Genomic DNA, 57,671 nt, shown 5'->3' with positions numbered 1-57,671 from the left:
GACGGCCCGGGAGCCCCTACCCGCTGCCGCAGGTCGGCGCAGGCGGCGGTGACGAACGGCGCCAGCACGCCGGCGAACGCGTCGGACCACGGGGTGCCCGTGGACGGGTGGGAGGCGCCGTCTGGGGCGAGGCCGAGCGCCCGCTCGGTGAACTCGGCCCAGGCGGGCGCGCCCGACCCGTCCGCCAGCGCCGCCGGCGGGGTGTCGAGGAGGGCCAGGAACTGCCGCTCGGTGATCCCCAGGGCCGCCAGGCGGTGCGCGAACTGACCCGTCGTCCCCAGCTCGTACGCCGAACGCCAGTCCCCCAGCCGCCGCACGGCGTGCTCGGAGACGGCGTCGGCGGCGACGGGCCCGCCGTGCTCGGCTGCCCGTACCCGTTCGGCGAGCGTGAGCCCGGGCGCCCACCACGCGCCGCCCGCACCGCCCACCGCCACCGTGTCCCGCGTCCCCGATCTGTCCACGCCGATATCGTGCCGGCGCCCCGCAGGGGGTCACATGGGTAACCGGTACCCATATTTCGTCGGCGCCGGCGCACTGCCTTCGACCTGCGGCGATCCGCTACGCGACGAGGGCGACCGGCCCGCCGGTGCGCCCGCTCCCGCCATCGGGCTGCCGTGGTGCGGGTCGGACAGGTGCCGCAGCGACCGGCGGCCGGGCTCACCCGGCGCACCACTCCAACGCGGCCTGGGCGCTGGACATCTTGTGCCTGGCCTGCTCGAAGGCGATGCTGCGGGGACCGTCCAGCACCTCGGCGGTGACCTCCTCGCCCCGGTGCGCCGGCAGGTCGTGCATGAACACCGCCTGCGGGCTCGCCGCCAGGACCGCCCCGTCGACCCGGAACGGCGCGAAGACGCGCCGCCAGTCCGGGTCCGGCTTGGTGGTGCCGGTGGTCTGCCAGCGGGTGGTGTAGACCACGTCGACCTCCGGCAGGTCCGACATGTGGTGCGCCTCGGCGACCGACGAGCCGCTCCGCCCGGCGGCCACCCGGGCGGCGGCGAGGGCGCCCGGGTCCAGCCCGTACCCGGGCGGCGTGCGCAGGTGCAGCCGCGTTCCGGTGAACCGGGTGAGGGCGAGCGCGAGCGCGACGGCGGTGTTGTTTCCCTCCCCCACGTAGAGCACCCGCAGCCCGTCGACCCGGCCGAACCGTTGGGCCATGGTGCTCAGGTCGGCCAGCGCCTGCGTGGGGTGCTCCTCGGCGCTCATCGCGTTGATCACCCCCATCCGGTCCTGCTCGGCGAAGGCCCGCAGCTCGGCGACCGGGTCGGCGGTCCGGGCGACGAACAGGTCGACCATCTCGGACAGCACCCGGGCGGTGTCCCCGACCGTCTCGCCGGTGTTCAGTTGCAGGTCCCCGGGGCCGTAGCTGATCAGCTGCGAGCCGAGCCGCAGGGCTCCGCTGGAGAAGGCGGTGCGGGTCCGGGTCGAGGTGCGGCGGAAGTAGACCGCGGTGACCAGGCCGCGCAACCGGTCGGCGGGGCGGACCCGACCGGCGGCGTAGTCGGCGCTGCGGGCCACCAGGTGCCGCAGGTCGGCGTCGCTGAGGTCCTGGATCGACAGCAGGTGACGGCGGGGACGGCGGTCCATCGGGATCCTCCGGGAACGGTCGCGGTGGCGGGGGTCGGTCAGCTGGCCTGGATGGCCCGGTGCAGGACGGTGAGGCCCCGCTCCAGCCGGGCGAGGTCGATGGTGAGCGGCGGCATCACCTTGATCACTTCGTCGTCGCGTCCGCAGAGTTCGACGATCAGCCCGGTCTCGAAGCAGCGCCGCTGGATCCGGTCGGCCCGCTCGGCGCCGCCGGCCGCCCGCAGGTCGATGCCGAGGACCATGCCCAGGCCCCGGACGGCGAGCGCCGGATCGCTGTCGCGCAGTTCGGCGCCGAAGCGCTCCAGCCGCCGGGCGCCGACCGCGGCGGTGGTGCGGAAGCCGTCCTGGCCCCAGAGTTCACAGGCGGCGGCACCGGCGACGAAGGCGAGCTGGTTGCCCCGGAAGGTGCCCGTGTGTTCCCCCGGCGACCAGACGTCGAGTGCCGGTCGGAACAGCACCATCGACAGCGGCAGCCCGTAGCCGCCGATCGCCTTGGAGACGGTGACGATGTCCGGCACCACGCCGGCGTGCTCGAAGCAGAAGAACGTGCCGGTCCGTCCGCAGCCGGACTGGATCTCGTCGAAGATGAGCAGGACGCCGTACCGGGTGGTCAGCTCGCGCAGCCGGCGCAGCCAGTCGGCCGAGGCCGGGTACACCCCGCCCTCCATCTGCAACGGTTCGACGATCACCGCGGCCGGGAGGTCCAGTCCCGACGACGGGTCGGACAGCATCCGCTCCAGGTAGCCGATGGAGTCGAAGGGCCCCGCCGGACCGTCCTCGTACGGCACGAACGTCACGTCCGCCGTGCCCACCTGCCCGGCAGCGCGGGCCCGGCGGCCGCCGCTGACCGCCAGCGATCCGCGGGACATGCCGTGGTAGGCCCCGGTGAAGGAGACGACGCCACGGCGTCCCGTGGCCCGGCGGGCCACCTTCAGCGCCGCCTCCACCGCGTCGGTGCCGGTCGGTCCGCAGAACTGCACCTTGTGGTCCAGCCCCCGCGGGACCAGCACCTGCTCCCGCAGCCGGCTCAGGAAGGTCCGCTTCGCCACGGTGTACATGTCCAGGCCGTGCATCACGCCGTCCCTGGCGAGGTACTCGGTGAGGCGACGCTTGAGGTAGGGATGGTTGTGGCCGTAGTTCAGGGTGCCGGCGCCGCAGAAGAAGTCGGTGAACATCCGGCCGTCCTCGGCGTAGAGCTCGGCGCCCCGGGCCCGGTCGAACACCACCGGAAACTTGCGGCAGTAGTAACGCACCTCCGACTCCATCGCCTCGAAGAGGGAGAAGTCGTAGGCCGCCTTGTGCGGCGGTACCGTCTCGTCCACCAGCATGGTCATCGGTCCGGGGTCTCCTCGGTGGTAGTCGTCTCGTCGTCGGAACAGGTCGTCGGGTGCGTGCTTCCCGACCGGCGGGCGGTCGATCGGTCCCGGCCGGGCCGGGACGTGTGCGGGGGTGGGACCGGACGGTCCGGGGGCCCTCCGGGACCCCGGATCACGTCAGCCGCGGGTGGTCAGCGCGACCTCACCCAGGGCGCCGAAGGAGGCCCGCACGGTGTCGCCCGGTACGAGGTCCACGGCCGCCGCCCAGGAACCGGAGAGCACGAGCTGACCGGCCCGGATCCCGGTGCCGAACCCGGACAGGATGCGGACCAGACATGCCACGGACTCGGCCGGGTGCCCCATCACGGCGCAGCCCCGCCCCGTCTGCACGCCGTGGCGGCTACGCAGCTCCATGCGCGCGTCGGCCAGGTCCGTCGTGTCGGGCGGCACGCCGGCGCCGAGGACGGCCAACGCCGACGAGGCGTTGTCGGCGACGGTGTCCACGAGGCCGATCCGCCAGTCCTGGATCCGGCTGTCGAGCACCTCCAGCGCCGGCAGGACCTCCGCGGTGGCGGCCAGCACGTCCTGCGCGGTCACGGTCGGGCCGGTGAGGTCCGCCGCGAACCGGAACGCGATCTCGCCCTCGACCTTCGGCGCGATGAACCGACTCAGGTCGAGGTCGGCACCGTCGTCGAGCACCATCCGGTCGGTCAGGTAGCCGAAGTCGGGATGGTCGATGCCGAACATCGACTGGATGGCCTCGCTCGTCGCACCGATCTTGAGCCCGGCCAGGACCGCGCCCTCCGCCAGCTCCATCTCGCGCAGCTCGCTCTGGACGGCGTAGGCGTCCGCCAGGTCGAGCTGCGGATGCCGGGCCGAGATCGGCGGCACGGCACGGAGGGTCCGCGCCGCCGTCCGGAGCTCCGCCGCGAGGTCGCGGTGCAGCGACGGCGTGGCGGCCACTACCTGGCCGCCACGAAGAGCCGGCCGCCGGGCACGCCGAGCGGTACGCACCCGGTCTCGGAGAAGCCGGCGGCCCGGAACGTGTCCAGCCACTGCCGCTCGGTCGGGAGGGTCACCCGCATGAAGCTGGCGTGCAGGTAGGTGAAGAGCGCGCTGAACCTCCGCTCCGCCGGATCCGGCGCGTAGGAGACCGCGTCGGCGACCGCCATGAACCCGCCCGGAGCCAGCGCGTCGCGGCACGCGCCCAGCACGGCCTTGGCCACCGACTCGTCCGCCACGATGTCGTGCATGACGAAGCACGCCAGCACGGCGTCCGCGCCCTCGACCGGTCCGGGATCGTCCGCGAGGGACTGGACCGTACGCTCGACGACCTTGAGCCGGTCGTCCACCCCCGCGGCGGTGGCGGCCTCCCGCGCCGCGGCACACGCGGCGCCGCTGCTGTCGAGCGCCACGCCCGTACGCCCCGGATCCTGCCCGAGAAGCTCGATGAGCAGCCCGCCGGCGCCGGCGCCGAGGTCGGCCACGTGCGAGGCACCGGCCGAGGCGACCCGGTCGACGATCGGCGGATAGAACGCCCGCTCGCCGATCCACCGCGAGCTGACCGCCACCCGGCGTCCGTCGCGGCGATGGACCCGGGCGGCCGCGTCGCGGTCGGTGAGGAACTCCCGGGCGTTGGCGAGGAACGGGCCGTTGGCGCTCATGGCCCAGGACACGTATCCGGCCGCGTACCGCCGGTCCGGGTAGTCCTCGGCCGCCTGGAAGCGGTTCGGCTCGTCCGTGCCGACCACCAGCCCGGCGGCGACCAGCGCGGCGAGGTAGTCGTCCACGCCGGCCTGCGGAAGCTCGGCGGTCTTGGCCAGATCGGCGGCGCTGAACGTGCCGCCCGAGTCCAGCAGTCGGTCCACTCCGATCTCCGCGCCGATCTGCAGCAGCGCGGCGACCGCGGCCAGGTCGGCCGCCTCGTCGAGCGGGGAATGGCGTTGCATTGCTCCTCCTACGTCCTGTGATGCGAACCCTGACGACCGCTCACACCTGGCTCGATGCCTCCTGCTCGGCGGCCAGCGACATGGCGACCTCGATGATGGTGTCCTCCTGGCCGGCCACCACCCGGCGATTGCCCAGCTCCAGCAGGATCCGGCGGGGGTCGACGCCGAAGCGGGCGCTCGCGCGCCGCACCGGCGCGGCGAACCCGGAGAACACGCCGGCGATCCCGCTGGCGATGGTGACGCTGTCGTTGGTGGGCACGTGCTTGACGAACCGCTCCTGCGCCACGTCGGCCGCGTCGAGCGCGCCGAAGAGCTGGATGTCGGTCTCGACCTGCCCGACGTGCAGGTTCGCCGCGACGAGTTCGATCGGCGCGTTGCCCGCGCCCGCGCCGAAGCCCCGCGCCGTGACGTCGACGATGGTCGCCCCGGCCTCGATCGCCGCCATGCTGTTGACGACCGACATCCCGAGGTTGTTGTGCGCGTGGAAGCCGACCGCGATGTCGAGGTTCTCGACGAGCTCGCCGACCTTCTCGCGGACGTTCTCCGGCGTGTACGCGCCGGCGGAGTCCATCAGGATGACCGCCTCGGCGCCGTAGCCCTGCATGAGCCGGGCCTGTTCCACCAGCTTCGCCGCGGAGGCCATGTGGCTCATCAACAGCATTCCCTTGACGGCGACGCCCATCGCCCGCAGCATCGTGACCTGCTGCCGGGTGACGTCCGCCTCGGTGCAGTGCGCGCCGACCCGGACCTCGTCCACGCCGCAGTCCAGCGCCGGCTTCAGGTCGCGCTCGACACTGGCGAACCCGGGGATGGACAGCACGCCGAGGCGGGCCGTACGCAGCTCGGCCTTGGCGGCCCGCAGCATCTCGGCGTCGCTGAGCGCGGCCATGCCGACCTGGATGGACGAGGCGCCGAGCCCGTTGCCGTGGCCGACCTCGACGACGTCCACGCCGGCCGCCTCGGCCGCCCGCGCGTACGCGCTGATGTCCGCGCGACCGAGTTGGTGGCCGACCGCGTGGTTGCCGTCGCGCAGGGTCGTGTCGCAGATGCTGAGTTTCGGTGCGCCGCTCATGACCGCCGCCGTTCCGCCCGGGCCTCCGCCACCGCGAGGGCGGCGCACGTGATGATGTCGAGGTTGCCGGCGTAGCGAGGGAACCAGTCGCCCCGGCCCTCGACCTCCACCGTGATCGTGATCCGGTCCCCGACGGCCACCGGCGGGACGACGACGCGGTAGCCGGGGACGTACGACCTGATCTGCTTCTCCATCATGGCGACGGACGCGCGCAGGGCGTCCATGTCGATGCGTTCGGCGGTCGTCACCGCGATGGAGTTGCGCATGACGATGCCGGGCTCGGCGGGGTTGATGACCAGCACGGTCTTGGTGCGTCGCACGCCGCAGAACTCGATGGTCGCCTGCTCGGTGGTGTGCACGTACTCGTCGAGGTTGGCCCGGGAGGCGGGGCCGACGCTGGCCGAGGCGCTGGCCGAGACGATCTCCAGGTAGTCGATGCCCTCCGCGGCCTCCGCCATGCAGTGGGCCATCGGGACCGCCGCCTGACCCCCGCAGGTGACCATGCTGAGGTACTGCTCGTCGAGGCAGTCGTCGAGGTTGAGCGCCGGCACGCAGAACTTCCCCAGGTGCGCCGGGGTGAGGTCGACGAACGGCAGCCCGGTGGGCGCGACGACCGACCAGTGGCGGGTGGCGTCGTCGGCCGAGGTCGCGTCGAAGACCAGGTCGATGTGTTCGGCGCGGGCGGCGACGGCGTCGATGCCGTCCACGCTGGTGGGCACCCCGTGGCGCCCGGCCAGCTGGACGCCGGGTGATTCGGCGCGGCGCCCGGCGAACAGGACGCACTCCAGCAGGGGGGACGCCTCGACCTTCAACAGCAGGTCGGTCCCGATGTTGCCCGTGCCCACGATGGCCACCTGAAGCGGTGGCGGGCTCGTGTGGGTACTCATCCAGTTCTTCCTCTCGTCCGGCCGCGCCGGGCGGGCGCGGCCGGCATCCGTGACAACGGTCAGCCCGCACCGAGCACGTCGGTGATGACGCGGGCGAGCTCGGCGACGTGCGGCGGCTTGATGACGCTGAAGTGGTCACCCGGCACCCGGCGCACCCGCACGCCGCCGGTGCAGAGCTCCTTCCAGCGCGCCAGGTAGTCCGGGTAGCTCTGGCCGGAGGTGACCTCGTGCCGGCCGTCGGCGAGCTCGTCGCTGACGATCAGTTCCAGCCGCCCCGGCCAGGGACGGTGCCGGTACTCGACGTCCACCTCCATGACCTCGCGCCAGATCCGGACGACCCGGGGCCACGACTCCCCCACGCCGCGCTCGGGCAGCGCGATGCCGGTCTCCTCGTCGACGTCGTCGACGAGGTGCTCGAGCAGGTCGAGGATCTCCCGGCGGCGTTCCGGCGTGTCGGCCTCGTCGCCGCCGGCGCTCACCTCCTCCAGCAGCAGTTCGAGGCGGCGGATCAGGGCCAGCTCGTTCCAGGCGTCGGCGCGGGTGTGGATGTCCAGGCCCGGATCGAGCAGGATCAGCGTCACCTCGTGCCCGTCCTCGACCAGCCGGTGCGCCATCTCGCTGGCGATGCCGCTGCCGCCGCACCAGCTGAACAGCCGGTACGGGCCGTGCGGTTGGGCCCGGCGGAGTTCGTCGCCGTAGCGTTCGGCCATCTGCGCCGTGGTGGGCGTGCCCTCCGGATGCGGGCCCGGCCATTCGAACGCCGCCACCGGCTGGTCCGGGTGCAGGTGCGGGGCCAGGCGCAGGTACCAGTGGGCGCTGCCGCCACCCGGGTGCACGCAGAACAGCGGAGGCCGGCCGTCGCCGTCGCGCCGCAGCCACATCATCGCGCCGGCCGTCGCCGCCGGGTCCTGAAGTGTCGCGGCCAGCCCGGCGACGGTGCGGTGTTCGACGAACGAGCCGAAGGTCAGCTCGTAGCCGTGCCGGCTGCGCAGCGTCGCGGTCAGCCGCATCATCGCCAGCGAGTGGCCGCCGAGCGCGAAGAAGTCGTCGTGCACACCGATCCGCTCGATGCCGAGCGCCTCGCTCCAGGCCGTGGCGATGTGCTGCTCGACGTCCGAGCGCGGCGCGACGTACTCGACGTCGGTCACGGGCCGCGAGCCGTCCGGCGCCGGGAGGGCGGTCCGGTCGACCTTGCCGTTGCGGGTGTACGGGAAGTCGTCCACCGAGAGGTAGTGGTGCGGGACGAGGTGCTGCGGCAACCGCTCACGCAGGTGGTCGCGCAGCGCGGCGGCGGACGCCGCGGTGCCGTTCGCGGGACGGGTGTACGCGACGAGCGAGGCGTCCGGGGTGCCGGCCCGGTGCACGGCGACCACGGCGGCGGCGACCGCCGGGTGGGTGGCGAGGGCGTGCTCGATCTCGCCCAGCTCGATCCGGAACCCGCGGACCTTGACCTGGTGGTCCCGGCGCCCGTGGAAGTGCAGGGTGCCGTCGGGGTCGCGGGAGACCACGTCGCCGGTGCGGTACATGCGCTCACCCGGCCGGGACGCGTACGGGTCCGGCACGAACCGCTCGGCGGTGAGTGCCGGCCGGTTGAGGTACCCGCGCACGACGCCCGCCCCGCCGAGCACCAGTTCCCCGCGTACGCCGGGGGGCAGCAGGCGCAGTTCGTCGTCGACGACGTAGGCGCGCACGTTGTCCAGCGGGAGCCCGATCGGCGGCGGTGCCGTGTCCGTGGCCCGCAGCTCGGCGATGGTGGCGACGACGGTGGTCTCGGTGGGTCCGTACGCGTGCAGGACGCGGACCCGGTCGGCCCACCGCGCCGCCTGGTCGGCCGTGCACGCCTCGCCACCGGTGACCAGCACCCGCAGGCGTGGGAAGTCGGCCGGGTCGAGGCGGTCCAGCAGCGGCGGCGGCAGGGTCATGTGGGTCAGCTCGGCCGCGTGGCGGCGGAGGTCACCGGGGTCGGCGTCCGGCGGGGGCAGCACCAGCGTCGCGCCGTTGGCGAGGGCCAGCAGGATCTCCCAGACCGACGCGTCGAAGCTGGGCGAGGCGAACTGGAGCACCTCGTCCCCGGCGTGGGCGGTCAGGACCCGCCGCTGGGCGTGGCAGAAGTTGAGCACGCTGCGGTGGGTGACCGCGACGCCCTTGGGCCGTCCGGTGGAGCCCGACGTGTAGATGACGTAGGCGAGGTTGTCCCCGCCGAGCCGTACCGCCGGCGGGTAGGCCGCCCGGGGCCGGCCGTTCGCGAGGTCGGCGACCAGCACCGTCGCGGTCGTGCGCGGCAGTCCCGGGGCCAGGTCGCCGTCCGTCAGCACCACCACGGGCGCCGCGTCGCGGATCATGTCGCCGACCCGCTCGGCGGGGTAGGCCGGATCGAGCGGCAGGTACGCCCCGCCGGCCTTGAGGACGGCCAGCATCGCGACGACGAGGTCGATCCCGCGGGGCAGGTGGATGCCGACGACCGTGTCGGCCCGGACGCCCAGCTCCGCCAGGCGCGCGGCGAGGCGGTCGGACCGGTCGTGCAACTGCCCGTAGGTGAGCGTGTCGTCGCCGTGCCGCACCGCCGCCGCGGCGGGCGCGGCGGCCGCGCGCTCGACCACGAGGTCGTGGACGAACGGTTCCGCCGGGAACCGCTCGACGGGCTGGTACGCCTCGACCGCCCAGGCCCGGTCGGCGGCGCTCAGCCCGACGTCCGTGTCGCCGTCCGGGTCGGCGGCCATCGCCTCCAGCACGTGCCGGTAGGTCCGGGCCAGCAGTTCGAGGTACGGCCGGTCGATGTCGGCGGGCCGGGCACCCAGCCGCAGGACCCCCGGGAAGGTCCACACGTCCAGCCCGACGCTGCTCGGGCTGAAGTCGTCGACCATCTCGACCGACTCGGCGGGGCCGTCGAGCACGTGGAAGTCCAGGTAGGAGAAGCCGACCCGCAGCAGCGGCGTGCCGTTGCCCCACTGGCGTTGCATGGCCGGCAGCGGGTAGCGGCGGTGCGGCCAGAGGCGCGCCTCGCCGGCGAAGACGGCCTGGACCAGACCCCGCCAGGTACGGGCGGAGGTGTCGGCGGCGAATGGCACGGTGTTGAGGTACATGCCGAACACCTCGTCGCCGCGCAGCCGCTCGGGCCGGCCGTTGCAGAGCAGGCCGCTGAAGAACCGCTGCCGGCCGGTGACGATGCTCAGCACCTTGAGGTGCGCGGCATGCAGCACGCTCTTCAGGGAGGTGCCGGCGGCGGCGGAGAGCCGGCGCAGCGCGGGACGCAGGTCGGCCCACGGCACCTCGATGACGGTCGCCGGGGCGTCCGACCCGGTGCCCCACTCCGGCGGGAGTTCGAGCCGGTCCGACCCGGTGACGGTCGCCGCCCAGAAGCCGCGGTCCGTCGCCGAGGCGAGGGACTCGCGTTCGCGGGCGACGAGGTCGGCGAAGCGCACCGCCGGCGGTGGCGGCAGGTCGGGCCGCTCGCCGCGGCGCAGCGTCCGGTACAACGAGATCAGCATCGCCACCGTGGAGGTGTGGCTCCAACCGTCGAGGATGGCGTGGCTCTCCGAGTGGGTCAGCCGCCATTCGGAGTCGCCGACCTGGTGCACGTGGTAGCGCAGCAGCGGCGCCGTGGCGATGTCGAACGGCCGGACGCGCTCGGCCCGCAGGTGCGCGCGTACCGCCTCCTCCTGCTCGTCGGGTCGCAGCCCGCGCAGGTCGTCGTAGCCGATCGGCAGGTCCACCGACGCGTGGACGAGCTGCATCAGCTCGGAGTAGCCGGACAGGTCGAACGACGTACGCAGGATCTCGTGCCGGTCCGTGAGCAGCCGGCCGGCCTCCCGCAGCGCGTCCAGCGAGAAGGGCAGCTGGTCGGTGATCGCGTAGCAGGAGACGTTGCGGTAGACCGGCCGGTCGCCGCCGGAGAGCATCTCGAACAGCATGCCCGCCTGGTTCTGGGTGATCGGATAGGCGTCGACGAGCCCGTCCGGCAGTCGGCTGCGGTCGGCGTCGCTGACCAGCGCGAACCGGCCGACGGTCGGCTCCGCCTCATCGGCCGGCCCGGTCCGCCCGACCACACCCGCCAGCTCGGCCACGCTCTGGTGCGTGAACAGGTCCTGGACCGACACCGCGAGGCCGGCCGCGCGCAGCAGGCCCACCATCCGGATCGCCCGCATCGAGTCGCCGCCGAGCAGGAAGAAGCTGTCCGTCACACCGACCGTGTCGATGCCGAGCGCCACGCCGAACGCGTCGGCTATCCGCTTCTCGGTCTCGTCGCGCGGGGCGACGTGGCCGTCGCCCCCCGCGCCCGGCACCGGGTCGGGCGCCGGCAGGGCGCGGCGGTCCACCTTGCCGCTGGCGGTCAGCGGCAGGGCGGGCAGGATCGTCCAGCGCGCCGGGACCATCGCGTCCGGCAGCCGATCCAGCAGGTACGCGCGCACCCGGTCGACGGTCTCCGGCCCGACGAGGTGGCCGACGAGCTGCCCGTCGTGGACGGCCACCGCCGCCGCGGTGACGCCGGGAGCCTCGTGCAGCACGGCCTCGACCTCGCCGAGCTCGATGCGCTGACCCCGGATCTTCACCTGGTCGTCGATCCGGCCGAGGTACTCGATGCTGCCGCAGGGACGGTAGCGGGCCAGGTCACCGGTGCGGTACAGGCGCCGCCCCGGCGCGGCGGCGAACGGGTCGGGGACGAACCGGTCGGCGGTCAGCGCGGCCCGGCCGAGGTAGCCCCGGGCGAGCTGCACGCCACCGATCAGCAGCTCGCCGGGGACGCCGACCGGGGTGGGCCGCAGGGCCGCGTCGACGATGTAGGCGGTGGTGTTGGCGATCGGACGGCCGATGGTGACCGGCTCGCCGGGCTCGCACCGCGTCGCGGTGACGTCGACCGCGGTCTCCGTCGGGCCGTACAGGTTGTGCAGCTCGCAGCCGATCCGCTCGTGCACCTTGGCGGCCAGCTCGGCCGGCAGCGCCTCGCCGCTGCAGATGAGCCGCCGCAGGGACGGCAGCGCCCCGACGGGCTCGGCCAGGAAGGCCCGCAGCATCGACGGTACGAAGTGCAGGGTGGTGATCCCCTCCGCCCGGATCGTCTCGGCCAGGTACGCCGGGTCGCGGTGCCCGCCGGGGCGGGCGAGGACCAGCGTCGCGCCGGTGATCAGCGGCCAGAAGAGCTCCCACACCGACACGTCGAACCCGACCGGCGTCTTCTGCAACACCCGGTCCGAGGCGTCGAGGCGGTAGGCGTCCTGCATCCACAGCAGGCGGTTGACGATCGCGCCGTGCTCGATCAGGGCGCCCTTGGGCCGGCCGGTCGACCCGGACGTGTAGATGAGGTAGGCGGCGTGCCCGGGCGTGATCCGCTCCGACGGCGACGCATCGCCGGCGGGGGCCGCCCGGTCCTCGGCGGCCAGGAAGTCCTCGGTGATCACCAGGCGGGCACCGGAGTCGCGCACCATGAAGGCGCGGCGCTGCGCCGGGAGGTCCGGGTCCAAAGGCAGGTAGGCGGCGCCGGCCTTCAGGACCGCGACCAGCGCCCGCATCAGGTCCAGGCCGCGGGGCAGGCAGACGGCCACGACGGACTCCGGTCCGACCCCGGCGTCGCGCAGGCGCCGCGCGAGGGCGCCGGCCTCGGCGTGCAACCGGCGGTACGACAGCTCCTCGCCGTCGAAGCGCAGCGCGACCGCGTCGGGCGTACGGGCCGCCTGCGCGTCCAGCAGCTCCGTCAGGGTGTGGCGGGGATACTCGACGGCGGTGTCGTTCCAGGCCACGAGTTGGGCCGTCTCGGTGTCGGTGAGCATGGGCAGCCGGCTGACCGGGGCGTCCGGGTCGGCGACGACGGCGCTCAGCAGCCGCCGGTAGTGCCCGGCCAGCCGCCGCACGGTCGCGTCGTCGAACAACGCCGTCGGGAAGTCCACCCCGCCGGAGAGGGAGCCGTCCGCCTCCTCCTTCAGCCCGAGCGTCAGGTCGAACTTCGCCGTGACGGGGCCGGCGGACAACTCCTCCCCCACCAGGCCGCCCGCGTCGAAGCGGGCCGACCCGCCCTCCTCGAAGAGGAACATGGTCTGGAACAGCGGGTTGCGGGACAGGTCCCGCTGCGGGGACAGCGCGTCCACGATCCGCTCGAACGGCACGTCCTGGTGCGACTGCGCGTCCAGCACCGCCTCGCGCACCCGGGCCAGCACGTCGACGAAGCTCGGCTCGCCGGACAGGTCGGTCCGCAGCACCAGCGTGTTGAGGAAGAGCCCGACCAGGCCGTGCACCTCCAGGCGGTCCCGGCCGGCGGCCGGGGTGCCCACCGCGACGTCGGTCTGCCCGGTGTAGCGGGCCAGCAGGAGCTGGAAGGCGGCCAGCAGCACCATGAACGGGGTGGCGTTCGACGCCCGGCCCAGTTCCCGCAGCCGGCCGGCGACGGCGGCCGGCACCGTGAAGGTGACCAGCCCGCCGTCCGGGTTCCACACCGGCGGCCGGGGCCGGTCGGTCGGCAGCTCCAACGGCCTCAGCCCGGCCAGCCGGTCCCGCCAGTGCCCGACCTGCCGGTCCAGCCGGTCCCCGGCGAACCGGGCCCGCTGCCAGAGCGCGAAGTCGGCGTACTGGATGGGCAGCGGGGCCAGCGGGGAGGGCCGGCCGGCGACGAACGCGCCGTACAGGGCGGCCAGCTCGCGGAGGACGATCCCCTCCGACCAGCCGTCGGAGGAGATGTGGTGCATGGTGAGCACCAGGGCGTGCTCGTCCTCGGCGAGCCTGACCAGCCGGGCCCGCAACGCCGGACCGGCGGCCAGGTCGACCCGCTCCGGCGCGCCGAGCAGCTCGGTGAGGCGCTGCCGGGCCGTCTCCCGGTCGGTGTGGCCGAGGTCGGTCACCGTCAACTCGACCGGGGCGGGCGGGTCGACGACCTGTGCCGGCTCACCGTCGACGACGACGTACCGGGTCCGCAGGATCTCGTGCCGGGCGACCAGTTCGGTCAACGCCCGGCGCAGCGCGTCGGCGTGCGGCGTGCCGCGCAGCCGCAGGCCGACGGACATCAGGTACCCGGTGCCGCCGGGCTGCAACTGGTCGAGCACCCAGAGCCGGTGCTGCCCGAAGGACAGCGGCAGCGGGCCGGTGCGGGGCGCCGGGGCGATGGTGTCGCCGCGACGGGACTGACCGGCACCGCGCAGGCGCCGCTGGAGCAGTTCCTGTCGCGGGGACGCGCTCGGGGTGTGGCTGGCGGTCACAGGTTGCCCTCCTTCAGCAGTTCCGCCACCTCGGCGTCGGAAAGCCGTGAGATCTCGTTTTCGATGGCCGTGTGCACCGCGTCGGCGAGGTCGGCCACGGTCGTCTGCTCGAACAGCAGGCGCAGCGGCAGGTCGAGGTCGAAGCTCTGCCGCAGGTGCGCGAGCACCCGGGTGGCGAGCAGCGAGTGACCGCCGAGGTCGAAGAAGTCGTCGTGGACGCCGACCCGGTCGACCTCCAGCACCGTGGCCCAGATGTCGGCCACGGCCTCCTCCAACGGGGTACGGGGTGCCTCGTACGCCCGGCCGGTGTCGGCGCGGACGGGTGTCGGGGCGGGCAGTGCGCGGCGGTCGACCTTCTTGCTGCTGGTCAGCGGCAGTGCGTCCAGCACCATCCACTGGGCCGGAACCATGTAGTCCGGCAGCCGCTCCCGCAGGTGGGCCCGGAGTTCGGCGACCGCCGGCGGGGTGCCGTCCCGGCAGACCAGGTAGGCCACCAGGCCCTTCTCCCCCGGCTGGGTCTCGCGGGCCACCACCGCGACCGCGCGGACCGCCGGGTGCTCGGCCAGGGCCGACTCGATCTCGCCGAGTTCCATCCGGAAGCCCCGGATCTTGACCTGCTGGTCGATCCGGCCGAGGAACTCGATCGTCCCGTCCGGCCGGTACCGGACCAGGTCGCCGCTGCGGTAGAGCCGGCCGCCGGGGCCGTCGCCGAACGGGTCGGGCACGAACCGGTCGGCGGTCAGTGCCGGCCGGCCCAGGTAGCCCCGGGCCAGCCGTGCCCCGCCGAGCAGCAGCTCACCGGGCACCCCGACCGGTACGGGGTTCAGGTGCTCGTCGACCACGTAGGCGCGGGTGCCGGGGACCGGGCGGCCGATCGGCAGCGCCTCGGTCCGCTCGCCGGGCGGGTCGCCGGTGACCGGGTGCAGCAGGCAGGTGACGGTGGCCTCGGTCGGACCGTAGTTGACCAGGAACCGGCCGGGCAGCCCGGTGGCCGCCCAGCGCCGGGCGTCGGCGACGGTGACCACGTCGCTGCCGACGTTCATCAGCTTGAGGTGCCGCAGCCGGTCGTCGCCGGCCGGCAGGGCGTCCATCACCTCCCGGTAGTAGGCGGGGGTGATCTCCATGTGGGTGATCCGGTGCCGGGCGAGCCGGTCCGGCAGCTCGGCGGGGCTCCAGAAGACCGGGTCGCTGACCACCAGGGTCGCCCCGGCCAGCAGGGTGGCCATCATGCCGTCCATGGCCACGTCGAAGGTGAGCGCGGAGAGCAGCACCACCCTGTCGCCGGGTGCGATGTCGTACGCGCGGGCGATGACCTCGCAGTGGTGGGCGTACGCGCCGTGCGGGATCATCACGCCCTTGGGCCGGCCCGTGGAGCCCGAGGTGTAGATGACGTAGGCGAGATCGTCCGACCCGGTCGACGGGTCCGGCGCGGTGGCGTCCCGGCCGGCGATCACCGCCCGGTCGGCGTCCACGGCGACCACGGCCACGCCGTCGGCGGCGACCCGGTCGGCGAAGCGCGCCTCGGTGACCACCACCGCGGCGCCCGCGTCGGCGAGCATGAAACGCAGCCGCTCGGTGGGGTGGTCCGGGTCGACCGGGAGGTACACCCCGCCCGCCTTGAGCACCGCGAGCAGCGTGACCACCACCTCCAGGCCGCGTTCGAGGCAGACCGCGACCGGGACCTCCGGGCGTACCCCGAGTCCGCGCAGGTGGTGGGCGAGCCGGTTGGCCCGGGTGTCCAGCTCGGCGAAAGTCAGCCGCCGGCCGTCGAACTCCACCGCCACGACGTCCGGGTGCTGCCGGACCCGCCGGCCGAACAGCTCCACCACGCCGGCGCCGCCCGGTCCGGCGTCGGTCAGCGGCCCGGTCGGCTCGCCGGCCCACGGCCCGACGAGGTACGCCCGCTCCGCGCCGGTGGGCAGGGTCAGGTCACGCAGGGCGGTTTCCGGCGCGGTCGCCACCTGGGCGAGCAGGTGCAGGTAGTGCCCGGCCATCCGCTCGACGGTGGGGCGGTCCCAGAGCGCGGTGGCGTACTCGAACCAGCAGCGCAGCCGGCCGTCCGGATGCTGCTCCACGGAGAGGGTGAGGTCGAACTTGGCCACCGGGCAGGCGCTGTCGACGTGCTCGATGGTGGTCGGGCCGAGGGTCGCGGTCATCCGTTCCAGGTGCTGCAGTTCGAACATCACCTGGAACAGCGGGTTGCGGGACAGGTCCCGGTCCGGCCGCAGCGCGTCGACCAGCCGCTCGAAGGCGACGTCCTGATTGCGGAACGCGTCCGTCACGGTGCGGCGCACCTGGTCGAGCAGGGCCGCGAAGGGCTGGCCGTCGACCAGCTCGGCGCGCATCACCAGGTTGTTGACGAAGAAGCCGAGCAGGTCCTCGGTCTCCTGCCGGGTCCGGCCGGCGACCGGGGTGCCGACGGCCACGTCGTGCTGCCGGGCGTACCGGCCGAGCATGATCTGGAAGGCCGCCAGCAGCACCATGAACAGGGTGGCGCCCTCCCGGTTGCCCAGCTCGGCCAGCGCCCGCCCGACGTCGGTCGGTACGTCGACGACGACGTTGTCCCCGGCCGGGTCCCGCAGCGCCGGGCGGGGCCGGTCGGTGGGCAGCTCCAGCGGGGTGGATCCGGCCAGCTGCCGGGACCAGTAGGCGAGCTGCGCGTCCAGTTCCGGGCTGTCCTGGCGGGCCGTCTCCCAGGCCGCGAAGTCCGCGTACTGCACCGGCAGGTCGGGCAGTGCGGTGGCCGCGCCGCCCCGCGCGTACCTGCGGTAGAGGGTGTCGAGTTCGCGCAGGAGGATGTCCATCGACCAGACGTCGAACGCGATGTGGTGCAGGGTCAGCGCGACCAGGTGCTCGTCGGCGGCGACCCGGATCACCTGGGCCCGGATCGGGTGTTCGGTGGCCAGGTCGAAGGGCCGGCCGGCCGCGACCCGCAGCAGCACCTCGGCACCCTCGACGACGTCCGGGGCGCCGGTGAGGTCGATCAGCTCCCACCCGACCGGTCCCGGCGGGTCGACCACCTGCGCCGGCTCGCCGCCCACCGAGCGGTAGCGGGTACGCAGGATCTCGTGCCGGTTGACCAGCTCGTCCACCGCCCGCCGGAACACCGCCACGTCGAACGGGCCGGTCAGCCGCATCGAGATCGGGATCAGGTATTCGAGGCTGCCCGGTTCGAGCTGGTCCAGGAACCACATCCGGCGCTGGCCGAGGGAGAGCGGCAGGTCCCCGTCGCGCGCCACCGGTCGGATCGCCGTGTCGGCCGGCTCGTCGGCGGACCCGGCGCCGGGGCGGGCCCCGTCGACCAGGGCGGCGAGCGTGGCGACGGTGGGGGCGGTGAAGAGCTGCCCGACGGTCAGCTCCACGTCGAGTGCCCGGCGCACCCGGAGCACGCCCCGGATGGCGAGCATGGAATGGCCGCCGAGGGTGAAGAAGTTGTCGTCCCGGCCGATCCGCTCGACGCCCAGCAGCTCGGCCCAGATCCCGGCGACGACCCGTTCGGTGTCGGTGGCCGGCGGCAGGTACCTCCGGTCGGCACCGGGGCGGGGGCCGTCGGGCGCCGGCAGGGCCGCCCGGTCCAGCTTGCCGTTCGCGGTCAGCGGAAGGGTCTCCAGGCTGATCACGGTGGAGGGGACCATCGCGGCGGGCAGCCGGTCGGCGAGCGCGTCGCGCAGGCCGTCCGGATCGACCCGGGCAGAGCCGGCGGGGACCACGTACGCGACCAGCTCGGCGTCGCCCGACGGCGGCCGGTGCAGGGTCACCACCGCCGCGTCGACGCTCGGGTGCCGCCGCAGGGCCGCCTCGACCTCGCCCGGCTCGATGCGTACCCCGTGCAGCTTGACCTGGTGGTCGAGGCGGCCCAGGTACTCCAGGCTGCCGTCGTCGCGCCACCGGGCCAGGTCCCCGGTCCGGTACAGGCGCTCCCCCGGCGTGGCGCCGTACGGGTTGGGGGTGAACCTCTCCCCGGTCAGGGCGGGCCGCCCCAGGTAGCCTCGCGCCAGGCCGACCCCGCCGAGGCAGAGCTGACCGGCCACCCCGACCGGCACCGGCCGGTCGCCGGCGTCGAGGACCAGGACGGTGCAGCCCGGCAGCGGCCCGCCGATCGGCACGGTCCCGGTTCCCTCGTCGCCGCGGTAACGCCAGGCGGTCACGTCGATCGCGCACTCGGTGGGGCCGTAGGTGTTCCAGATCTCCACGGCCAGCAGGGCGCGGAGCTGCTCGCAGAGCGCCACCGGCAACGGCTCCCCCGCGGAGCAGACCACCCGCAGCGCGGCACACCCGGACAGGTCGGATTCGTGCAGCAGCACCCGCAGCACGGACGGCACCAGTTGCAGCACCGTGACGTCGTGTGCCCGCACCGCCCGCAGCATCGCGCCCGGGTCGCGGTGGGCGTCCGGGGCGGCCAGCACGACCGCGCCGCCGCTGACCAGTGGCGCCAGGAACTCCCACATGGAGGCGTCGAAGCCGAGGGCGGTCTTCTGGAGCACCCGGTCGGCGGCGGTGAGCCGGTACTGCTCGACCGACCACAGCACCCGGTTGCGGATACCGGCGTGGGTGACCACGACGCCCTTGGGCCGGCCGGTCGACCCGGAGGTGTACATGACGTAGGCGGCGGCGTCGGGGTCGGTGACAGGCGGCGACCAGGCCGCGGCGCCGTCGCCACGACCGGCGTCGGCCCCGGCGTCCTGGCCGGCGTCGGTTCCGGTGTCCTGGCCGGCGTCGACGAGCACCACCGGGGCGTCGCCGGCCGACAGCAGGCCCCGCAGGGCCGATTCGGTGACCAGCACCGACACCCCGGCGTCGGCCGCCATGAACTCCAGCCGGTCCACCGGCTGGTCGGGGGCGAGGGGCACGTAGACGCCGCCGGCGAGCAGCACCCCGAGCAGCGCGGTCACCAGGTCCGGTCCACGGTGCACCGCGACCCCGACCGGGGTGCCGACGCGGACCCCGACGGTGTGCAGGTGCGCGGCGAGCTTCCGGGCGCGTCCGGCCAGCTCGGCGTAGCCGACCTCGGTGCCGTCGTCGGCGACCAGCGCGGTCGCGTCGGGGGTCGCCGCCGCCTGGGCGAGGAAGAGTTCCGGCAGCCCCGGGCCCGCTGCCCGGTCGGCGCCCCGGCTCCACCCGCCGAGCACCTCCCGGCGCTCGCGGGGGGCCAGCAGGTCCAGTTCGTCCAGGGGAACCTGGCCGGCGGCGACGACGACGGTCAGCAGTCGCAGGTAGTTGGCGACCATGCGGTGCACCCGGGGGCCGTCGAACAGCGCGGTGGGGAAGACCACCTCCCCGTGGTACGAGCCGTCCGGTCGCCCCACCAGTTGCAGGGAGAGGTCGAACGCGGCCGAGGTCCACGAGGTGGGCTGCTCGGTGACGGTCAGGCCGGGCAGGGCGAAGGGTGCCCGGTCGGCGTTGTGCAGCCCGAACCCCACCTGGAACAGCGGGTTGCGGGACAGGTCCCGCTCCGGGGACAGCTCGGCCACGATCCGGTCGAACGGCACCTGCTGGTTGTCGTAGGCGTCCAGGGTGGTGCCGCGGACCTGGTCGAGCAGGTCGAGGAAGCACGCCGGGGCGGCCAGGTCGGCCCGGAGCACGACGGTGTTGACGAAGAGGCCGATCAGGTCCTCCAGCTCGACCTCGTGCCGCCCGGCCACCGACACCCCGACCGCCACGTCGGTCTGGCCGGCGTACCGGCCGAGCAGGAGCTGGAAGGCGGCGAGGAAGACCATGAAGGGGGTGGCGCCCCGGTCCGCGCCGAGCCGGGTCAGGGCGGTCGCCAGGTCCGCCGGCACGGTGAAGGTGAGGCCGTCGCCGGTGGCCTGCCAGTGCGCGGGCCGGGGCCGGTCGGTCGGCAGGTCGAGCGGGGCGAGCCCGGACAGCCGCTCCCGCCAGTAGCCGACCTGGGCGTCGACGTGCGGCCCCGACAGCCAGTTCTCGCGCTGCCAGGCGGCGAAGTCCGCGTACTGCACGGGCAGCGGCGGCAGCGGGCCGGGCCGGCCGGTGACGGACGCGCCGTAGAGGGCGTGCAGTTCCCTGGCGAGGACGCCCCAGGACCAGCCGTCGAAGGCGATGTGGTGCACCACGAAGAGCAGGACGTGGTCGTCCGCCGCGACACGGATCAGCCGGGCCCGTAGCGGTGCGTCCTCGCGCAGGTCGAACGGGGCGTCGAGGGCCGCCTCCAGCGCCTCGTCGAGGCGGCTGTCCCGGTCGCCGGCCGGCAGGTCGTCCAGGTCGACGAGGTCGATGTCGACGGGGCCGGGCGGGTCGATCACCTGCACGGCACGTCCGTCCACGGTGTCGTAGCGGGTCCGCAGGATCTCGTGCCGCGCGGCGATCCCGGTCAGCGCGGCCCGCAGCGCGGTGGTGTCGAGTGGGCCGCGCACCCGTACCGCCTGGTGCAGGAGATACTCGCTGGCACCGGAGCGCAGCTGGTCGACGAACCAGAGCTGTTCCTGCGCCGACGACACGGCGTGGCCGTCCTCGTGATCGGGCAGCACCGCCCCGCCGGTGCCGACGTACCGGCTGTCGCCGTCTGCCATCAGTCTTCGCCTCCGTGTCCGGGCCGGGCATCGCTGCGATGCCGTGGGGAGTTGCCGTTGCGGGGTGGGCGACGCCGCCGCGCGGGGACGCGTGCGGAACAGCCGCCCGTCGGTTCGGTGTGCGAGGGGGTCCTCGGCACACCGACGACGCTCACCCCGGGGCGGCGCCGGCCGCCGCGAGCGCCGCGCGGTACGGCTCGGCCATCGCCACGGCGATCCTGCGGTCGCCGGTGAACGGTTCCCGGGCGTGCGCGGCGAGCATGTTGTCCACCACCAGGACGTCGTCGCGCCGCCAGTCGAAGCGCCGCTGGGCCGCCCGGTAGCAGTCCCGCAGGTGGGCCACCACGTCGTCCGGGATCCGCCCGCCGTCGCCGTAGTAGGTGTTCGTGGGCAGCTCGGTCTCGTCGAACAGTTCCCGCAGCCCGGCGCAGACCTCCTCGGCCAGCGTGGTCACGTGGAAGAAGGTCACGTGGTTGAACCAGAGCAGCTCGCCGGTCCCCGGGTGCCGGTGCACGGCGTCGCGTCGGGCGCGGGTACGCAGCCCCGAGCCGGTCCACTCCACCTCGATGCCGCTGCGGGCGCAGTAGCGCGACACCTCGTCGCGGTCGTCGGTGTTGAACGCCCGCTGCCAGGGCACGCCGAAGCCCTCGTGGAAGTTGCGCACCACCAGCCAGCCCCGGGCGACGAACTCGGCGGACACCGCCGGGTCGATGTGCTGGCGCACCAGACGGGTGTCGGCGAGCGGGGTGGCGCCCAGGGTGGCCGGCGTACGCAGGCAGTAGAAGTAGAGCGTCATGGGCCAGTCGGCCTGGTAGGAGTTCTCGTTGTGCAGGAAGATCTCCTCGGCCGGCGGGAAGTCCGTCGAGGTGTAGACCCGTCCCTGGATGGTGCTGCGGGGCGACGAGCGCTCGGCGTAGTCCAACGGCTCGCCGGAGAGCGCCCGGACCACCCCCTCGAAGCCGGCCACCCCGCCGACGTCGAAACCCCGCAGCAGGACGGCCCCGTGCTCACGCAGCCGGGCCCGGATCGTGGCCCGGTCGGCGGCCAGCCGCCCGCCGATCGGCTCCCCCGGCGCAGCGGCGGTCAGGACGAACGGAAGCGCTTTCTCGGCCGACCCGCGCGGCAGCGGCGGCACCGTCATCCGGGGCGTACTCATCGCTTCTCCTGTCGGCCTCTGGGCTGCCGGTCACGCGGCACGGCTCAGCCTGTCCGCTGAGGCACGGGTCAGAAAGAGAATCCCCGGCAAGGCTCGTACGCGTTTTTCTGCCGGTTCTTCTCTACGTACGGCGATCGGCGTCCCGGCAGGGTGTGACCGGCAGTGGGACCAGTGTCGTGTCGTACGACACGGCTGCCCTTTCCCGAGGAGGAGCCGGCATGTCCGACGAGAACACCGATGAGCGCGCGTACCGGGTCGTGGTGAACGACGAGGAGCAGTACTCGATCTGGCTGGGCGACCGGGAGCTGCCGCTGGGGTGGCGCGCGGAGGGCACCGAGGGCACCCGCGAGGAGTGCCTGAAGCGAATCGACGAGGTGTGGACCGACATGCGCCCGCTCAGCCTGCGCCGGCGTATGGAGCAGGCGGCGGGCCGGTAGTCGTGAGCGCCATGGCGAAGCTGACCGCGGCCGACGGGCACCGGGTCCCGACAGGGTGGAACGACACCGAGGTCGGGTACCCGACCGACCCGTGCCTGCACGAGCTGGTCGAGGAGCAGGCACGGCGTACCCCGGACGCGATCGCCGTGGTGTCCGACGAGCGGACCGTCCGCTACGTCGAGCTGAACCGCGAGGCCAACCGGCTCGCCCACCGGCTGCGGGCGGCCGGCGTGGGTGCCGAGTCGGTGGTGGGCGTGTGCCTGCACCGGGGGGTCGACCTGGTGGTGGCCCTGCTGGGGGTCCTCAAGGCCGGCGGCGCCTACCTGCCGCTGGACCCGGACCAGCCGGCGGACCGGATCCGCTACCTGCTGACCGACTCGGCGGCGACGACCGTCGTCACCGGCCCGGATGTCGACCACGGGCCGCTGGCCGCCGCCACCGGCGCCCCGATCCGGGTCGACGACGAACACCGGGGGCTGCCGGACGGCGACCCGGAACCGGTCGTCGACCCGGCCAACGCCGCCTACGTCATCTACACCTCCGGCTCCACCGGCCGCCCGAAGGGCGTGGTCGTGGAGCACCGGTCGATCGTCAACCGGGTGCGCTGGAGGCCGGACGCCCGGGGCGCCGACGGCGGCGTGGTGCTCCAGAAGACGCCGTTCGGCTTCGACGTCTCGGTGTGTGAGCTCTTCTCCCCGCTGACCACCGGGGCGACGCTGGTGATGGCCCGTCCCGGCGGGCACCGCGATCCGGCGTACCTGGCCCGGGTGGTGGCCGAACGGCAGGTCACCTCGATCCGGTTCGTGCCGTCGATGCTGCGTGCCTTCCTGGAGGTGCTGCCCGCCGGCCGGACCAGCCTGCCGTCGATCCGGCAGGTGCTGTGCAGCGGCGAGGCGCTCCCCGCGGACCTGGTGGCCGCGGCGCACGCCCGGCTCGACTGCGAGGTGTTCAACCTGTACGGACCGACCGAGGCGGCGGTCGAGGTGACCAGCGCCCGCTGCCTGCCCGGCGAGGCGGTAACCATCGGCCGGCCGGTGGCCAACACCCGCACGTACATCGTGGACGGCGAGCTGCGGCCGGTGCCGGTCGGCGAGCCCGGGGAGCTGGTGCTCGCCGGGATCCAGCTCGCCCGGGGCTATCTCGGCCGGCCGGGCCTGACCGCCGCCTGCTTCGTCCCCGACCCGTTCGCCGACCGGCCCGGGCAGCGCGTGTACCGCACCGGCGACCAGGCCCGGTACCTGCCGGACGGCAGCATCGATTACCTGGGCCGGCGGGACCAGCAGGTGAAGATCAGGGGCTTCCGGATCGAACTGGGCGAGATCGAGGCGGTACTCGGCCGGCACCCCGCCGTCCGCGCCGCCGTGGTGGACGTGCGCCACGGCGCGGCCGGCGGCCCGCAGCTCGTCGCGTACCTGCTGCCGGCCGGTTCGGAGCCGGCCGACCACCGGGCGGTTCGCGCGTACCTGGCCGAACGGTTGCCGGAGCACATGGTCCCGCAGAGCTGGGTGATCCTCGACGACCTGCCGCTGACCGGCAGCGGAAAGGTCGACCGCCGGCGGTTGCCGGAGCCCGCCCCGGCCGGCTCCGTGACCGACGGACCGACGGTGGCGCCGCGTACCCCCACCGAACGGGCCGTCGCCGAGGTGTGGACCGAGGTGCTGGGCGTCGACCGCTGCGGGACACACGACGACTTCTTCGACCTCGGCGGTCACTCTCTGCTGGCCACCCAGGTCGTCGCATTGCTGCACGAACGGTTTGCGGTCGACCTGCCGGTCGGTGCGGTCTTCGAGGCACCGACCGTGGCAGAGCTGGCGACGGTGCTCCAGCGGGCCGTCGAGGAACGGGTGGCGGGAATGTCCGAGTCCGAATTGGAGACGATGTTGGCACAGGTGGGCGAGGAATGACGATTCCCGAGGACCCGTCCCCGACCACGACCGACGCCCGCCGTCGGGCGCTGGTGGAGGCGCTGCTGGCCGGGCGGGCCCCGGACCGGTCGCCGGCCCCGAGTGCGCCGCAGCGGCCGACCGGCCCACTGCCGCTGTCCTACCCGCAGCAGGGGGTGTGGCTGCTCGACCAGATCCGGCCCGGCGGCGCGGAGTACGTCGTGCCGTTCAGCTGGCGGTTGACCGGTCCGCTGGACCCGGTGGCCCTCCGCGACGCCTGGCGGGAGGTCATCCGGCGGCACGAGGTGCTGCGGACCCGCTACCAGGTCGTGGACGGCCGGCCGAGCCAGGTGGTCGGTCCGGCCGAGCCGGTCGAGCTGCCCGTCGTCGACCTGACCGGGTGCGTCGCGGCGGAGCGGCGGGAGCGGCTGGACGCGCTGATCCGCGACGAGGCGGGCACCCCGTTCGACCTGGGTCGGGACGCGCCGCTGCGGGTCCGGCTGGTCCGGCTCGCCGAGGACGAGCACGTCATGGTGCTGGTCGCCCACCACATCGCGTTCGACGGCTGGTCGGTCGGCGTGCTGGCCCGGGAACTCGGCGCGCTCTACCCGGCGCTGGTCGCCGGCGAGCCGTCCCCACTCGCCCCGCTGCGGTTCCAGTACGCGGACTTCGCGGTGCGGCAGCGGGACCGCGCGGCCGGCCTGGCCGGGCAGCTCGACCACTGGCGCGACCGGCTGGCCGGCCTCGTGCCGCTGGAGCTGCCGACCGACCGGCCCCGCCCGCCGGTGCAGGATCCCCGGGGCGCGACGCTGCCGTTCACCGTGCCGGCCGACCTCGGTCGCGTCCTCGCCTCGATCGGGCGACGGCACCGGGCGACCCCGTTCATGGTGCTGCTGGCCGCGTTCCAGGTCCTGCTGACCCGCTACACCGGGCAGACCGACGTCGCGGTGGGCACCCCGGTCGCCGGGCGTACCCGCCCCGAGGTCCAGGACCTGATCGGGTACTTCGTCAACACGCTGGTGCTGCGGACCGACCTGTCCGGCGAGCCGAGCTTCGTCGACGTGCTGGCCCGGGTGCGCGAGGCGGTGCTGGACGCGCAGTCGCACCAGGACGTGCCGTTCGAGCGGATCGTGGACGCGCTGTCCCCGCAGCGGGACCTGTCCCGCAACCCGCTGTTCCAGACCATGTTCGTGATGCAGAACGCCACGGCGGCCGACTTCGCCGGGGCGGGGCTGCGCGCGCGGCAGGTGCCGACGCTCTGGCACACCGCGAAGTTCGACCTGACCATGCAGATGACCGAGGAGGCGGACGGCTCCTTCTCCGGGGTCGTCGAGTACGCGACGGCGTTGTTCGACGACGCGACCGTGCGGCGGCTGGCCGGGCACTACCGGCGGCTGCTGAGCGCCGTCGTCGCCGACCCGGACGCCCCGGTCACCCGGCTGCCCATGCTCACCGACACCGAGACGGCCCAGCTCGCGGCCTGGAACGACACCGCCGTCGAGCACCCCCGCCACACGCTGCTGCACCGGCTGATCGAGGCCCAGGCCGACGCCACCCCCGACGCGGTCGCCGTGGCCGACGACCAGCACGAGCTGACGTACGCCCAGCTCGACGCCCGCGCCAACCAGCTCGCCCACCGGCTGATCGCCCTCGGCGCCGGCCCCGAGCGGATCGTCGCCGTCAGCGCGCGACGCCGCGTCGCCCTCGCCGTGGCCCTCGTCGCCGTGCTCAAGACCGGCGCGGCCTACCTCCCGCTCGACCCCACCCACCCCGTCGACCGGCTCCGCTGGACGCTCGCCGACGCCGGCGACCCCGTCACCCTGATCGACGCCCCCGACCAGCACGACTGGCACCCCGGCCCGCTGGTCCACCTCGACGACCCGGCGCTCGCCGACGAACCCACCGGACGACCCGGCGCCACCGTGGACGACCGTAGCCCCGCCTACCTGATCTACACCTCGGGCTCCACCGGCCGCCCCAAGGGCGTCCTCGTCGACCACCGCGCCATCGTCAACCGGCTCCGCTGGATGCAGGACACCTACCGCCTCGACCACACCGACCGGATCCTGCAGAAGACCCCGCACACCTTCGACGTCAGCGTCTGGGAGTTCTTCTGGCCCCTGACCACCGGCGCGACCCTCGTCATGGCCCGCCCCGACGGGCACCGCGACCCCACCTACCTCGCCGAGACCATCAACCGGCGGCACGTCACCACCGTCCACTTCGTCCCCTCGATGCTGCGCGCCTTCACCGCCTACCTCGCCACCACCCGCACCGCCCTGCCCCACCTCCGCCGCATCGTCTGCTCCGGCGAGGCCCTCCCCGACGACCTCGCCGCCACCGTGCACGCCCACCTCGACGTCGAGCTGCACAACCTCTACGGACCCACCGAGGCCGCCGTCGACGTGACGGCCACCCGCGTCCACCCCGGGCAGGGCGTCACCATCGGCTCCCCCATCGCCAACACCGGCGCCCACATCCACGACCCCTGGGGCAACCCGGTCCCCGTCGGCGTCCCCGGAGAACTCCTCCTCACCGGCGTCCAGCTGGCCCGCGGCTACCACCGCCGGCCCGCGCTCACCGCCGCCCGCTTCATCCCCACCGACGACGGGCAACGCGCCTACCGCACCGGCGACCAGGCCCGCTGGCGTCCGGACGGCACCATCGAGTACCTCGGCCGCCTCGACCATCAGGTCAAGATCCGCGGCAACCGCATCGAACTCGGCGAGATCGAGACCACCCTCGCCGACCACCCCACCGTCCAGGCCGCCGTCGTCCACCCGCACGGGCCCGGCGACGACCGACGACTCGCCACCTACCTCGTCGCCGCCGACGGGCACACCGTCGACGCCGACACCCTGCGCGCCCACCTGCGCGCGCGGCTGCCCGAGTACATGGTCCCCACCCACTGGATCACCCTCACCGGGCTCCCGCTCACCAGCAACGGGAAGATCGACCGCAACGCGCTTCCCCCGCCCCACGCCCCCGCCGGGCGGAGCGCCGACCACACCCCGCCCGGCACCCCCACCCAGCACCTCATCGCCACCGCCTACGCCCACGCCCTCGCCGACGGTCGTGGGGCCGACCCCGCCGACGCGGGCGGGCACGACCGACCGGTCGGCATCCACGACCGCTTCTTCGACATCGGCGGCGACAGCATCCGCGCCATCCGGGTCGTCGGACACCTCCGCGACCAGGGGCTCGACCTCACCGTCACGGACCTGTTCCGGTACCGGACGGTCGCCGAACTCGCCGAGGCCGTCGACGCCCGGCAGTGCGGGCTGCCGGCCGAGGCCACCCGCCTGGTGGACCGGTTCGCGCTGATCGGCGCGGAGGACCGGGCCCGACTGCCCGAGGGCGTCGTCGACGCGTACCCGCTGTCGATGGTGCAGGCCGGCATGGCGTACGAGACGCTCGCCGACCCGACCGGCGACCTCTACCTGAACAGCCTCTGCTACCCGGTCGAGGGCGACGCGTTCTCGCTGCCCGCCCTGTACGCCGCCGCCCAGCTGCTCGCCACCCGGCACGAGATCCTGCGGGCCTCGATCGACCTGACCGGGTACCGCGAGCCGCTCCAGCTGATCCACCCGACCGCGGAGATCCGGGTCGGCCACACCGACCTGCGGGGCGTACCGGCCGACGAGCGGGAGAGCACGGTGGCCCGGCTGGTCGCCGAGGAGCGGCGGGACCGGTTCGACCTGGCCACGCCGTCGCTGCTGCGGCTGCACGCCTACCAGCTGGGCGACGACCGGTGGCGGCTGCTGGTGAGCTACAGCCACGCCATCCTGGACGGCTGGAGCCAGAACTCGCTGGTCCCGGAGCTGCTCGCCTACTACCGGCGGATCCGGGACGGGCAGGATCCGCGGCCCGCCCCCGTACCGGCCGTCCGGTTCGCCGACGCGGTGGCGCTCGAACGCCGGGCCGTGGCCGCCGGGGTGGACCGGGAGTTCTGGGCGTCGCGGGTACGGACCCACGAGCGGTTGGGCATCCCGGCGGCGTGGGCGGGCGAGGGGGCCCGCTACCGGGCGGTGCGGTTGCCCTTCGCCGCCCTGGTGCCGGGCCTGCGGGAGCTGGCCCGGACGGCGGACGTACCGCTGAAGAGCCTGCTGTTCACCGCGCACCTGACCGTGCTGGGCATCCTGACCGGGCAGCGGCGCTTCCACACCGGGCTGGTGTGCAACGGACGGCCCGAGCTGACCGACGGCGACCAGGTGCGGGGGATGTTCCTCAACACCGTGCCGTTCGCGGTGGAGCTGACCGCGTCGACGTGGGCCGAGCAGGCCCGCCTGGTCTTCGCCGGGGAGGTCGCGCTCTGGCCGCACCGGCACTACCCGCTGCCGGCGATGCAGCGCGAGTGGGGCGACCAGAAGCCGCTGGTGGACGTCTTCTTCAACTACACCGACATGCACGTGCTCGACCTCGACGGCATCGACCGGTCGGCGATCACCGACACCACCCCGAACGAGTTCGGCCTCTCGGTGTCCAGCGAGCCCGGTCAGCTGATCATCGAGGCCGGCACCGACCGGATCTCCGACGGCCACCTGGACCTGGTCACCCGGTGCTACCGGCGGGTGCTGGAGGCGATGGTCGCCGACCCGTCGGGTGACCCGCGCCGGTGCGGACTGCCGGAGCCCGACCGGCGCGCCCTGCTCGGCCTCGGCGCGGGCGGAGCGCTGCCGGTCCCGGACGGCACGCTGCCCGAGCTGGTCGCCCGGCAGGTGGCGGCCACCCCGGACGCGGACGCGGTGGTCTTCGGCGACGACGTGCTCAGCTACGCCGAGCTGGAGCGCCGGACCAACCGCCTCGCCCACCACCTGCGGGAGCTGGGCGTCGGGCCGGGGACGCTGGTCGGGGTGCACCTGAACCGGAGCGCGGACCTGGTCGTGGCGTTCCTCGCCGTGCTGGCCGCCGGTGGCGCGTACCTGCCGCTGGACCCGGACCACCCGGCGCAGCGGACCGCCTTCATGCTGGCCGACGCCGGTGCGCAGGTGATGGTGACGGAGACCGCGCTGGCCGGGCGGCTGGACGCCGCCGGAATCCGGACGGTGCTGCTGGACGCCGAGCGCGCGGCGATCGCCGCCCGTCCGGAGCAGCGGCCGGCCGACCGGCCGTCCGCCGACGACCTGGCGTACGTCATCTACACCTCGGGATCGACCGGCACCCCGAAGGGGGTGATGATCAGCCACCGGGGGCTGGGCAACTTCCTCGCCGCGATGCGGCACCGGCCGGGCCTGCCGGCGGGGGCCACCGTGGTCGGCCTGACCACCGTGTCGTTCGACCCCTCGGTGCTGGAGCTGTATCTGCCGCTGCTGGTCGGCGGCCGGGTGGTGGTGGCCGACGCGGAGCAGACCCGGGACCCGCAGCGGATGGCCGAGCTGATCCGCACCGCCGCGCCGGCGGTGCTCCAGGCCACCCCGGTGACGTACCGGATGCTGCTGGACTCCGGCTGGTCCGCACCGCCGGGTGCGACCGTCCTGTGCGGCGGCGAGAAGCTGCCGACCGAGCTGGCGGTCCGGCTCGCCTCGACCGGGGCCACCGTGTGGGACATCTACGGGCCGACCGAGACCACGGTCTGGTCCACGACCACCCGGCTGGCTCCGGACGGTCGGCCCGTCGACTTCGGCATGGCCCCGAACGCCGGGCTCCACGTGCTCGACGAGCGGCTGGAGCCGGTACCGGTCGGCGTCCCCGGTGAGATCCACATCGGCGGGGACGGGGTCGCCTGGGGCTACCGCGCCCGGCCCGCGCTCACGGCGGAGAAGTTCGTTCCCGACCCGCACGCCGGGGTGCCCGGTGCCCGCATGTACCGCACCGGTGACCTGGCCCGCTGGCACGCCGACGGGCACCTGGAGATCCTCGGCCGGGTCGACCACCAGGTGAAGATCCGGGGGCACCGGATCGAACCGGCCGAGATCGAGGCGGTGCTGCTGGCCCACGACGGCGTCCGGGCCGCCGTGGTGCACCCGCAGCGGTACGGCGGGGAGCAGGAGCTGGTCGCGTACCTGGTCGGCGGGGGGCGGCACCCGGTGCCGACCGGCGAGCAGCTGCGCGAGTTCCTGCTCCGTACCCTGCCGGACTACATGTGCCCGGCCGCCTACGTGACGCTGGACGCCCTTCCGCTCACCCCGACCGGCAAGGTCGACCGGAACGCCCTGCCGGTGCCGCAATCCGGTGCCGCCGGGCGGCGCGAACCCGTGCGGGTGGCGCCGCGCACCGACGACGAGCGGACGGTCGCGCAGGTGTGGGGCGAGGTGCTCGGCACCGGCGAGGTGGGGGTGCACGACAACTTCTTCCAGATCGGCGGGCACTCGCTGCTGGCCACCCGGGTCGCGGTCCGGCTCCGTACCCTGCTCCGCGTCGACGTGCCGGTCCGGGCCCTGTTCGACCACCCCACCGTCGCCCGGCTGGTCGGGGCGCTGCCCGGCTACCCGAAGCTGGACGACCGGCCGGCGGTTCCCAGGCTGAGCGCCCGCAACCGGCTGGCCGACGTGGCCGCCCGCCGGGGTGCCCGGTGACCCCGCGCGGGGGCCCGGCCGGTCGCCGCAGCATCGGCGGCGACCGGTGAGCCGGGTCGACGACCCGGTCGCCGGGGAGCGGATCCCGCCGCTGCACCGCAACCGGGACTTCCTGCTGCTGTGGAGCGGGTCGGCGGTCTCCATGCTCGGCTCGACCGCGTCGCTGGTGGCGTACCCGCTGCTGGTGCTGGCGCTGACCGGCTCGCCGGGCGCCGCCGGGCTGGCCGGTTTCGTGGCGCTGGTGCCGACGCTGCTGTTCCAGCTGCCGGCCGGGGCGCTGGTCGACCGGTGGGACCGCAAGCGGGTGATGATCTGGTGCGACGTGCTGCGGGCGCTGGGGGTGGGCAGCATCGTGGCGGCGATCGCCGTCGACGAGCTGCACCTGTGGCACGTGCTGGCCGTCGGTTTCGTCGAGGGGACGTTGTCCGTCGGGTACGAGCTGGCAGCCGGTGCCGCGATCCCGAACGTGGTGCACCCGAGCCAGGTGACCACCGCGCTGTCGCGCAACGAGGCCCGTGAGCGGGCCGCGGTGATGGCCGGCACCCCGCTCGGCGGGGCGCTGTTCGGGCTGGGGCGGATCTGGCCGTTCGTGCTGGACACGGTCTCCTACCTGGTCTCCCTGCTGACGCTGCTGTTCATCCGCCGCGACTTCCAGGCCGCAACGGGCAGCGCGACCGGCGCCGGAGCCGGCACCGGGAAGCTGGCCGCCGAACTCACCCACGGGCTGCGCTGGTTGTGGGGGCAGCCGTTCCTGCGCACGGCCACCCTGCTGGTCGCCGGCAGCAACCTGCTGTTCCGCGTCCTGTTCCTGATCATCATCGTGGCGTTCGAGGCCGCCGGGGCGGCCCCGGCCGCCATCGGCCTGCTGCTCGGTGTGGCCGGCACCAGCGGGGTGCTCGGTTCACTGGTGGCGACGTGGTGCGCCGGGCGCTTCCCGATGCGCGCGATCGTCATCGCCGCGAACTGGGTGTGGGCGCTGATGACCTGCGTCATCGCCCTCACCGACGACCGCTACCTGATCGGCGCCGCGTACGCCCTGATGTGGTTCGTGGGGCCGATCTGGAACGTGGCGGTCGCCGGATACCAGATGGCCCTCACCCCCGACCACATCCAGGGCCGGGTGCTCAGCGCGGTCAGCCTGCTGGCCAACGGCGCGGTCGCGCTCGGTTCCCTGACCGGGGGCTACCTGCTGGAGTCGCTCGGGCCGGCACACGCCGCGTGGTCGATGGCCGTCTGGATGGTCCTGCTCGCCGCCCTGGCGACGCTGAGCCGCTCGATACGTCGAGCGAGCTTTCTGCCGATCGAGCCCCCAAGGAGGAGCTGAAGGTGTTGCGCACCATACTCAAATCGAAGATCCACCGCGCGGTGGTCACCCAGGCCGACCTGCACTACGTCGGCTCGCTGACCATCGACGAGGACCTGATGGACGCCGCCGACCTGCTCGCCGGCGAGCAGGTGCACGTGGTGGACATCAACAACGGCGCCCGCCTGGAGACGTACGTGATCCCCGGCAGGCGCGGCAGCGGGGTCATCGGGATCAACGGGGCCGCCGCCCGGCTGATCCACCCCGGTGACCTGGTCATCATCATCAGCTACGCGGCGATGATCGACCCGGACGCCAAGGGGTACTCGCCCCGGGTGGTGATGGTGGACGAGGCCAACCGGATGCTCGGCACCACCGACGACCCGGCCGAGGCGATCCCCGGCACCGCGACCGTTCCCGGTAACACCCTGCGGGCCGCTACGGATCCCCGTAGCGGGAGTGAACATGCGGGCCGATGAGACCGACGTCGGCGGGGTGCTGAACACCATCGGCGGCTCCCCCCTGGTCCGGCTGGACAAGCTCATGCCGGACGCCCCGTTCACCCTCTGGGCGAAGTTGGAGGCGCACAACCCGGGCGGCAGCATCAAGGACCGCTCGGCACTGGGCATGCTGATCGACCGGCTCCGGGCCGGGGAGCTGCGACCCGGCCGGTCGGTGGTGGTCGAGTCCAGTTCGGGCAACCTCGGCATCGGGCTGGCCCAGGTGTGCCGCTACTTCGGTATCCGGTTCATCTGCGTGGTGGACCCCCGGACGAACGCGCAGAACATCGCGGTCATGCGCGCGTTCGACGCCGAGGTGGAGGTGGTGACCCGCCCCGACCCGGCCACCGGCGAGTACCTGCCGCAACGGATCCGCCGGGTCCAGGAACTGGTCGACACCATCCCGAACGCCTGGTGGCCGGACCAGTACGCCAACCCGCTGAACCCCCGCGCCCACGAGACGACCATGCGGGAGATCGTCGAGGGGGTGCCCGCCCCGCTGGACTTCCTGTTCTGCGCGACCAGTTCCTGCGGCACGCTGCGCGGCTGTGCCGACTACGCGCGCCGGCACGAGCTGGCGCTGACCATCGTCGCGGTGGACGCCGCGGGCAGCGCGATCTTCGGTGACCACCCCCCACGCAAGCGGCTCATCCCCGGGCACGGCGCGGGGGTCCGACCGAAGCTCTACCGGGACGGGCTGGCCGACAAGGTGATGCACGTCGACGACCTGGACTGCGTGGTCGGATGCCGCCGCCTGGCCCGCCGGGAGGCCATCCTCGCCGGTGGTTCGTCCGGCGCCGTGGTGGCCGCCCTGGAGCAGTTGCGCGACCTGATCCCGGCCGGCGCGAACTGCGCGCTGATCTTCCCCGACCGGGGTGAGCGCTACCTGAACACGATCTACGACGACGACTGGGTGACCGGGCACTTCGGCGACGTCACCCACCTGTGGAGGGACCGGACCATGGACGTGCCGCCATGCTGATCGTATCCGCCGGCGAGGTCCGGCAGATCCTGGCCGACCGGGAGGACGCCGTCCTGGACGCGGTCCGCCGCGCCTACGTCCTGCACGCGCGGGGGCGTACGGTGCTGCCGCACTCGGTGTTCCTGCGGTTCCCGGAGGACGCCCGCAACCGGATCATCGGACTGCCCGCGTACCTGGGCGACGACTCCCCGGTCGCCGGCATGAAGTGGATCTCGTCGTTCCCCGGCAACATCGACCGCGGGCTGGCCCGCGCCTCCGCCGCGATCGTCGTGAACTCGATGGCGGACGGCCACCCGGTCGCGCTGATCGAGGGCTCCACGATCTCCGCCCGCCGGACGGCCGCCAGCGCCGCCCTGGCCGCCGGCGCCCTCGCCCCGCCGGCCGGCGGCGTCTCCCTGGTCGGCTGCGGCGTCATCAACTTCGAGGTGCTGCGGTTCCTCCGCGCGGCACTGCCCGGCCTGACGGAGGTGACCCTCTTCGACCTGGACGCCGGGCGGGCCGCCGCGTTCGCCCGGCGCTGCGCCCGGTGGGACCTGAAGGTGAGCGTCGCCGGCGACGTCGAGGAGGCGCTCGGCGCCCACCCGCTGGTCTGCCTGGCGACGACGGCGGGCGTACCGCACCTGGGGCTGGCGCACTGCCAGCCGGGGGCGCTCGTACTGCACCTGTCGCTGCGCGACATCTTCCCGGCGGACATCCGCACCGCGGTCAACGTGGTCGACGACGCCGACCACGTCTGCCGGGCGGCCACCTCGCTGCACCTGGCGGAGCAGGAGACCGGCGACCGGAACTTCATCGCCGCCGGCATCGGCGAGGTCCTGGACGGGGCCGGCTGGCGGCACGACCCGGAACGGGTCACCGTCTACTCGCCGTTCGGGCTGGGCGTGCTCGACCTCGCCGTGGCCGAGCTGGTGCGGCGGGCCGCGGAGCGGGACGGCGTCGGCACCCGGCTGCCGGACTTCCTGACCCTGCCGCCGGAGGACCCGGATGCCGACTGAGCCGGGCGTCGCGCCGTGGAACGACACGGCCAGGAGGTACCCGGGACGACCGGCCCTGCACGAGCTGGTGCACGAGCAGGCGGCGCGCACCCCGGGCGCCGTGGCGGTGGTCACCGAGCACGGCCGGCTCAGCTACGCCGAACTGGTGGGGCGGGCCGACCGGCTCGCCGACGTGCTGGTCTCGCGGGGCATCGGCCCGGAGTCCCGGGTCGGGGTGTGCCTGCACCGGGGTGGCGACATGGTGGTGGCCCTGCTCGGCGTCCTCACCGCCGGAGCCGCCTACGTACCGCTGGAACCGGAGCACCCGGCCCGGCGGCTCGCCTTCCTGGTCACCGACGCGGGGCTGGACACCGTGGTGGCCGACCCGGACCTGCCGGTGCTCGCCGAGGCGGGCCGGAGCGTCGCCACCGTGTCGGTGAGCCGGGCGACCAGCGGTCGGCCGGCCCGGGCACCACGGGTCACCGTCGACCCGGAACACCCGGCGTACGTCATCTACACCTCCGGGTCCACCGGCCGGCCCAAGGGCGTGGTGATCCCGCACCGGGCCATCGTCAACCGGGTCCGCTGGGGGCTGGACGCGCATCCGCTGGGCCCCGACGACCGGGTGCTCCAGAAGACCCCGTACGGCTTCGACGTCTCGGTGCCGGAGGTCTTCGGCACCCTGGCCGCCGGCGCGCGGCTGGTGATGGCCCGCCCGGGCGGACACCGCGACCCGGCCTACCTGATCGACACGATCCGCCGGTACGGGATCACCGCGGTCCACTTCGTACCGTCGATGCTGCGGGTGTTCCTCGCCGAGGTCCGCGACACCGCCGCCCGCCTCCCCACCCTGCGCCGGATCGTCTGCAGCGGCGAGGAACTCGCCGACGACCTGGTCACCGAAGCCGACGAGCTGATCGGCTGCGAGCTGCTCAACCTCTACGGCCCGACCGAGGCGGCGGTGGAGGTGACCGGGTCGCGCTGCCGGGCGGGTGAACCGGTCAGCATCGGCCACGCGGTGGCGAACACCCGCACCCACGTCCTGGACGAACGCGGCGAACCGGCGGAGGTCGGCGAACTCTGCCTGGCCGGCGTGCAGCTCGCCCGGGGCTACCTCGGCCGGCCCGGGCTGACGGCCGAGAGGTTCGTCCCCGACCCGTTCGGCCCGCCCGGCTCCCGGCTCTACCGCACGGGAGACCTGGCCCGGCGGCTGCCCGACGGGGCGGTGGACTACCTGGGCCGGATCGACCACCAGGTCAAGATCCGGGGCCACCGGGTCGAGCTGGGAGAGATCGACGCCGCGCTGCGTACCGTGCCGGGGGTGCGGGCCGCCGCCACGGCCGTGCACGCCGGGCAGCTCGTCGGGTACGTGGTGGCCGGCGCCGTCCCCGGCGTCCGGGTGCTCCGGGCCCACCTCGCCGAACGGCTGCCCGGGCACATGGTCCCGTCGGTGTTCGTGGCCGTACCGGCGTTGCCGGTCGGCCCGAGCGGAAAACTGGACCGGGCGGCCCTGCCCGCGCCCGACGGGCACCGGCTCGTCGGCGGCGGGGAGCGGGTCGACCCGCGTACCGACGACGAGCGCCGGCTCGCCGGCATCTGGGCCGAGGTGCTCGGCGGCGGGCCGGTCGGGGTGCACGACACCTTCGTCGAGCTGGGCGGCGACTCGCTCGCGGCCACCCGGGTCTGCTCCCGCGTCCGCCACCTGTGGGGCCGGTCGCTCTCCCCCGCCGACGTGCTCACCGCCACCGTGGCCCAACTCGTCGAGTTGACTGCCGAGGGTGAAAGGGCGACCGGCGGGGTTGCCGCAGCCGGCCGGCCCCGGCCGGCTGCGCCGGACGTCGACGCCCACCGGCCGGCCACCGGGCCGCTCAGCGCCGCCCAGCACCGGATCTGGTTCGCCGACCAACTCGACGCGGGAGCGACCACCTACACGATGGCCGAGTCCTACCGGCTGCGCGGACCGGTCGACGTCGACGCGCTGCGCGCCGCCCTGGCGGACACGGTGCGCCGGCACCCGGCCCTGCGGACCACCTTCGGGTCCCGGCGCGGCGTGCCGTACGCGGAGACCCGGCCGGACGCCCGGGTGCCGATCGAGGTGCGCGCCGTCGCCGACCTCGCCGAGGCGCGGGTGGCCGTCGACCGGCTCGCCGCCGTGCCGTTCGCGCTCGCCGAGGGGCCGCTGCTCCGGGTGGCCCTGCTGCGGCTGGCCCCCGAGGAGCACGTCCTGGCCGCCACCATCCACCACGTCATCGCCGACGACTGGTCGATGGACGTGCTGTGGCGCGACCTCTGCCAGGCGTACGCGCGGCGCCGCCGGGGCGACACGGTGGCCGTCGACCCGCTGCCGCCGGCCCCGCCGCCACCGACCGACCCGGCCGACCTCGACTACTGGCGTCGGCACCTCGCCGGCGCGCCGCCCACCCTGGATCTCCCGACCGACCTGCCCCGGCCGGCGCGGCTGCGGCAGACCGGGGCCGCCCTCCGGTTCGGCCTGTCGGCGGAGACCACCGCCGGGGTACGCACGCTGGCCCGCGCCACCGGCTCGACCCCGTTCATGGTGCTGCTCACCGCGTTCACCGTCCTGATCGGACGACTCGCCGACCGCGAGGACCTGGTGGTCGGCACGTTCGCTGCGAACCGCGACACGGAGCAGGCCGAGAACGGGATCGGGATGTTCGCCAACACCCTCGCCCTGCGGGTGCCCTGCCCACCCGAGGCGACCTTCACCGACCTGCTGTTGCGGGTACGGGACGTGGCGCTGGCCGGGTACCGGCACCAGGGACTGCCCTTCGACCGGCTGGTGACGGCGCTGCGCCCGAAGCGCGACCTGCGCCGCAACCCGGTGGTCCAGGTCGCCTTCCAACTCCTCGGCGACCTGACCGGCCGGCTCCGCCTGCCCGGGGTCGCCGCCGAGCCGTTCGGGCACGGCCAGGGCGGTTCCCCGTTCGACCTGCTGCTCACCGTGCGGGAGGAGGGGCCGCGGCTGGCCGGATGGTTGCAGTACCACGACGACCTGTTCACCGCCGACCGGGCGGCTTCGTTCGCCGACGGCTTCAGTGGGATCCTCGCCGCGGGGGTGCGGCGTCCCGAGCAGCCGGTCGGGCGGCTGGCCCGGCAGTGGGTCGGGAACCCCGGCGTGGAAAATGCGGGGGCGGCGGCCGGCAATCTGGGGGAAGCGGCCCGATGAGCGGGCGACGAGCCGTTTCTAGCCTGGGTCGGTAGGTCACACCACACCGCCCAGGAGACGATCATGAGGAACGTGCCGAAGCCCGTACTCACCGCCCAGCAGCTCCGGGTGCTCGAACTCGTCGCCGAGGGGTACGACAACGCGGGCATCGCGCGGGAGCTGCGCTGCTCACCACACAGCGTGAAGAACATGATCTACGACCTCATGGCCCGGTTGCAGGTCTCCAACCGGGTCCATGCGACCGCGTACGCCATCCGGCACGGGCTGATCTGACCCGGCTCAGATCAGCCCGTCGCGCAGGGCGCAGGCCACGGCCTGCGCCCGGTTGCGCACCTGCCAGCGGCGGGTGATCGTGTGCACGATGCCGGTCACCGTACGGACCGAGTAGGCCAGCGAGCGCGCGATCTCCTCGGTCTCGTGCCCGTCGGCGAGCATGAGCAGCACCGCCCGCTCCCGCTTGGTGAGCTGCCGGGCCGCCGGCCGATCCGGCACCCGGTCGGCGGCCCGGGTCAGCAGGTCCGACGGCACGGTGAAGCTGCCGTCCGCCGTCGCCCGGATCGCCGGACGCAGCCGGTCCGGGCTGACCTCGCACCGGCGCAGCAGCCCGCCGGCCCCCGCCTCCACGGCCTCGACCACGTCCGACTCCCGCAACCTGTCGGCCACCAGCAGCACCCGCCGGCCGGCGCGGGACAGCGAACGCACCAGGACCAGCACCGCGTCGCCGACCTCGTCGGCCACCATCAGCACCACGTCCGGCCGGTCGACCACCACGGTCAGCTCGGGGCACCCCTGCACCATGTCGTCGACACCCGCCCGTACCGCCGGGTCGGCGGCGACGACCTGCACCCGTATCCGCTCGTCCATGCGCACCACTCCAGAAACTCGTCGCTGACGGACGGCAACGAGAATGTCACCGGGGCTGCGGCGACCGGTACGGGGAACGGCCCCCATATTCCTCATCGGCCGGCGGCCCGGCCGCCCGGACTCACCCCGCGGTGGGGCGCGCGTCATCGAGCCGGCCGGCGACTCACCCCGGCACCCCGAGCACGTGCGTGCTGCCGGTGCGCGCCGGCCACGGCAGCGCCGCCCGGTCGAGCTTGCCGTTGCCGGTGGCGGGAAAGCCGTCCACGAACACCACCGCGGCCGGCACCATGTAGTCCGGCAGCGCGGCGGCCACGTGCCGGCGCAGCTCCCGTACGGTCGGGCGGCAGCCGGGTGCCGGCACGACGTAGACCACCAGCGCGCGGTCACCGTCGGGGTCCGGCCGGGCCAGTGCCACCACGTCCTTCACGCCGGCGTGCCCGCGCAGGCGGTGCTCGACCTCGGCCAACTCCACCCGGGCGCCACGGATCTTGACCTGCCCGTCGACCCGGCCGAGGAAGGTCAGCACCCCGTCGGGGCCGAAACTCGCCCGGTCGCCGGTGCGGTAGAGCCGGCCCCGCGGATCGGGCCCGAGCGTGTCCGGGACGAACCGCTGCCGGGTCAGCTCCGGCTGACGGTGGTAGCCGAGGGCGAGGACGTCGCCGCCGATGAGCAGGTCGCCCGGCACGCCCGCCGGGCACGGCCGCAGGTCCTCGTCGACCACCCAGTACTGCGCGTTGTCGATCGGCCGCCCGTACGGGATGCTCCGCCAGGCCGGGTCGACCGCGCCGACCTCGAACCAGTTCGACCAGACGGTCGCCTCGGTGGCGCCGCCGAGGCTGACGATCGTCGCCCGGGTGAAGACCGACCGCACCTCGTCGGGCAGCGTCAACGGCGTGTAGTCGCCGCTGAGGTAGACCAGCCGCAGGTCGCCGGTGCCGGCGGCGCCCCGGTGCCCGCCGAGCAGCGGCGCGAGGTGGGCCAGCGTGGTCGGCGCGGAGTTCCAGTACGTCACCGGCTCACGCAGCAGCACGTCGAGCAGCAGTTCCGGGTCGCGCCGCTGCGCGTCGTCGGCGACGTAGACGCCCGCCCCGTACGCGGGCAGGCCGAGCAGGTCGAAGACGGACAGGTCGAAGCCGAGCGAGGTGACCGACAGGCCCAGGTCGTGCGGGCCGAAGCCGTGCGTACGACGGCACCAGGCGAGGAGGTTGTGCAGCGACCGGTGCGCCACGGCGACGCCGTTGGGCCGGCCGGTGCTGCCGGAGGTGAAGACCACGTAGGCGGTGGAGTCCGCGCCGGTGCCGGGTTCCGGAGGGTGCTCCTCGCGGGGGTCCGCGACCGGGGCGTCGGCGCCCACCGGGCGCACCCCCGGCGGCAGCGGCCAGCCGTCCTCGCCCTCGGCGACGACGAGCAGCCGCACACCGGCCTCGGCCAGCAGGGTGTGCGCGCGCTCGGCGGGCAGCGTCGGCTCGACCGGCACGTAGCAGCCGCCCGCCTTCAGCACCCCGTACACGGCGACCGCCAGCAGCGGGCCGCGTGGCACCCGGATGCCCACCGGCGTCTCGGGCCCGACCCCGTTGTCGCGCAGCGCCCACGCCAGCCGGTTGGCGAGCCGGTCCAGCTCGGCGAAGGTCAGCGCGCCGCCGGCCCAGCGCACCGCCACGGCGTGCGGGCGGAGCCGGGCCTGCGCCTCGAACAGCCGGTGCACCGGGCCGTCCGCGGCGTACGCGCGGGCGGTGGCGTTCCACGCCCGCTGCTGCGCGGCCGGATCGGGCGCGGCCGGTTCGGACGTCGCCGGCCCGGGTGCCGCCGGGTCGGCCGACGGGCGGCGCGGCGTGGTGGTCATCGGGTGCCGGCCAGCACGGCGCTGATCACGTCGGTCAGGTGCACCAGGAGCGGCGGCTTCATGATCCCGATGTGGTCCCCGGGCACCCGGTGCAGCTCGATCCCCCCGCCGATCAGCTCCTCCCACCGTTCGAGGTAGTCGGCGAACGTCTGGCCGCTGGACACCACGTGCTGGCCGTTGGCGAGCGCGTCGCTGGCGATGAGGTGCAGCCTGCCGGCGTAGCGGGGGTTCGGGTATTCGATGAGCGCCTGCAACGACTCCCGCCAGACCCGGACCATCCGCGGCCAGGCGGCGCCGACCCCACGCTCGGGCAGCGCCATGCCCTCCTTCTCGTCGATGTCGTTGGCCACCCGCTCGTAGAGGTCCATGATCTCGGCGCGCCGCTCGGGTGTGTCCGCCTCCGGCCCGCCCCGGTCGATCTCCAGCACCAGCTTCTCCAGCCGGCGCACGAAGCCCATCTGCTCGTAGAACTTCGGCCGGGTCTGCGCGTCCAGCACCGGGTCGAGGAGCATGAAGGTCACCTCCTCACCGGCGTCGAGCAGCAGGGTGGCCAGCTCCGCCGCGATCGTGCTGCCGCCGCACCAGCTGAACAGCCGGTACGGCCCGTGCGGCTGGGCGGCCCGCAGCTCGTCGAGGTGCCGGCGGGCCATCTCGGCGGCGGTGGGGATCGTGGCGTGGTCGCCGTGCGGCTTGGGCCACTCGAACGCCGCCAGCGGTAGCTGCGGGTCCAGGTACGGCAGGAAGCGCTGGAACCAGTGGGCGCTGCCGCCGCCGGGGTGGATGCAGAACAGCGGCGGGGTGCTGCCGCGCCGCAGCCACAGCAGCGCCCGGTTGCGGCTGCCGGGCGCGGCCGGCGCCTCGGGGCCGCCGACCGCGCCGTCGGTGATCGCGGCGGCCAGCCGCGCGACGGTCTGGTGCTCCAGGAAGGCCCGGAACGTCAGCTCCACGCCGTGCGACTCCCGCAGCAGCGAGATGATCCGCATCATCGCCATCGAGTGCCCGCCGAGGTCGAAGAAGTCGTCGTCGATGCCGACCCGGTCCAGCCGCAGCACCTGCGCCCAGGCGTCGGCGATGGTCCGCTCCAGCGGCGTGCGCGGCGCCACCGGCGCGACCTGCGCGGCGGCGGGCTTCGGCTCGGCCGCGATCAGCGCGCGGCGGTCGACCTTGCCCGAGGCGGTGACCGGGAACTGCCCGACGACGTGGCAGCGGGTCGGCACCATGTGCGCCGGCAGCCGGCGGCGCACGTGCTCGCGCAGCTCGGCCGGGGAAGGGGCGGCGCCGCAACTGCCGGCGGTGGGCCGGACGAACGCCACGAGCGTCGCCTCCTCGGTGCCCGCCGCGGCGACCGCGACGGCCGCGGCCTCGACGGCCGGGTGCGCCTGCAGCGCGTGCTCGACCTCGCCGAGCTCGATGCGGAAGCCGCGGACGCTGACCTGCTGGTCGCCGCGCCCGTGGAAGCGCAGCGAACCGTCGGCGGCGCGGGAGACCACGTCGCCGGTGCGGTACATCCGGCTGCCGGGCGGTCCGAACGGGTCCGGGACGAACCGGTCCGCGGTCAGCGCCGGACGGCCGAGGTAGCCGCGGGCCAGGCCCGCCCCGGCGACGTACAGCTCGCCGCGCACCCCGGCGGGCAGCGGTCGCCCGTCGACGTCGAGGACGTGGCACCGCACGTTCGCCAGCGGGGTGCCGATCGACGGCATCCGGTCCGGCGCGCCGGCGGCGACCGGTGCGTACGTGGCGGCGACGCACGCCTCGGTGGGGCCGTAGAGGTTGACGAAGGCGGCGTGCCGCGCCCACCGGTCGGCCTGCACGGCGGGGCACGCCTCGCCGCCGACCAGGGTGACCCGCAGCTGCGGGAAGTCCGCCGGGTCCAGCCGGCTCAGCATCGACGGCGGCAGGAAGAGGTGGGTCAGGGTGGCCGCCTCGCCGCGCAGGTCGCCCGGGTCGCGGTCGGGCGTGGGCAGCACCAGCTCGGCGCCGGCGGTGAGCGCGGCGACCAGCTCGGACACCGACGCGTCGAAGCCCACCGAGAAGAACTGGAGCATCCGGTCGCCCGGTCGGACGTCGAAGACCTCCTGCTGGGCGTGCCGGAGGTTGAGCAGCGCCCGGTGCGGTACGGCGACCCCCTTGGGCCGCCCGGTCGAGCCGGACGTGTACGTGACGTACGCCAGGTCCTCCGGTGCCACCGCCACCTCCGGCGCGGTGACCGGCATGTCGAGCTGGGCGGACTCGTCGGTCACGTCGACCGTCGGCACGCCCGCCGGACCGGCCTGGACGAGGCCGGCCGGCAGCCGCCCGGCGGCGAGCAGCACCGCCGCGCCCGTGTCGTCGAGCATGAACCGCAGCCGCTCGACCGGGTACGCCGGATCCAGCGGCAGGAACGCGCCGCCCGCCTTCAGCACGGCCAGGACGCTGACGGCGACGTCGGGCGTCCGCGGCAGGCAGATGCCGACGACCGTGCCCGGGCCGACGCCGAGCGTGCGCAGCCGGTGCGCCAGCCGATTCGCGCGTAGCTCCAGCTCGGCGTAGTAGACCTTGACGACGCCCTGCCGCAGCGCGACGGCGGTCGGCGCGGACCGGGCCTGCCGCTCGATCAGCCGGTGCACCGGTTGGTCGGTGGGGAAGGCCCGGTCGGTGCGGTTCGCCTCGACGAGGACCCGGTCGCGGTCGGCCGGCGCCAGCGTCACGGTCCGCGGCGACGACGACGACGGGGTCGCGGCCGGGGTCGCGTCGGGACCGGCGCCGGGGTCGCGGGCGGCACCGGTCCCGGCCGTGCTGGCGGCCATCGACGCCAGCACCTGCCGGTAGGTCCGGCCGACCAGCTCCAGGTACGGCCGACCGATCCTGCTGGGCCGACCGAGCAGGCGCAGGTACCCGGGGAACGACACCGCGGAGAACGGCTGCTCGCTCGGGCTGAAGTCCGCCTCCAGGTCGATGCCGGAGCTCCAGTCGAGCATGTGGAAGTCCAGGTACGTGAAGCTGACGTCGACCAGCGCCGAGGCGTGCCGGCCGTCGCGCCGCATCGCGGCCATCGGGTAGCGCCGGTGCGGCCACATCCGCGCCTCCCGCGCGAAGACCGCCCGCACCAGTTCCGGCCAGCTCGCGGAGGTCAGGTCGGCGGGGAACGGCACCGTGTTCAGGTACATGCCGATCACCTCGTCGCCGCGCAGCCGCTCCGGCCGGCCGTTACCGACCAGCCCGGTGAAGAAGCGCTGCCGCCCGGTGACCACACCCCAGGCCGCGAGGTGGGCGGCGTGCAGCACGCTCTTCAGCGACGCCCCCGCGTCGGCCGCGAGCCGGCGCAGCGCCGGCTCCAGGTCGGCGTACTCGACGACGACCTGGCCCGGCGCGTCGTCGGCGCCGTCCGGCCCCTCGGCCCCGTCCACCCGGCCGCCCCACTCGGCCGGGATCTCCAGCTTGTCGGCGGCCGTGATGGTGGCGGTCCAGAAGTCCCGGTCGGCCGCCGAGCGCAGCGACTCCTGCTCGGCGGCGACGAAGTCGGCGAACCGGACGGCGGGCAGCGGCGCCGGCCGGGGTACGCCGCCACGGCGCAGCGTCCGGTAGTGCGCGAGCAGCTCGGCGATCACCGACGTGTGGCTCCAGCCGTCGAGGATCGCGTGACACTCGACGTGGGTGAGCCACCACTCGCGCTCGCCGGTCCGGTGCACCGTGTAGCGCAGCAGCGGCGGCACGGCCAGGTCGAACGGCACGGCGCGCTGGGCGAGCAGGAAGTCGTCGAGGACCTGGCGCTGCGCGGCCGGTGGCAGGTCCCGCAGGTCGTCCAGGTCCACCGGCAGCTCGGCGGTGCGGTGCACCAGCTGCAACGGCCGCGTGTAGCCGGCGAGCGCGAACGAGGTACGCAGGATCTCGTGCCGCCGCACCAGCAGCGCCGCCGCCGCGCGCAGGTCGGCCAGGTCGAACGGCGTCTCGTCCTCGATCCGGTAGCAGCTGACGTTCACGTAGACCGGCCGCTGCGCGGCCAGCATCTCGTACACCATCCCGGCCTGGATCTCGCCCATCAGGTACGCGTCGACCAGTCCCGGCGGCAGCAGCGCGCGGTCGGCGTCGGACAGCAGCGCGAACGGCGCCACGGCCGGCTGTTCGGCGGGCCGCTCCCCCGCGTCGGCCGGTCCCTCCGGCGCCCGCGTGCCGACCAGTTCGGCCAGCTCGGCCACCGTGGCGTGACTGAACAGGTCGTGCACCGACACCGGCAGGCCGGCCGCCCGCAGCGCCCCGACGGCACGGATCGCCCGGATCGAGTCGCCGCCGTGTGCGAAGAACGCGTCGTGCCGGCCCACCGCGTCGACGCCGAGCGCGTCGGCCACGGCGCGCGCGATCGTCCGCTCCACCGGGGTGTGCGGCGCTTCCGCCGCCGGCCCGGCGCTGGTGGGCGGCGCGGGCAGCGCGCGATGGTCGACCTTGCCGGCGGCGGTCAGCGGCAGCGCGTCGAGCACCACCCACCGCGCGGGCACCAGCTGCCGGGGCAGCCGGGCCCGGGCGTGCGCCGCGACCCCGTCCCGGTCGAGCGCCGGACCGGCCGCGTCGCCCGAGCCGACGAGGTACGCGACGAGCCGGTCGTCGTGCACGGTGACCACGGCGGCGGCGACGTCCGGATGCGCGGTGAGCACCGCCTCGACCTCGCCCGGCTCGATCCGGTGCCCGTGCAGCTTCACCTGCCGGTCCAGCCGGCCCAGGTACTCGATCGTGCCGTCGGCGCGGTGCCGGGCCAGGTCGCCGGTGCGGTAGAGCCGGCCTCCCGGCTGCGTGCCGAACGGGTCCGGCACGAACCGGTCGGCCGTGTGCGCGGGGCGGCCGAGGTAGCCGCGGGCGAGCTGGACGCCGGCCACCACCAGCTCGCCCGGCACGCCGGCCGGCAGCAGCCGAAGGTCCGGGTCGACGACGTGGACGCGGGTGTTGGCGACCGGCCGGCCGATCGTGACCGGCTCCCCGGGCAGGCACCGCGCGGCGGTCACGTCGATCGTCGCCTCGGTGGGGCCGTAGAGGTTGTGCAGCTCGCCGCCGATCCGCTCGTGCACGGCCGCCGCCAGCTCGGCCGGGAGCGGCTCGCCGCTGGCGAAGATCCGGCGTACCGAGGGCAGCTCGCCGGTCTGCGTGTCGAGGAAGGCGCGCAGCATCGACGGCACGAAGTGCAGGGTGGTGACGCCGTGCTCGGCGATCGTCGCGGCCAGGTACGCCGGGTCGCGGTGCCCGCCGGGGCGGGCGACGACGAGCGTCGCGCCGGTGACCAGCGGCCAGAACAGCTCCCAGACCGAGACGTCGAAGCCGTACGGCGTCTTGTGCAGCACCCGGTCGGTGGCGTCGAGCGGGTACTCGCGCTGCATCCAGGCCAGCCGGTTGACCAGCGCGCGGTGGGTGATCACGACGCCCTTGGGCCGGCCGGTCGAGCCGGAGGTGTGCAGCACGTACGCCGGGTGGTCCGGGTCCGGGTCGGGGTCGCCGGGCAGCGGCCCGGGCGGGGCGGCGCCGCCCGCGTCGGGCCGGACCACCGTGCGCGCGGCGGTACCGACGGTGTCCCGGTCGGTCACCACGACCCGTACCGCGGCGTCGGTGAGCAGCTGCTCCAGCCGCTGCGGCGGACTCTCGGTGTCCAGCGGCAGGTAGGCGCCGCCGGCGGTGAGCACGGCCAGCAGCGCGGTCACCAGGTCCGGGCCGCGCTCCAGGCACACCCCGACCACCGACTCGGGGCCGACCCCGGCCGCGCGCAGCCGGAGCGCCAGCGCGGTCACGCGGGCGTCGAGTTCGGCGTACGACAGGCTGCGGTCCGCCGCCCGCACGGCCACCGCCTCCGCGGTGGCGGCCGCCTGGGCCCGGAACAGCGCCGGCAGCGTGGCGGCCGGCACGTCGGTCGCGGTGTCGTTCCAGCCGTCGAGCAGCTGCTCGCGCTCGGCCGGCGGGAGCATGTCGATGTCTGCCAGCGGGGTGTCCGGGGCCGCCGCCACGCCGGCCAGCAGCTGCCCGACGTGTGCGGCGAACCGCTCGATCGTGCCGCGGTCGAACAGGCTGGTGGCGTAGACCACGGCGCCGGCGAGCGAACCGTCGGGGCACGGGGACACCGACAGGGTCAGGTCGAACTTGGCGTCGGCGAACGGGATCGGCACCGACAGGACGTCCGCCCCCGGCACCTGGAAGCTCTCCGGCCCGGCCTCCTGCCAGACGAACATCGTCGAGAACAGCGCGGTCCGCGCGGGGTCGCGGACCGGCGCCAGCTCCTCGACCAGCTGCTCGAAGGGCAGCTCCTGGTGGGCGAAGGCGTCCAACGAGGTACGCCGGACCCGCTCGACCAGCTCGCCGAACGTCGGATCGTCGGCCAGGTCGGCCCGCACCACGACGGTGTCCACGAAGAGCCCGATGAGGCCCTGCACGTCGTCGTGCCCACGCCCGGCGACCGGCGTGCCGACCGTGACGTCGGTCCGGCCGCTCCACCGCCCGAGCACGACCGCGTACGCCGCCAGCAGGACCATGAACGGCGTGGCGTGGTGGCGGCGGGCCAGCTGCCCCAGGGCCGCCGCGACCGTGGCCGGCACGGTGAACGGCACGACGTCGCCGGCGGAGTCCCGTACCGCCGGCCGCGGCCGGTCGGCCGGCAGGTCCACCGGCGTGGCGCCGGCGAGCTGGCGGCGCCAGTACGGCAGCTGGGTCTCGCGCAGCTCGGCGGTCCGCTGCCGCTGCCAGGCCGCCACGTCGGCGTACTGCACCCGCAGCGGCGGAAGGGCGGCCGGGCGGCCGTCGAGCGCGGCGGTGTAGCGGTGGCGCAGCTCGTCCAGCAGCAGGCCCTCCGACCAGAGGTCCATGGCGATGTGGTGGGTGGTGAGCAGCAGCAGGTGCTGGTCGGGCTCCCGCCGCACGAGCAGGGCGCGGAACACCGGCCCGGCGGCCAGGTCGATCGGTTCGCGGTCGACCGAGACGAGCCGGTTCAGCAACCGGCACTGGGTCTCGCTGTCGAGGTGGGTGAGGTCGCGGATCGGCAGCGGGACCGGGGCGGGCGGGTCGATCAGCTGCACCGGCTCGCCGTCGGGGCCGACCGGGTATCGGGTGCGCAGCACCTCGTGCCGTGCCACCAGCCCGTCGAGCGCGGCCCGCAGCGCGGGGACGGCCAACCGGCTGCCGGGCCGGTCGGTGACGTGCAGCGCGATCTGCACCAGGTACTCGACGCCGCCGGGGCGCAGCCGGTCGAGGATCCACAGCCGGCGCTGGGCGTGCGACAGCGGTGGCGGGTCCACCCGGGACACCGGGGGGATGCCCGGCTCGGGGAGCGGTTCGAGGCCGAGCAGCCGGCGCTCCAGCAGCTTCTCGTGCGGGGTGGGCGACTCCAGCATCTCGGTCATCGGGTTCCTTCCCGGGCGGCTCGGGACAGCAGGTCCTGCACCTGGCTGTCGGAGAGTCGGCTGACGTCGGCGCGGACCGCGGCGGTGACCACGGCCGCGAGTGCGGCCACCGAGGTGGCCTCGAACAGGACCTGCAGGGGGAGATCGACGGCGAACGCCTGCCGCAGCGCGGTACGCACCCGGGCGACCAGCAGCGAGTGGCCGCCGAGGTCGAAGAAGTCGTCGTCGGCGGTGATGTCGTCGACGCCGAGCAGCCTCGACCAGATCCCGGCGACGGCCTGCCCGACCGGGTCGGCCGGCGGCGCCGCGGCGGGTGCCGGCGCCTGGACTGGTGGCGGCGCCGGGACTGGTGGCGGCGCCGGGACTGGTGGCGGCGGATCCGCCGCAGCCGCCGGCACGGTCGGCGCGCCGGGTGCCGGGGCCGGCCGGACCGCCGGGGCCTCCGGTTCGCGGGCCAACCGCTCCAGCAGCGCCACGTACTCCTCGGCGAGCCGCCGCATCGTCGTCCGGTCGAACAGGCCGCCGGCGTACTCGAGAACGCACCGCAGGTCGCCGGCCCCGGTGCGGCAGACCGTGAACACCAGGTCGAACTTGGCGTCGGTGGCGTTCATGGGCAGCGGCTCCACCGTGGCGCCGCCGAGCGTGCCGGGCGTCTCCGCCGTGTGCAGGACCTGGAACATGATCTCGAACAGCGGGTTGCGGGCGGGGTCGCGGCGGGGCCGGACCGCCGCGACGACGTCCTCGAACGGGACGTCGTTGTGCATGAGCGCGGCCAGTACCGTCGTGCGCACCCGGTCCAGCACCTCGGCGAACGACGGCCGGCCCGCCAGGTCGGTCCGCAGCACCAGGGTGTTGACGAAGAAGCCGATCAGGTCCTCGGTCTCCGGCGCGTCCCGCCCGGCGGCGGGCATCCCGACGGCGATGTCCGTGCGGCCGGTCCGGTGCGCCAGCAGCACCTGGAAGGCGGCCAGCAGGGTCATGAAGGCGCTCGTGCCGTACCGCTCGCCGGCGGCGGCGACCAACCGGGCGACGCGCCGCGGCACGTCCACGGCGAGCATGTCGCCGACGGGGTCACGGCGGGCGCCGCGCGGGCGGTCGGTGGGCAGCAGGACCGGTTCGAGCCCGGCGAGCTGGTCCCGCCAGTAGCCGATGCCGGCCGCGCCGACGGCCTCGCGCCGGGCCCGCTGCCAGGCCGCGACGTCGGCGTACTGCACCGGCGGTGGCGCCGGCACGGGCCGCCCGGCCGCCAACGCGCGGTACGCGTGGTCCAGGTCGCGCAGCAGCACGTCGCACGACCAGGCGTCGGCGGCGATGTGGTGCAGGGTGAGGCCGACCAGATGCTCCGTCGGCGCGAGCCGTACCACCACGACCCGCAGCGGGTGCTCCCGGCGCAGGTCGAACGGCCGGCCCGCCGTCGTGTCGAGCAGGGCCGCCGCCCGGGTTCCGGCGTCCGGTCCGGCGGTCAGGTCCACGACCGTGACGTCGGCCGGACCGGGCGGGTCGACGACCTGCACCGGCTCGCCGTCGCTGTCCCGGTACCGGGTGCGCAGCACCTCGTGCCGGCCGACGACCGCGGTCACGGCGCGGGCGAACACGGCGGGATCCCACGGCCCGCGCAGGCGCAGCCGCAGCCAGACGAGGTATTCGGTGCCGTCGCCGTGCAGCCCGTCGAGGAACCACAGCCGCTCCTGGCCCGGCGACAGCCGCAGCGCGCCGGTGCGCGACACCGGCCGGATCCGGGTTCCGCTCGGCGGCGGGGCGTTCGTCTGGGTGGGCATCCGGCTCGGCATCGGCGGTCTCCCCTTCACCGGCGGTCGGCGTCGGATCGAGACTGGTGGACGCGAGCAGGCCGGAACCAGAGAAGGACCGGCAACGCCTCTGCCGGTCCTTCTCTGTCCCGGCCCGAGCCGCGATCGGCACAGTGACATCGAGTCGGCGGGCGGGGACACCGGACAAAGGACCGGGTACGGACGCCCGGGACGGGACACCGACGACGGCCTCTGCTACGAAAGGTGCGGCGACATGCCCGGGACGATCGCGGTACGGACGATGGCGTCGTTCCTGCCGGAACGGTCGGTCGCGGTGGCGGAGCTGCCGGAGCTGGCGTACCTGGGGCCGGCCGAGCGGGAACTCTGCGCCGGCCTCGGGATCGACCGGGTGCGTACCGACCCGGAGCTGGACGCGTTCGACCTGGCCGCGGGCGCCGCCACCCGGGCGCTGACCGCCGCCGGGCTGGCCCCGGCCCGGATCGGGGCGCTGGTCGTGGTGGAGTCCCGCGCGCCGGCAACGCTGATGAGTTCCGCCGAGACCCGGCTACAGGCGTACCTCGGCGCCGAGCGGGCCCTGACCTTCTCCGTCGGCGGGCTGGGCTGCGTGTCGAGCACGCCGGCGCTGCTGGTGGCGCGCGGCCTGCTGGCCGCCGACCCGGACCTGACCGACGTCCTCGTCGTGCACGGCAGTACGCCGGCCACGCCGCGACGCTACCGGCACCCCGTCACCGTCAGCGGCGACGGGGGCATGGCCGTGGTCGTCTCGCGGGACGGGCCGCTGCGGGTGCGCGACGTGCTCCAGGAGACCGACGGCCGCTACTGGGACCTGTTCCGGGTGGACTACCGCGACCGCCCGTCGGCCCGCTGGACCGAGCAGTGCCGCGACCCTCGGGAGTACTCCTTCCAGCTGGCGCTGGAGAGCCGCAACCGGCTGCGTGCGATGTACCGGCGCCTGCTGGACCGCAACGGGCTGACGCCGTCGGACGTCGCCCGGCACGTGAGCCACAACCTGTCGGCGGGCGCGTTCCGGTTCGTCGAGGAGACGCTCGGGGTGGAGGTCGCCTCGACCTGCCACGACAACCTGCGCGACCTGGGCCACCTCGGCGCGAACGACGTCCTGCTCAACCTGGCGACCGAGATCGGCACCGGGCGGCTGCGGGGCGGCGAGCGGGCCGTGCTGGTCAGCTCCAGCCCCGTGGCCGCCTGGAGCATGGCGCTGGTCGAGTTCGACGGCGATCCCGCGGCCGTCGCGGGTGACTGAGATGGGAGTGGGGATGGGAGCACCGGACCGGCCCGCGGTGGCGCGGGAGCTGCACGACTTCATCGCCCCGGCGGTGTCCGGACCGATCGGCCCGGACGAGGACTACTTCGCGCTCGGCCTGCTCAACTCGCTGTTCGCGATCGAGCTGGTGGTGTTCGTGGAGCGGCGCTTCGACATCGAGGTCGAGGTGGCCGACCTCGACCTCGACCACTTCCGTACGATCTCCCGACTGACCGACTTCGTGCTGGCCAAGACCGCCGGCCGCGCCGGAATCCCGGCGTGACCGCCACGGTCGCGCCGCCGGCGCTCGACGACCTCGGGGACGACCTCGCCGCGGCGGCGCGCGACGAGGCGGCCCGCTGGGACCGGGACGGCGCGCTGCCCGCGGGGGTACGCCGCGCCGCGGCAGCCGCCGGGCTGCTCACCGCTGACCTGCCGGTCGGCCACGGCGGCCTCGGCGCCACGCCGGCGCAGGTCGGTGAGCTGTGCGCCCGGCTCGGCGGCGTGTGCGGCGCGCTGCGCGCGCTGGTCACCGTGCAGGGCATGGTCGCCGCGGCCGTACTGCGCTGGGGCACCGCCGAGCAGCGGACGCGCTGGCTGCCCGCGTTCGCCCGCGGTGAGCTGCTCGCCGGCTTCGCCGCCACCGAGGCCGGCGCGGGCAGCGACCTGACCGCCGTCGACACCCGCATCCGTGCCGTCGCCGGTGGCCGGCAGCCGACCCTGGAGCTGACCGGCGCCAAGCGCTGGGTGACCTTCGGCCAGGTCGCCGACGTGCTGCTGGTGCTCGGGGTGCTGGACGGCCGGCACACCGCCGTGCTCGTCGAGACCGACCGGGCCGGCGTGACGCGGCAGCCGGTCGAGGGCCAACTCGGCCTGCGGGCCGCCCAGCTGGCCCACATCCAGCTCGACGGCGTACGGGTCCCGGCGGCGAACCGCGTCGCACCGCCCGGGTTCGGGCTGTCGCATGTCGCGGCCACCGCACTCGACCACGGCCGGTTCACGGTCGGCTGGGGCTGCGTGGGCATGGCCGAGGCGTGCCTGCGGGACATGGCCGACCACGTCCTCACCCGCCGGCAGGGCGGCACCCCGCTCGCCGGGCACCAGACCGTACGGGGGCTGCTGGGCCGGGCCGCGGTGGACACCGCCGCCGCGCGGGAGCTCGCCGCCCGGGCCGCCCGGTGGCGGGCCGCCGGTGCTCCCGACGCGATCGCCGGCACGGTCGCGGCGAAGTACGCGGCTGCGCGCACCGCCGCCCTGGTCGCCGGTACGGCCGTGCAGGTCCTCGGTGCGGCCGGCTGCGCACCGGACAGCCGGGCCGGCCGGTTCTACCGGGACGCCAAGGTCATGGAGATCATCGAAGGCTCCGCCCAGGTGGCCGAACTGCACATCGCCGACCACCTGCTGCGGCGCGCCCGCGCGACCCGACCGGGAGGGCGGCCGTGACCAGCATGGTGAAGTGCCTGGTCTGGGACCTCGACGACACACTGTGGGACGGCGTCGTGCTGGAGGGCGACGAGCCGGTGCCGTTCCCCGCCGCCGTACGCACGCTGCACGCCCTGGACCGGCGCGGCGTCCTGCACGCCGTGGCCAGCCGGGGCGAGCGCGCCGCCGCCACCGCCCACCTGGCCGCGCACGGCCTGCTCGACCTGTTCACCCGGATCGAGGTGGGCTGGGGCGCCAAGTCCCTCGCGGTCGCCCGGATCGCCGCCGACCTGGGCATCGGCCTGGACACCGTCGCGTTCGTCGACAACGACCCGGTGGAACGCGCCGAGGTGGCCGCCGCGCTGCCGGTCGTGCGCTGCCACCCGGCCGACGCCGTCGCCGGGCTGCCGGCGCTGCCCGGGTTCACCCGTGACTTCGTCACCGAGGAGTCCCGGCAACGCCGCCAGCTCTACCGCACCGACGAGCGGCGCCGGGCCGCCGAGGCCACGCATGCCGGGCCGCCCGCGGACTTCCTCGCCTCGCTCGGCCTGGTGCTGGAGGTGCGCCGGGCCGGCCCGGCCGACCTCGCCCGGGCGCACGAGCTGACCGTACGCACCCACCAGCTGAACACCACCGGCGTGACGTTCAGCCTGGCGGAGCTGCGCGCGCTGTGCGCGTCGCCCCGGCACGAGGTGCTGGTGGCGCGGCTGCGGGACAGGTTCGGCTCCTACGGAACGGTCGGGCTGGCCGTCACCGAGTTGCAGCCGACCGCGACCGTACTGCGGCTGCTGCTGATGTCGTGCCGAGTGCTGTCCCGCGGTGCCGGCGCGGCCCTGCTGGACCACCTCGTGCACACCGCGCTCGCCGCCGGCCGGCGCCCGGTGGCGGAGTTCGTGCCCACCGCGGTCAACCGGCAGATGCTGGTCACCCTGCGGTTCGCCGGCTTCGCCGTCGAGGACGACGCGGGCGACCGGTGGACGCTCGCGATCGACCCGGCCCGGCCGCCGGCCGCGCGGGCGCACCCCGTGCGGGTGGTGGCCGCGTGAGCGAGCCCGGCGAGCGAGTCATCGGACGCGGCGCGGCGAAGCCTCGTGCGCGCGGCGAGCGGAACGAGGGGGGCGCATGAGCGGCACCGTCGGGGTGGTCGGCGCCGGCACGATGGGCCTCGGCATCGCCCAGTGCCTGGCCGAGGGCGGGTACGACGTGGTCGTGGTCGACCCGGCGGTCGGAGCGGCGGCCGGGGCGGCAGCGGCAGCGGGCCGGCTGCGTACCGGGCTGCGGCAGGCCCGGCTGCTCGCCCCGCACCGCGCGGGCGAGCCGGTGGCCCGGGTGATCGAGCGGATCAGCTGGACCGACCGGACCGCCGGGCTCGACCGGGCCGGGTACGTGATCGAGTGCGCGCCGGAACGCATACCCCTGAAGGAACGGATCTTCGGCGAGCTGGACGCCGTCTGTCCACCGACGACGGTGCTCGCGTCGGTCACCTCCGCCGTCCCGATCGAACGGCTCGCCGCCAGCACCCGCCGGCCGGAGCGGGTGGTCGGGACGCACTTCATGAACCCGGCGCCTCTCAGGGCGAGCGTCGAGGTGGTGCGGGCGCCGCGGACCAGCGCGGACACCCTCCAGCGCACCCTCGACCTGCTCGCCGCGATCGGCAAGACCGGCATCGTGGTCGCCGACGGACCGGGCTTCGTGATCAATCGCGTGCTGATGCTCACCGTGAACGAGGCCGCCGAGGTCGTCGGCCGGGGAACCGCCGACGCCGCGACCGTCGACCGGGTCTTCCAGGACTGCCTCGGTCACCCGACGGGCCCGCTGCGTACCGCCGACCTGATCGGCCTGGACACCGTCGTCGACACGCTCCTGGTGCTGCTCGAATGCACCGGCGACCCCCGCTTCCGGCCCGGACGCACGCTGCGGGAACTGGTCGCTGCGGGCAGGTACGGGCGCAAGAGCGGCAGCGGTTTCCACCAGTACCCGCAGCCGGTCGCGACCGCCACCTGACCACCGCCGAGATCCGCGTCCAGGCACCCGCGCGGCCGAAGGTCGACGCAGGTCGTGGCACCTCGCCGACGGGTGCCGATCGCCCGTCAGCGCTTCCCCTGCGCGGGTACGGACGAGGCGAGTCGCTCGCGCATCACCTCGACCGGCAGGGCCGGGTTCCGCGCCGCGGACTCGGCCAGGCCGACGTCGTCGAGCAGGTCGACGATCCGGTCCACCAGCAGTCGAGGGCATGCCGCCATCGCCCGCCGTACCGCGGCGTCGGGGTCGCGGGTGAGCCGGTCGACGAGCGCCGGTTCCGCCCGCGGGTCGCGGGCGACGAGCCGCCGGACCGCGGAATCCTGGTCGTCGGCGTACCGGGCCAGCGCCGCCGTCGGGAAGTTCGGCAGCGCCAGCAGCCGCCCGCGGTCGCATCGGCGGTCCTCGTACTCACGGAACACCCGCAGGAGCAGTTCGGGCGGCGCGGCCGGATGGTGATGGGCGAGGAGGGCTCGCACGCCGGGGTCGGCATCGTCCGAGAGCGCGGTGACGATCCCGGTCGGCAACCGCGGGTCGAGCGCGGCCCGCCGGCGCAACAGCGGGTTGACCGACGTGGCGAGCCGTACCGACTCCGCCTGCGGCGGCAGCGGTTCAGGCGACGCCCTCCCCCGCACGTGCCAGCACAGATCGATCCGGCGGTCCCACGGTGCCGTGGTCACGTCGACGTCGATCGCCGCACGCTCCTCCTCGGTCAGCGCGGGATGCACGGAGACGGCGGTCCGTACCGACGCGTCCGGGTCGGCGGCGAGCCGCGCCAACTGGGCGCCGGTCAGGTCGTCACGCTCGGCGAGGCTACGTCGCACGTCTGGCGACGGGTGGTCGAACAACGCCTCGACCACCTCCGGCGGCAGGGTTGGGTTGGTCGCCATCGCGTCGACGCCCTCCCTCCCGTCCTCGGCGGCGAGCACGTACTCGATCAGTGCGGGCGAGAGCCGCAGCTCGCTCAGCAGCCCTCGGTACGCGTACCCGTTGGCGGGCAGGTCCGCCGGCTCCTGCACCCGTTCCCGCTCGGCGTGGAAATGGGCGGTCGCCGCCCGCACCTCGGGCACGTCGTCGTGCAGCAATGCCTGGCGTAGTTCCTCGCGGGACGCCTCGTCCAGGCCGCCGAGCAGTCCGACCGCCGCGGCACGCACGAGCGGCTCCGGATGGGTGGCCACGACACGCACCGCACGCCGGTCGCGCCACGCCAGCTCGATCACCTCGCCGCGCAGCTCGGCCGGAGTCATGATGCCCCGCCGGAACTGCTCGAACAGCCGGTCCAGGCTCGGCATGAACGCGCGATCCGGCAGGGTCAGGTCCGGATCCGCACGGACGCGCTCGACCACCCGACGCTCGGGGTCGTCCAGCAGGCCGAGCCGGAGCGCCGGATCGATGTGCGGATTGGCGGCGACCGCGCCGCGTACCCGGGCCAGGGGGTGACGCATCGCCGCTGCGACGACCGCGGGCGGCAGGTCGGCGCGCCGTCGGATCGCTGCGGGAACGGCCTCGGCGTGGTTGTCGAGCAGACGCAGTAGCACGTCGAGCGGTGCCGCTGGATTGCCCGCGAGGCCCCGCGCCACCGGATCTCCGGCCGGACCGTCCAACCAGAGGTCGCCGCGGAGGTGGACCACCCTGGAGGTGCCTGTGTGGCGGTCGGTCGTCGCGGTGCCGCCGGTCGTCCGGAGTGTCATCCAAGGGTCGTCGTCAATCACAAGCAGCGAGGGTATAGCGGCGAAACCGCAGCTCAACAGGGCTTATCCCCCGAATGACAGCGGTGCGGGCCCAACGTAGGCTGTGGACGGCCTCACCCGCGCACGCCGCCAGCACCACGGCTGCGGCAGAGACCTTGTTTCCAGGAGTGAGCGGCCGGGATCGTGCGATCAGTGGCTCTACCTCGATGAAATCCAGGCTGATCCCCGTGGTGTCTTCAGCCGGTGGCTGCGTATCCCCGCGGCACGGGCCGGCGAGCATCATCTGATCCAGATACAGAGGTCAGACGTTCCGATTACCGTGGCCTCCGGTGGGCGCTGCCCAGGAGATGGCCGGTAGCGTGGGCCGATGCGTTCGGCGGCAGAGGTTCGGCAACGTTGGCTCGATCAGTTGCCGCGATTGGTGACCAGGCCCGGGATGTGGGCGACGACCGGACATGCCTTCGACATGTTGGCCAGAGGGCTTCTCGAGGATCTGTGTTTCCTCGACGAACGCGAGCCCGACCAGGACGCTGTCCACGCGGTGCTCAACTCGTACGGAAAGCTGGGCGTTGCCGGGCCGTTCATCGCCATGTTCGGCAAGGACCGCAGCTGCGTCGCCGAGGTTGCCTCGGTCTTCGCCGAACAATTCCACCGACTGGGCTACCTCCAGTTGGGGCGACTGCTTGACGCGGATGGTTGGAACCACCTCACCGGTGGTCTCCGGCAGCGTTTCGACGGCCAGGACGTACCGCGCAGTGAGGTCGAGGCCAGCTACGGACCACCGAGCCTCATCGTCGACAAACGCGTGCTCTGCTATGCCCCCGCGGACGCGTCCGGATGGCTCTTCTTCGACTGCTTCCAGGACCACGGGCCTGGCGAGTACGTCCCAGGCGCCGGACGCTACGAGTGGCGATCGAACGACGATCCCCTGGTACGGACCGTACGCCGTCCCGCAGCGGATTTCGAAGCCGGCCTCATTCTGACTCTCTACGGCAAGGTCATGCGCTGGGGACCCGGCTGGTGGCTGAACCAGACGGAGACCCTGCCCGACGACGAACAGGCAATCGCCGCCCAGTTGCGTGCCGTCGAAGCGAGTGATCCATCCCAGTCGCTCGGTGCGCAGAGGGGTGGCCCGAGGCGCTGATCCAGGGCGGCAGAAGGGGCGGGGCGTCGACACAGCGCACCCTCACGCTGTCCCCGTGCACCCATCGATCCACCAGAGCGGTGCCGGATCACCCAGCTGATGGGTGGGCCGGACAGCTCGTCGTCCAACGTCTGCGCCCCAGGGCAGCCAGGGCGCGTCGCAAGGTCCGGGCTGGTGGCCGTGGTGAGCGGCTGACGAGGATTCGGGTCAGGCTGGGGTGAGAAGGCAGAACTCGTTGCCTTCCGGGTCGGCGAGGACGGTCCACGGCACATCGCCGTCCAGGTCGATGGCGGTGGCGCCGAGAGTCCGCAGTCTGGCCGCCTCGGCCGCCACGTCGTCACCCGGGTACGGGCGGACGTCGAGGTGGACGCGGTTCCACCCGGTCTTGGCGTCGGGTGTGCGGAGGAACCGCAGGTACGGGCCGACGCCCTTGGCGGAGCGCAGTACCGCCTGGTGGTCGGTCACCTCGTGCAGGGCCCAGTCCGTGGCCCTGCCCCAGAAGCGGGCCATGGCTCGCGGATCCGCGCAGTCGACCACCACCGCGGCGATCGGTCCGGTGTCCCGGTAGAGCGGACGGGGGTCCAGCACGCAGAACTCGTTGCCCTCCGGGTCGGCCATGACCGTCCACGGTACGTCGCCCTGGCCCACGTCGGCAGGTGTGGCGCCGAGGTTCTTCAGGCGCGCGACCACCTCCGCCTGATGGGCCGCCGAGGTGGTGGCGAGGTCGACGTGCACGCGGTTCTTCACCGTCTTGGGTTCCGGGGAGACGACGAGGTCGACGCAGACCGCGACGGGGTCGGGGTAGACGAAGCCCTCGGGTTCGAGGTTGGTCACGCCGGGTCCCTCGCTGGAGATTCCC

At 74.4% G+C, this 57,671-nt stretch carries 31 protein-coding genes (2 of these 31 running past the window's edge); 15 read left to right on the top strand and 16 right to left on the bottom strand.

Annotation, left to right across the window (positions count from 1 at the left end; genetic code table 11):
- From AB0883_RS21710 to AB0883_RS21665, 10 genes are all read right to left on the bottom strand, one after another.
- Positions 1 to 461, bottom strand: the 5' end (the start) of a protein-coding gene (locus tag AB0883_RS21710; RefSeq protein WP_366642966.1) for a type 2 lanthipeptide synthetase LanM family protein. 2,680 nt of this gene lie to the left of the window's left edge; the window shows 461 of its 3,141 coding nt (coding positions 1-461); the start codon lies at positions 459 to 461; the stop codon falls past the left edge of the window.
- Positions 462 to 657: 196 nt separating this feature from the next.
- Positions 658 to 1,584 carry an ornithine carbamoyltransferase gene (locus AB0883_RS21705; protein ID WP_366642965.1) on the bottom strand — a complete coding sequence of 309 codons (927 nt, stop codon included), beginning with the start codon at positions 1,582 to 1,584 and terminating at the stop codon, positions 658 to 660.
- 38 nt (positions 1,585 to 1,622) lie between these two features.
- Positions 1,623 to 2,918 carry an aspartate aminotransferase family protein gene (locus AB0883_RS21700; protein ID WP_366642964.1) on the bottom strand — a complete coding sequence of 432 codons (1,296 nt, stop codon included), beginning with the start codon at positions 2,916 to 2,918 and terminating at the stop codon, positions 1,623 to 1,625.
- A gap of 159 nt (positions 2,919 to 3,077) precedes the next feature.
- Positions 3,078 to 3,791 (bottom strand): fumarylacetoacetate hydrolase family protein, encoded by a 714-nt coding sequence (locus AB0883_RS21695; RefSeq protein ID WP_366642963.1) that lies wholly within the window; start codon positions 3,789 to 3,791, stop codon positions 3,078 to 3,080.
- Between the two features lie 71 nt (positions 3,792 to 3,862).
- Positions 3,863 to 4,849, bottom strand: a complete 987-nt coding sequence (locus AB0883_RS21690; protein WP_366642962.1) for a class I SAM-dependent methyltransferase — start codon at positions 4,847 to 4,849, stop codon at positions 3,863 to 3,865.
- A 40-nt stretch (positions 4,850 to 4,889) separates the two neighbouring features.
- Positions 4,890 to 5,921: a 4-hydroxy-2-oxovalerate aldolase gene (gene dmpG, locus AB0883_RS21685; protein ID WP_366642961.1), complete on the bottom strand. Its 1,032-nt coding sequence runs from the start codon at positions 5,919 to 5,921 to the stop codon at positions 4,890 to 4,892.
- A complete protein-coding gene (locus AB0883_RS21680) occupies positions 5,918 to 6,808 on the bottom strand; it encodes an acetaldehyde dehydrogenase (acetylating) (RefSeq protein WP_366642960.1) in 891 nt (296 codons plus the stop codon). The genes dmpG and AB0883_RS21680 overlap by 4 nt, the downstream gene beginning before the upstream one ends.
- Before the next feature lie 59 nt (positions 6,809 to 6,867).
- Positions 6,868 to 13,989 (bottom strand): amino acid adenylation domain-containing protein, encoded by a 7,122-nt coding sequence (locus tag AB0883_RS21675; protein WP_366642959.1) that lies wholly within the window; start codon positions 13,987 to 13,989, stop codon positions 6,868 to 6,870.
- Entirely contained in the window at positions 13,986 to 20,471 is a 6,486-nt protein-coding gene (locus AB0883_RS21670) for an amino acid adenylation domain-containing protein (protein WP_366643026.1), read from the bottom strand. The genes AB0883_RS21675 and AB0883_RS21670 overlap by 4 nt, the downstream gene beginning before the upstream one ends.
- Positions 20,472 to 20,667: 196 nt before the next feature.
- Entirely contained in the window at positions 20,668 to 21,672 is a 1,005-nt protein-coding gene (locus AB0883_RS21665; RefSeq protein WP_366642958.1) for a TauD/TfdA family dioxygenase, read from the bottom strand.
- Between the two features lie 218 nt (positions 21,673 to 21,890).
- Here AB0883_RS21665 and AB0883_RS21660 point away from each other — a divergent pair, with 218 nt between their 5' ends.
- The 9 genes from AB0883_RS21660 to AB0883_RS21620 all read left to right on the top strand — a co-directional run bounded on the left by AB0883_RS21660 (position 21,891) and on the right by AB0883_RS21620 (position 37,726).
- Positions 21,891 to 22,109, top strand: coding sequence for an MbtH family NRPS accessory protein (locus AB0883_RS21660; protein ID WP_091630286.1), 219 nt, complete (start codon positions 21,891 to 21,893; stop codon positions 22,107 to 22,109).
- A gap of 11 nt (positions 22,110 to 22,120) precedes the next feature.
- Positions 22,121 to 24,013: an amino acid adenylation domain-containing protein gene (locus tag AB0883_RS21655; protein ID WP_366642957.1), complete on the top strand. Its 1,893-nt coding sequence runs from the start codon at positions 22,121 to 22,123 to the stop codon at positions 24,011 to 24,013.
- Positions 24,010 to 30,507, top strand: a complete 6,498-nt coding sequence (locus AB0883_RS21650; protein WP_366642956.1) for an amino acid adenylation domain-containing protein — start codon at positions 24,010 to 24,012, stop codon at positions 30,505 to 30,507. Before AB0883_RS21655 ends, AB0883_RS21650 begins: the two co-directional genes overlap by 4 nt.
- Before the next feature lie 46 nt (positions 30,508 to 30,553).
- Entirely contained in the window at positions 30,554 to 31,831 is a 1,278-nt protein-coding gene (locus tag AB0883_RS21645; RefSeq protein ID WP_366642955.1) for an MFS transporter, read from the top strand.
- Positions 31,832 to 31,833: 2 nt separating this feature from the next.
- The gene (panD, locus tag AB0883_RS21640; RefSeq protein ID WP_366642954.1) at positions 31,834 to 32,289 is read left to right on the top strand and encodes an aspartate 1-decarboxylase; all 456 of its coding nucleotides are present in this window, start codon (positions 31,834 to 31,836) and stop codon (positions 32,287 to 32,289) included.
- Complete coding sequence (sbnA, locus tag AB0883_RS21635; RefSeq protein ID WP_366642953.1) at positions 32,276 to 33,292, top strand: 2,3-diaminopropionate biosynthesis protein SbnA; 1,017 nt, start codon at positions 32,276 to 32,278, stop codon at positions 33,290 to 33,292. Before panD ends, sbnA begins: the two co-directional genes overlap by 14 nt.
- On the top strand, positions 33,286 to 34,287 hold the full coding sequence (gene sbnB / locus AB0883_RS21630) for a 2,3-diaminopropionate biosynthesis protein SbnB (RefSeq protein ID WP_366642952.1): 1,002 nt from the start codon (positions 33,286 to 33,288) through the stop codon (positions 34,285 to 34,287). The genes sbnA and sbnB overlap by 7 nt, the downstream gene beginning before the upstream one ends.
- A complete protein-coding gene (locus tag AB0883_RS21625; RefSeq protein ID WP_366642951.1) occupies positions 34,277 to 37,453 on the top strand; it encodes an amino acid adenylation domain-containing protein in 3,177 nt (1,058 codons plus the stop codon). The genes sbnB and AB0883_RS21625 overlap by 11 nt, the downstream gene beginning before the upstream one ends.
- 63 nt (positions 37,454 to 37,516) lie before the next feature.
- Entirely contained in the window at positions 37,517 to 37,726 is a 210-nt protein-coding gene (locus AB0883_RS21620; RefSeq protein ID WP_366642950.1) for a helix-turn-helix transcriptional regulator, read from the top strand.
- Between the two features lie 6 nt (positions 37,727 to 37,732).
- On the opposite strand, the gene AB0883_RS21615 is transcribed toward AB0883_RS21620, so the two are convergent.
- From AB0883_RS21615 to AB0883_RS21600, 4 genes are all read right to left on the bottom strand, one after another.
- Complete coding sequence (locus tag AB0883_RS21615) at positions 37,733 to 38,317, bottom strand: response regulator transcription factor (protein WP_366642949.1); 585 nt, start codon at positions 38,315 to 38,317, stop codon at positions 37,733 to 37,735.
- A 163-nt stretch (positions 38,318 to 38,480) separates the two neighbouring features.
- A complete protein-coding gene (locus tag AB0883_RS21610; protein WP_366642948.1) occupies positions 38,481 to 40,160 on the bottom strand; it encodes an amino acid adenylation domain-containing protein in 1,680 nt (559 codons plus the stop codon).
- The gene (locus AB0883_RS21605) at positions 40,157 to 47,506 is read right to left on the bottom strand and encodes an amino acid adenylation domain-containing protein (RefSeq protein WP_366642947.1); all 7,350 of its coding nucleotides are present in this window, start codon (positions 47,504 to 47,506) and stop codon (positions 40,157 to 40,159) included. The genes AB0883_RS21610 and AB0883_RS21605 overlap by 4 nt, the downstream gene beginning before the upstream one ends.
- Entirely contained in the window at positions 47,503 to 49,296 is a 1,794-nt protein-coding gene (locus tag AB0883_RS21600; protein ID WP_366642946.1) for a condensation domain-containing protein, read from the bottom strand. The genes AB0883_RS21605 and AB0883_RS21600 overlap by 4 nt, the downstream gene beginning before the upstream one ends.
- 232 nt (positions 49,297 to 49,528) lie before the next feature.
- Here AB0883_RS21600 and AB0883_RS21595 point away from each other — a divergent pair, with 232 nt between their 5' ends.
- The 5 genes from AB0883_RS21595 (at position 49,529) to AB0883_RS21575 (ending at position 53,962) form a co-directional block, all read left to right on the top strand.
- Complete coding sequence (locus AB0883_RS21595; RefSeq protein ID WP_366642945.1) at positions 49,529 to 50,536, top strand: ketoacyl-ACP synthase III family protein; 1,008 nt, start codon at positions 49,529 to 49,531, stop codon at positions 50,534 to 50,536.
- Positions 50,537 to 50,549: 13 nt separating this feature from the next.
- Positions 50,550 to 50,819: an acyl carrier protein gene (locus AB0883_RS21590; RefSeq protein WP_151452852.1), complete on the top strand. Its 270-nt coding sequence runs from the start codon at positions 50,550 to 50,552 to the stop codon at positions 50,817 to 50,819.
- Positions 50,816 to 51,979 carry an acyl-CoA dehydrogenase family protein gene (locus tag AB0883_RS21585; protein WP_366642944.1) on the top strand — a complete coding sequence of 388 codons (1,164 nt, stop codon included), beginning with the start codon at positions 50,816 to 50,818 and terminating at the stop codon, positions 51,977 to 51,979. Before AB0883_RS21590 ends, AB0883_RS21585 begins: the two co-directional genes overlap by 4 nt.
- Before the next feature lie 5 nt (positions 51,980 to 51,984).
- Complete coding sequence (locus tag AB0883_RS21580) at positions 51,985 to 53,004, top strand: HAD-IIIC family phosphatase (protein WP_366643025.1); 1,020 nt, start codon at positions 51,985 to 51,987, stop codon at positions 53,002 to 53,004.
- A 76-nt stretch (positions 53,005 to 53,080) separates the two neighbouring features.
- Positions 53,081 to 53,962: a 3-hydroxyacyl-CoA dehydrogenase family protein gene (locus AB0883_RS21575; protein ID WP_366642943.1), complete on the top strand. Its 882-nt coding sequence runs from the start codon at positions 53,081 to 53,083 to the stop codon at positions 53,960 to 53,962.
- A gap of 86 nt (positions 53,963 to 54,048) precedes the next feature.
- Here the strand turns inward: AB0883_RS21575 and AB0883_RS21570 are convergent, their stop codons facing one another.
- On the bottom strand, positions 54,049 to 55,725 hold the full coding sequence (locus tag AB0883_RS21570; protein WP_366642942.1) for a hypothetical protein: 1,677 nt from the start codon (positions 55,723 to 55,725) through the stop codon (positions 54,049 to 54,051).
- A 310-nt stretch (positions 55,726 to 56,035) separates the two neighbouring features.
- On the opposite strand from AB0883_RS21570, the gene AB0883_RS21565 reads away from it, so the two are divergent.
- Positions 56,036 to 56,812 (top strand): hypothetical protein, encoded by a 777-nt coding sequence (locus AB0883_RS21565; RefSeq protein WP_366642941.1) that lies wholly within the window; start codon positions 56,036 to 56,038, stop codon positions 56,810 to 56,812.
- Between the two features lie 207 nt (positions 56,813 to 57,019).
- Here the strand turns inward: AB0883_RS21565 and AB0883_RS21560 are convergent, their stop codons facing one another.
- A protein-coding gene (locus AB0883_RS21560) for a VOC family protein (RefSeq protein ID WP_366642940.1) crosses the window boundary here: on the bottom strand, positions 57,020 to 57,671 show its 3' portion. Its footprint extends 83 nt past the window's final position; only the last 652 of its 735 coding nucleotides appear in the window; the start codon falls outside the window, past its right edge; it ends in the stop codon at positions 57,020 to 57,022.

Origin of the sequence: Micromonospora sp. NPDC047812 (genome assembly GCF_040704175.1) — a bacterium.
In the GTDB taxonomy this organism is placed as follows: domain Bacteria; phylum Actinomycetota; class Actinomycetes; order Mycobacteriales; family Micromonosporaceae; genus Micromonospora.
Note: the sequence above shows the minus strand (reverse complement) of the source record. Positions and strands in the feature narration are given on the sequence as shown.

Bases quoted from the DNA above. Each gene is read 5' to 3' on its own strand.
- AB0883_RS21655 (WP_366642957.1), top strand. From the start codon at position 22,121: ATGGCGAAGCTGACCGCGGCCGACGGGCACCGGGTCCCGACAGGGTGG.
- sbnA (WP_366642953.1), top strand. From the start codon at position 32,276: ATGCGGGCCGATGAGACCGACGTCGGCGGGGTGCTGAACACCATCGGC.
- AB0883_RS21615 (WP_366642949.1), bottom strand. From the start codon at position 38,317: ATGGACGAGCGGATACGGGTGCAGGTCGTCGCCGCCGACCCGGCGGTA.
- AB0883_RS21600 (WP_366642946.1), bottom strand. From the start codon at position 49,296: ATGCCGAGCCGGATGCCCACCCAGACGAACGCCCCGCCGCCGAGCGGA.
- AB0883_RS21700 (WP_366642964.1), bottom strand. From the start codon at position 2,918: ATGACCATGCTGGTGGACGAGACGGTACCGCCGCACAAGGCGGCCTAC.
- AB0883_RS21625 (WP_366642951.1), top strand. From the start codon at position 34,277: ATGCCGACTGAGCCGGGCGTCGCGCCGTGGAACGACACGGCCAGGAGG.
- AB0883_RS21665 (WP_366642958.1), bottom strand. From the start codon at position 21,672: ATGAGTACGCCCCGGATGACGGTGCCGCCGCTGCCGCGCGGGTCGGCC.
- AB0883_RS21565 (WP_366642941.1), top strand. From the start codon at position 56,036: ATGCGTTCGGCGGCAGAGGTTCGGCAACGTTGGCTCGATCAGTTGCCG.
- sbnB (WP_366642952.1), top strand. From the start codon at position 33,286: ATGCTGATCGTATCCGCCGGCGAGGTCCGGCAGATCCTGGCCGACCGG.
- AB0883_RS21605 (WP_366642947.1), bottom strand. From the start codon at position 47,506: ATGACCGAGATGCTGGAGTCGCCCACCCCGCACGAGAAGCTGCTGGAG.
- AB0883_RS21650 (WP_366642956.1), top strand. From the start codon at position 24,010: ATGACGATTCCCGAGGACCCGTCCCCGACCACGACCGACGCCCGCCGT.
- AB0883_RS21620 (WP_366642950.1), top strand. From the start codon at position 37,517: ATGAGGAACGTGCCGAAGCCCGTACTCACCGCCCAGCAGCTCCGGGTG.
- AB0883_RS21595 (WP_366642945.1), top strand. From the start codon at position 49,529: ATGCCCGGGACGATCGCGGTACGGACGATGGCGTCGTTCCTGCCGGAA.
- AB0883_RS21680 (WP_366642960.1), bottom strand. From the start codon at position 6,808: ATGAGTACCCACACGAGCCCGCCACCGCTTCAGGTGGCCATCGTGGGC.
- AB0883_RS21575 (WP_366642943.1), top strand. From the start codon at position 53,081: ATGAGCGGCACCGTCGGGGTGGTCGGCGCCGGCACGATGGGCCTCGGC.
- AB0883_RS21705 (WP_366642965.1), bottom strand. From the start codon at position 1,584: ATGGACCGCCGTCCCCGCCGTCACCTGCTGTCGATCCAGGACCTCAGC.
- AB0883_RS21690 (WP_366642962.1), bottom strand. From the start codon at position 4,849: ATGCAACGCCATTCCCCGCTCGACGAGGCGGCCGACCTGGCCGCGGTC.
- AB0883_RS21590 (WP_151452852.1), top strand. From the start codon at position 50,550: ATGGGAGCACCGGACCGGCCCGCGGTGGCGCGGGAGCTGCACGACTTC.
- AB0883_RS21610 (WP_366642948.1), bottom strand. From the start codon at position 40,160: ATGACCACCACGCCGCGCCGCCCGTCGGCCGACCCGGCGGCACCCGGG.
- AB0883_RS21660 (WP_091630286.1), top strand. From the start codon at position 21,891: ATGTCCGACGAGAACACCGATGAGCGCGCGTACCGGGTCGTGGTGAAC.
- AB0883_RS21580 (WP_366643025.1), top strand. From the start codon at position 51,985: ATGGTGAAGTGCCTGGTCTGGGACCTCGACGACACACTGTGGGACGGC.
- dmpG (WP_366642961.1), bottom strand. From the start codon at position 5,921: ATGAGCGGCGCACCGAAACTCAGCATCTGCGACACGACCCTGCGCGAC.